The sequence below is a fragment of the Kaistella yonginensis genome, assembly GCF_030409525.1.
Classification (GTDB): domain Bacteria; phylum Bacteroidota; class Bacteroidia; order Flavobacteriales; family Weeksellaceae; genus Kaistella; species Kaistella yonginensis.
The window spans coordinates 1-57,671 of sequence record NZ_JAUFQB010000002.1 but is presented as its reverse complement, the minus strand read 5'-3'; the positions used below and the strand labels follow the sequence as shown (position 1 = coordinate 57,671).

The 57,671-nt window shown below is 35.5% G+C and carries 44 protein-coding genes and 1 tRNA gene (1 of these 45 running past the window's edge); 25 read left to right on the top strand and 20 right to left on the bottom strand.

Features of this window, described 5'->3' with window-relative positions:
* The 12 genes from paaA to QWY78_RS00190 all read left to right on the top strand — a co-directional run.
* Positions 1–414: the 3' end of a 1,2-phenylacetyl-CoA epoxidase subunit PaaA gene (gene paaA / locus QWY78_RS00245; RefSeq protein ID WP_353960516.1), read on the top strand. 528 nt of this gene lie to the left of the window's left edge; only the last 414 of its 942 coding nucleotides appear in the window; the start codon falls outside the window, past its left edge; it ends in the stop codon at positions 412–414.
* A 7-nt stretch (positions 415–421) separates the two neighbouring features.
* Positions 422–1,012, top strand: a complete 591-nt coding sequence (locus QWY78_RS00240; RefSeq protein WP_290215668.1) for a hypothetical protein — start codon at positions 422–424, stop codon at positions 1,010–1,012.
* Between the two features lie 3 nt (positions 1,013–1,015).
* Positions 1,016–1,936, top strand: coding sequence for a formimidoylglutamase (gene hutG / locus QWY78_RS00235; protein WP_290215667.1), 921 nt, complete (start codon positions 1,016–1,018; stop codon positions 1,934–1,936).
* Positions 1,937–2,260: 324 nt separating this feature from the next.
* Positions 2,261–2,500 (top strand): acyl carrier protein, encoded by a 240-nt coding sequence (locus QWY78_RS00230; RefSeq protein ID WP_002976354.1) that lies wholly within the window; start codon positions 2,261–2,263, stop codon positions 2,498–2,500.
* Positions 2,501–2,525: 25 nt separating this feature from the next.
* Positions 2,526–3,770 (top strand): beta-ketoacyl-ACP synthase II, encoded by a 1,245-nt coding sequence (fabF, locus tag QWY78_RS00225; protein ID WP_290215666.1) that lies wholly within the window; start codon positions 2,526–2,528, stop codon positions 3,768–3,770.
* A 13-nt stretch (positions 3,771–3,783) separates the two neighbouring features.
* Complete coding sequence (gene rnc, locus QWY78_RS00220; protein ID WP_290215665.1) at positions 3,784–4,554, top strand: ribonuclease III; 771 nt, start codon at positions 3,784–3,786, stop codon at positions 4,552–4,554.
* Positions 4,523–4,993: an IPExxxVDY family protein gene (locus tag QWY78_RS00215; protein ID WP_290215664.1), complete on the top strand. Its 471-nt coding sequence runs from the start codon at positions 4,523–4,525 to the stop codon at positions 4,991–4,993. Before rnc ends, QWY78_RS00215 begins: the two co-directional genes overlap by 32 nt.
* On the top strand, positions 4,986–6,431 hold the full coding sequence (gene pyk, locus QWY78_RS00210; RefSeq protein ID WP_290215663.1) for a pyruvate kinase: 1,446 nt from the start codon (positions 4,986–4,988) through the stop codon (positions 6,429–6,431). The genes QWY78_RS00215 and pyk overlap by 8 nt, the downstream gene beginning before the upstream one ends.
* Positions 6,432–6,628: 197 nt before the next feature.
* Entirely contained in the window at positions 6,629–7,120 is a 492-nt protein-coding gene (locus QWY78_RS00205; RefSeq protein ID WP_290215662.1) for a hypothetical protein, read from the top strand.
* A gap of 333 nt (positions 7,121–7,453) precedes the next feature.
* Positions 7,454–9,379, top strand: a complete 1,926-nt coding sequence (locus QWY78_RS00200) for an HsdM family class I SAM-dependent methyltransferase (RefSeq protein ID WP_290215661.1) — start codon at positions 7,454–7,456, stop codon at positions 9,377–9,379.
* Position 9,380: 1 nt separating this feature from the next.
* Entirely contained in the window at positions 9,381–9,890 is a 510-nt protein-coding gene (locus tag QWY78_RS00195) for a restriction endonuclease subunit S (RefSeq protein WP_290215660.1), read from the top strand.
* Positions 9,830–10,453: a restriction endonuclease subunit S gene (locus QWY78_RS00190; RefSeq protein ID WP_290215659.1), complete on the top strand. Its 624-nt coding sequence runs from the start codon at positions 9,830–9,832 to the stop codon at positions 10,451–10,453. Before QWY78_RS00195 ends, QWY78_RS00190 begins: the two co-directional genes overlap by 61 nt.
* Positions 10,454–10,598: 145 nt before the next feature.
* Here the strand turns inward: QWY78_RS00190 and groL are convergent, their stop codons facing one another.
* The 5 genes from groL to QWY78_RS00165 form a co-directional block, all read right to left on the bottom strand.
* The gene (gene groL, locus QWY78_RS00185) at positions 10,599–12,224 is read right to left on the bottom strand and encodes a chaperonin GroEL (protein WP_290215658.1); all 1,626 of its coding nucleotides are present in this window, start codon (positions 12,222–12,224) and stop codon (positions 10,599–10,601) included.
* Positions 12,225–12,309: 85 nt separating this feature from the next.
* Positions 12,310–12,651 carry a four helix bundle protein gene (locus QWY78_RS00180; protein WP_290215657.1) on the bottom strand — a complete coding sequence of 114 codons (342 nt, stop codon included), beginning with the start codon at positions 12,649–12,651 and terminating at the stop codon, positions 12,310–12,312.
* A 44-nt stretch (positions 12,652–12,695) separates the two neighbouring features.
* Positions 12,696–12,974, bottom strand: a complete 279-nt coding sequence (locus QWY78_RS00175) for a co-chaperone GroES (protein ID WP_290215656.1) — start codon at positions 12,972–12,974, stop codon at positions 12,696–12,698.
* A gap of 162 nt (positions 12,975–13,136) precedes the next feature.
* Entirely contained in the window at positions 13,137–15,506 is a 2,370-nt protein-coding gene (locus QWY78_RS00170; RefSeq protein WP_290215655.1) for a M1 family metallopeptidase, read from the bottom strand.
* Between the two features lie 212 nt (positions 15,507–15,718).
* Positions 15,719–16,339, bottom strand: a complete 621-nt coding sequence (locus QWY78_RS00165) for a HupE/UreJ family protein (protein WP_494337413.1) — start codon at positions 16,337–16,339, stop codon at positions 15,719–15,721.
* 392 nt (positions 16,340–16,731) lie between these two features.
* Between QWY78_RS00165 and QWY78_RS00160 the strand changes: the two genes are divergently transcribed.
* Positions 16,732–19,707: a S8 family peptidase gene (locus QWY78_RS00160; protein ID WP_290215653.1), complete on the top strand. Its 2,976-nt coding sequence runs from the start codon at positions 16,732–16,734 to the stop codon at positions 19,705–19,707.
* A 79-nt stretch (positions 19,708–19,786) separates the two neighbouring features.
* The gene (locus QWY78_RS00155) at positions 19,787–20,314 is read left to right on the top strand and encodes a DUF6702 family protein (RefSeq protein WP_290215652.1); all 528 of its coding nucleotides are present in this window, start codon (positions 19,787–19,789) and stop codon (positions 20,312–20,314) included.
* Here QWY78_RS00155 and QWY78_RS00150 read toward each other — a convergent pair.
* The 5 genes from QWY78_RS00150 to QWY78_RS00130 all read right to left on the bottom strand — a co-directional run bounded on the left by QWY78_RS00150 (position 20,311) and on the right by QWY78_RS00130 (position 26,142).
* Positions 20,311–20,883: an acyl carrier protein phosphodiesterase gene (locus QWY78_RS00150; RefSeq protein ID WP_290215651.1), complete on the bottom strand. Its 573-nt coding sequence runs from the start codon at positions 20,881–20,883 to the stop codon at positions 20,311–20,313. The two genes, QWY78_RS00155 and QWY78_RS00150, sit on opposite strands and share 4 nt — an antisense overlap.
* Positions 20,884–20,993: 110 nt before the next feature.
* Complete coding sequence (locus tag QWY78_RS00145; RefSeq protein WP_290215650.1) at positions 20,994–22,532, bottom strand: M12 family metallo-peptidase; 1,539 nt, start codon at positions 22,530–22,532, stop codon at positions 20,994–20,996.
* A 104-nt stretch (positions 22,533–22,636) separates the two neighbouring features.
* A complete protein-coding gene (radA, locus tag QWY78_RS00140; protein ID WP_290215649.1) occupies positions 22,637–23,983 on the bottom strand; it encodes a DNA repair protein RadA in 1,347 nt (448 codons plus the stop codon).
* Positions 23,984–24,136: 153 nt separating this feature from the next.
* A complete protein-coding gene (locus QWY78_RS00135) occupies positions 24,137–25,174 on the bottom strand; it encodes a hypothetical protein (RefSeq protein ID WP_290215648.1) in 1,038 nt (345 codons plus the stop codon).
* Entirely contained in the window at positions 25,174–26,142 is a 969-nt protein-coding gene (locus tag QWY78_RS00130; protein ID WP_290215647.1) for a hypothetical protein, read from the bottom strand. The genes QWY78_RS00135 and QWY78_RS00130 overlap by 1 nt, the downstream gene beginning before the upstream one ends.
* A gap of 121 nt (positions 26,143–26,263) precedes the next feature.
* Between QWY78_RS00130 and QWY78_RS00125 the strand changes: the two genes are divergently transcribed.
* The 3 genes from QWY78_RS00125 to yidC all read left to right on the top strand — a co-directional run bounded on the left by QWY78_RS00125 (position 26,264) and on the right by yidC (position 30,814).
* Positions 26,264–26,860 (top strand): hypothetical protein, encoded by a 597-nt coding sequence (locus tag QWY78_RS00125; RefSeq protein ID WP_290215646.1) that lies wholly within the window; start codon positions 26,264–26,266, stop codon positions 26,858–26,860.
* A gap of 286 nt (positions 26,861–27,146) precedes the next feature.
* Positions 27,147–28,754 carry a CTP synthase gene (pyrG, locus tag QWY78_RS00120; protein ID WP_290215645.1) on the top strand — a complete coding sequence of 536 codons (1,608 nt, stop codon included), beginning with the start codon at positions 27,147–27,149 and terminating at the stop codon, positions 28,752–28,754.
* 251 nt (positions 28,755–29,005) lie between these two features.
* Positions 29,006–30,814 (top strand): membrane protein insertase YidC, encoded by a 1,809-nt coding sequence (gene yidC, locus QWY78_RS00115; protein WP_290215644.1) that lies wholly within the window; start codon positions 29,006–29,008, stop codon positions 30,812–30,814.
* A gap of 203 nt (positions 30,815–31,017) precedes the next feature.
* Here yidC and rnhB read toward each other — a convergent pair whose 3' ends face one another.
* The gene (gene rnhB / locus QWY78_RS00110) at positions 31,018–31,602 is read right to left on the bottom strand and encodes a ribonuclease HII (RefSeq protein ID WP_290215643.1); all 585 of its coding nucleotides are present in this window, start codon (positions 31,600–31,602) and stop codon (positions 31,018–31,020) included.
* Positions 31,603–31,714: 112 nt separating this feature from the next.
* On the opposite strand from rnhB, the gene QWY78_RS00105 reads away from it, so the two are divergent.
* The 6 genes from QWY78_RS00105 to QWY78_RS00080 all read left to right on the top strand — a co-directional run bounded on the left by QWY78_RS00105 (position 31,715) and on the right by QWY78_RS00080 (position 40,907).
* Positions 31,715–34,636 carry a SusC/RagA family TonB-linked outer membrane protein gene (locus tag QWY78_RS00105; RefSeq protein WP_290215642.1) on the top strand — a complete coding sequence of 974 codons (2,922 nt, stop codon included), beginning with the start codon at positions 31,715–31,717 and terminating at the stop codon, positions 34,634–34,636.
* Positions 34,637–34,643: 7 nt separating this feature from the next.
* Entirely contained in the window at positions 34,644–36,230 is a 1,587-nt protein-coding gene (locus QWY78_RS00100; RefSeq protein WP_290215641.1) for a SusD/RagB family nutrient-binding outer membrane lipoprotein, read from the top strand.
* A gap of 79 nt (positions 36,231–36,309) precedes the next feature.
* Positions 36,310–38,088, top strand: coding sequence for an arginine--tRNA ligase (gene argS / locus QWY78_RS00095; protein ID WP_290215640.1), 1,779 nt, complete (start codon positions 36,310–36,312; stop codon positions 38,086–38,088).
* A gap of 117 nt (positions 38,089–38,205) precedes the next feature.
* The gene (locus QWY78_RS00090; protein WP_290215639.1) at positions 38,206–39,222 is read left to right on the top strand and encodes an AMP-binding protein; all 1,017 of its coding nucleotides are present in this window, start codon (positions 38,206–38,208) and stop codon (positions 39,220–39,222) included.
* A gap of 16 nt (positions 39,223–39,238) precedes the next feature.
* On the top strand, positions 39,239–39,634 hold the full coding sequence (arfB, locus tag QWY78_RS00085) for an alternative ribosome rescue aminoacyl-tRNA hydrolase ArfB (RefSeq protein WP_290215638.1): 396 nt from the start codon (positions 39,239–39,241) through the stop codon (positions 39,632–39,634).
* A gap of 298 nt (positions 39,635–39,932) precedes the next feature.
* Positions 39,933–40,907, top strand: coding sequence for a deoxyhypusine synthase family protein (locus QWY78_RS00080; protein WP_290215637.1), 975 nt, complete (start codon positions 39,933–39,935; stop codon positions 40,905–40,907).
* 144 nt (positions 40,908–41,051) lie between these two features.
* Here the strand turns inward: QWY78_RS00080 and QWY78_RS00075 are convergent, their stop codons facing one another.
* Complete coding sequence (locus QWY78_RS00075) at positions 41,052–41,198, bottom strand: hypothetical protein (RefSeq protein ID WP_290215636.1); 147 nt, start codon at positions 41,196–41,198, stop codon at positions 41,052–41,054.
* Between the two features lie 52 nt (positions 41,199–41,250).
* Here QWY78_RS00075 and QWY78_RS00070 point away from each other — a divergent pair, with 52 nt between their 5' ends.
* On the top strand, positions 41,251–41,556 hold the full coding sequence (locus QWY78_RS00070; RefSeq protein WP_290215635.1) for an MGMT family protein: 306 nt from the start codon (positions 41,251–41,253) through the stop codon (positions 41,554–41,556).
* 202 nt (positions 41,557–41,758) lie between these two features.
* Here QWY78_RS00070 and htpG read toward each other — a convergent pair whose 3' ends face one another.
* A complete protein-coding gene (gene htpG / locus QWY78_RS00065) occupies positions 41,759–43,651 on the bottom strand; it encodes a molecular chaperone HtpG (protein WP_290215634.1) in 1,893 nt (630 codons plus the stop codon).
* Between the two features lie 380 nt (positions 43,652–44,031).
* The gene (recA, locus tag QWY78_RS00060) at positions 44,032–45,039 is read right to left on the bottom strand and encodes a recombinase RecA (protein WP_290215633.1); all 1,008 of its coding nucleotides are present in this window, start codon (positions 45,037–45,039) and stop codon (positions 44,032–44,034) included.
* Positions 45,040–45,186: 147 nt separating this feature from the next.
* Here recA and QWY78_RS00055 point away from each other — a divergent pair.
* Positions 45,187–45,257: transfer RNA gene (locus tag QWY78_RS00055), tRNA-Gln, on the top strand.
* Positions 45,258–45,362: 105 nt separating this feature from the next.
* On the opposite strand, the gene QWY78_RS00050 is transcribed toward QWY78_RS00055, so the two are convergent.
* From QWY78_RS00050 to QWY78_RS00025, 6 genes are all read right to left on the bottom strand, one after another.
* Positions 45,363–51,038 (bottom strand): DUF8464 domain-containing protein, encoded by a 5,676-nt coding sequence (locus QWY78_RS00050; RefSeq protein WP_290215632.1) that lies wholly within the window; start codon positions 51,036–51,038, stop codon positions 45,363–45,365.
* The gene (locus QWY78_RS00045) at positions 51,038–51,757 is read right to left on the bottom strand and encodes a hypothetical protein (protein ID WP_290215631.1); all 720 of its coding nucleotides are present in this window, start codon (positions 51,755–51,757) and stop codon (positions 51,038–51,040) included. The genes QWY78_RS00050 and QWY78_RS00045 overlap by 1 nt, the downstream gene beginning before the upstream one ends.
* A 76-nt stretch (positions 51,758–51,833) precedes the next feature.
* Complete coding sequence (locus tag QWY78_RS00040; RefSeq protein ID WP_290215630.1) at positions 51,834–54,044, bottom strand: JAB domain-containing protein; 2,211 nt, start codon at positions 54,042–54,044, stop codon at positions 51,834–51,836.
* 11 nt (positions 54,045–54,055) lie between these two features.
* The gene (locus QWY78_RS00035) at positions 54,056–54,763 is read right to left on the bottom strand and encodes a hypothetical protein (protein ID WP_290215629.1); all 708 of its coding nucleotides are present in this window, start codon (positions 54,761–54,763) and stop codon (positions 54,056–54,058) included.
* Positions 54,753–55,610: a M23 family metallopeptidase gene (locus tag QWY78_RS00030; protein ID WP_290215628.1), complete on the bottom strand. Its 858-nt coding sequence runs from the start codon at positions 55,608–55,610 to the stop codon at positions 54,753–54,755. The genes QWY78_RS00035 and QWY78_RS00030 overlap by 11 nt, the downstream gene beginning before the upstream one ends.
* Before the next feature lies 1 nt (position 55,611).
* Complete coding sequence (locus tag QWY78_RS00025) at positions 55,612–57,552, bottom strand: type IV secretion system DNA-binding domain-containing protein (protein WP_290215627.1); 1,941 nt, start codon at positions 57,550–57,552, stop codon at positions 55,612–55,614.
* Positions 57,553–57,671: the final 119 nt, after the last annotated feature.

The following is a 57,671-nucleotide window of genomic DNA, read 5'->3' as shown; positions in this document are numbered from 1 at the left end:
ACAAAAGAACAAAAAGATCTAGCACAAGAAGCGTTGAACCGTTTTTGGTGGCCTGCTTTGATGATGTTTGGACCGAATGATGCTGATTCTCCGAACTCTCAAAAATCGATGAACTATCGCGTAAAAAGAGAAAGCAATGATGATTTGCGACAGCGTTTTGTAGATGTTACCGTTTCTCAAGCAGAGTTTTTAGGTTTAAAAATTCCCGATGAAAATTTGAAATGGAATGAAGAAACGCAACATTACGATTTCGGAGAATTACCATGGGATGAATTTATGGAAGTTTTGAAAGGAAATGGACCGTGTAATAAAAAACGATTGGAAACGAAAAGAAAAGCACAGAAAGATCATTCTTGGGTAAAAGATGCGGCGATGGCTTTTGCGGGGAAAGAGAAAGAATTTGAATTGAAATAATTCTTTAGTGAGAAGTTCATTACACATATTTTTTATTTTATTCGCTTTGATTTGTAATGCGCAAAAAGGAGCAGATTTTTGTGCGAAAATTCCAGAAAAAATTCAAAATGAAAAAGAAATAAGAATTTATAAAATTTATTCAATTCTAAATGGTGGTGAAATTTTTAGAATTTATTTCCAAAATAAAAAGTGGAATGCTGAATTAATAAGTTGGAACTTTCCTTCAGAGTATGGTGCTCATGAATTCAAAATAATTGAACCAAGAATTACTAAATTAAAAGCAGATGAAACTGATTTCATGAATTTTCAAATCAGAAATATCCAATATTTACCAGATGAAAAGTCCTTTCAATATAAAAAGGAAAAAAGCGAAATTATTTTTGATGAGGATATAAAGGAAAATGCCATTTTAACTGCGAAAATTATGGTAATGGATGGAACTGTTTATGATGTAAAATACAAAAATGGAAACTTCATAAATAACTTCATGTATTCTAATCCTAAATCCTATTTAGAAAAATTTCCAGAAATTGATGAACTGAAAAGTTTTGTTGAAATCTTAAATTACATAGAAACCCAATTTAAAATAAAATTCTAAAGAATGATTTGGACAGGACGTTTCGATGGTGATGAACCACTCTATCATAGAATTTTTCAAAGAGTTTCTTTGGAGGAAAATTATGACAACATTTCAACGAACGATTTCGTGTTACATGGTTTTGGGGTTGATGAAGGCGTGAAAAGAAACAAAGGAAGAATCGGTGCGAAAGATGCTCCAGATCTTATTCGGAAAAATATTTCTAATTTTCCGGTGATCAATCCTCAATTTAAATTAAAAGATTTTGGAAATGTTTCTTGTGAAGATGGAAATCTGGAAAAATCTCAAAACGAACTCGCTGAAAAAGTTCAAAAAACTTTAGAAAAAGGCGGAAAATCAATCGTTTTCGGAGGCGGTCACGAAGTAATGTTCGGTCATTATTCTGGAATTAAAAACACATTTCCGACTAAAAAAATCGGTATTATTAATATTGATGCGCATTTCGATAATCGAGAAATCGACCCGGAAATTGGCGCAAGTTCTGGAACAGGATTTTGGCAAATTACGCAGGAAGGCGATATTCATTCTTTGCATATCGGAATTCAAAGAAATTCAAATACGCTTAAACTTTTTGATACTGCACATCAATACGGAATGAAATATATTTTAGCTGAGGAAATATTCTTTGAAAACCTTCCGACTATTTATACGAAAATCGATGCATTTATAGAAGAAGCAGATCTAATTTACCTCACGATTTGCATGGATGTTTTCAATGTTTCGATTGCTCCAGGAGTTTCTGCCTTGGCTTATAATGGGATTTTTGCAGATGCTGCTTTTATGCATGTCTTAAAAAAACTGATGAACTCGGAGAAGCTTCTCGCAATGGATGTTGCTGAAGTAAATCCCGCATACGACCCGAATGAAATTACCGCCAGACTAGCTGCTTCTTTGATTAATGAATGGTTGATGCTCAAAAATTAATTAGCATCAGGATCATTTCATAAAGATTAATCCGCATTTAACATGAAAAACAAATCAAAATACTTTGTATTCTTCTACAATTTTCACAGTGAAAAAATTACATATCTAAAGTAGTAACTGCCTTTCTACCACAAAACAATCACTCAAAAAAGCCGGCATTGTGTGATAATAACATTACATTAGCCGCATTAAAAATAATGTGAGGGAAATTCAAGCATCATTAAACACCAATTCACCAATTATTTAAATTTTGGTAAAAAAAGTTCAAATGTTAAAGAATTTTATATCTTTGCAGCAACTAACAATTAACTAAAATAATTTACTATGTCAGACATTGCATCAAGAGTAAAAGCCATTATCGCTGATAAACTCGACGTTGAAGAAACAGAAGTAACTCCAGAAGCTAGCTTCACTAACGATTTAGGAGCTGATTCTTTGGATACTGTAGAATTAATCATGGAATTCGAAAAAGAATTTAATATTCAGATTCCTGATGATCAAGCAGAAAAAATTACTACGGTAGGACACGCTATTGCTTACATTGAAGAAGTAGTGAACAAATAATATTCTATCAACAAAGAAAAAATTTATGGAATTAAAAAGAGTAGTTGTAACTGGTTTCGGCGCGATTACACCTGTTGGGAAAAACGCCAAAGATTTCTGGGAAAGCCTTGTGAAAGGTGAGAGCGGAGCCGCTCCTATTACTCTTTTTGATGCCACAAATTTCAAAACCAAATTTGCCTGCGAAGTTAAAAATTTCGATCCTTTGGAACATTTCGATAAGAAAGAAGCCAAAAAAATGGATAGAAATACCCAGCTAGGTGTAGTTGCAGCAAGAGAAGCCGTAACACACTCTGGAATTATGGAGGCCAACGTAGACAAAAACCGTGTCGGCGTAATTTGGGGTTCCGGAATTGGCGGTTTAGAAACTTTTGAAAAAGAAGTTTTGGGTTGGGCAAATACAGAAATTCCCCGATTTAATCCCTTCTTTATTCCAAAGATGATTGCCGATATTACTGGGGGACAAATTTCAATAGAATATGGATTTCATGGTCCCAACTACACTACGGTCTCAGCCTGTGCTTCTTCTGCAAATGCAATTATCGACGCAAAAATGCTCATCCAATTAGGAAAAGCAGATGTGATCGTATGCGGCGGATCGGAGGCAGCAGTAACTGCAAGTGGCGTAGGTGGATTTAATGCAATGATGGCACTTTCAACCAGAAATGATGATCCCACAACAGCATCAAGACCTTTTGATAAAGACCGAGATGGTTTTGTCTTAGGCGAAGGAGCAGGAACCATTATTTTGGAAGAATATGAACATGCAGTAAAAAGAGGCGCTACAATTTATGCTGAACTAAAAGGCGGTGGAATGAGTGCTGATGCCTATCACATGACGGCACCCCACCCTGAAGGTTTGGGCGCTTATCTTGTCATGAAAAACTGTTTAGAAGATGCAGGACTTTCTGCCAATGATGTAGACCACATCAATATGCATGGCACCTCTACTCCATTGGGAGATATTGCAGAATCGAACGCAATTTCTAAGCTATTAGGAGAGCACGCTTTCGACATTCAGATCAACTCAACCAAATCGATGACAGGCCATTTATTGGGTGCAGCCGGAGTTATTGAAGCAATAGCTGCAATACACACGATTATTCATAATATCGTTCCTCCTACCATCAATCATTTTACAGATGATGAAAGAATTGACAGCAGATTAAATTTCACCTTTAATCATGCCGTAAAAAAAGAAGTGAAGGTTGCGATGAGTAATACTTTCGGGTTCGGCGGTCACAACGCTTGTGTACTCTTTACCAAATTTTAAGCCTCTACATTCTATGGAGTTAAAGAAATACATTTCTAAATTCCTAGCCAAAAGAAAAAAAAATCTATCGGAGAAAGACTATTATTTAAGCAATGAAATAACCAAAATTACCGGTTGTTCAGTTTTAGATATTAATCTTTACCGCGAAGCATTTTCTTTAAAAACATCAAATAAAAAGACGCAAACCAAAAACTATGAACGACTAGAGTTTTTAGGTGATTCGGTATTGGGAACCATTATTTCGTGCCATCTTTTTGAAATTTATCCGGGAGCTAATGAAGGATACCTCACCCAAATGAAGTCGAAAATCGTCAATAGAAAAAATCTTAATAAATTAGGTACAGAACTTACATTGACTCGTTTTCTACAGAATGAATCGAAGACTGCGCTCAGTGAAAATCTTACCGGAAATCTTTTTGAAGCACTTGTTGGCGCAATTTATTTGGATCAAGGATATGACATCTGTAGAAAAATTATCTTAGAAAGATTATTAACGCCCTCAGAAATTAATAAACTTGAACATAAAATCGTAAGTTATAAAGGTCTTTTGCTAGAATGGAGCCAAAAGAAAAAAGTAGTCATTAAATACGAGACTTTAGAAGAAACACAGCCAAATAAACATTTGGTTTTTAGAACCTATGTATGGCTTGATGACGAAAAAATTTCTAATGCTACCGAAACATCAAAGAAAAAAGCCGAGGAAAAAGCTGCGCAAAGGGCTTTTTATATGTTAAACAAAAAACAAAGTATTCTTGAAAACCCAAAAGTTCACCCTCGAGATTGATGAAGATGATACCATTACTTTAGGATTGGTTCGTCTGGTTAAAGAAGTTGCAGACTACGAACTCTTTTACCATATCAATGAATTGAACGATTTCAAGTTTAAGAGAATTTCAGATTTAATTTTCCAAGGGGTTTATTTTGACTACCATTTCGCCCGATTTGAAGCTTTTCATCACGACTCCAAAATTTGTATTCACATCATTGCCAACCGATCCCATCACAGCATTCAAAAAAAGAAAATAACGGAACTGTTTAATACAGAAGAAGATACGAAGTATTTACTCGGAAATTCACCCGATGTTGATTACCTTATTAAAACATCAGAACCATTTGGCGATTTTTCAGTAATTTTGCTCCCTGAAAATCTAATGTTTCAAATACAGGATTTTCCTTTAAGCCCGAACGAGGAGCTTTATCAATTAATTCAATATTATGAATAAATATTTAAAAAAGACAAAAATAATCGCAACCCTTGGACCTGCATCTTCTGACAAAGAAACCATGATGCAACTGGTACAAGCTGGAGTTGATGTTTTCAGAATAAATTTTTCGCATGCAGATTACGATATCGTACGAAAAAATGTAGAGACGATTAGGGAAATAAACCAAGAATTGGGGCAATCTGTAGGAATCTTAGGAGATTTACAAGGTCCGAAACTTCGGGTAGGCGTGGTGAAAGAAGGATCTTATTTGAATCCGGGAGACATCCTCACCTTTACTAATGAAAAAATAGAAGGAGATTCTACCAAGGTGTATATGACCTACCAGAAATTCCCGCAAGATGTAAAAGTTGGCGAAAGAATTTTGATCGATGATGGAAAATTAGTCTTAGAAGTTACCGAAACCAATAACATTGATACCGTAAAAGCGAAAACCATTCAAGGTGGACCGTTAAGTTCCAAGAAGGGAGTGAATCTTCCCAATACGAATGTGTCATTACCGGCTTTAACAGAGAAGGATATCGAGGATGCCAATTTTATTTTAGATCTGGAGTTGGATTGGATTGCACTATCATTCGTACGCCATGCACAGGATATTATTGATTTGAAAGAAATCATTAAAAACCATCCGACCAACAAGCAGAAAACACCAATCATTGCAAAAATTGAAAAACCAGAAGGAGTCAAAAATATTGACGAAATCCTGATGGAATGTGATGGGTTAATGGTTGCACGTGGCGATTTGGGGGTCGAAGTTCCTATGGAAGAAGTTCCTGCCATCCAAAAAAACCTGGTAGAAAAAGCCCGTAAATATTCAAAACCCGTAATTATTGCCACCCAAATGATGGAAACAATGATTACCAGCTTAACACCCACCAGAGCCGAAGTAAACGACGTTGCCAACTCTGTGCTCGATGGTGCCGATGCGGTGATGCTTTCTGGGGAAACTTCAGTGGGGCGCTACCCGGTAGACGTGGTAAAAAACATGTCTAAGATCATTAAAAATATAGAACAATCCCATTTTTACAGAACAAAAAACTCGCCCATCGAGCATGATTTCGACTGTATCGATGAGCGTTTTATTACCAAAAGAATTTGCCTGGCAGCGGTAAGAATTGCCAAAACGACCAATGTAGAAGGAATTATTACTTTAACCTATTCAGGGTATACGGCCTTTCAAATTGCTGCCCACCGACCAAATTCTAATATCATCGTGTTCAGCTCGAACAAGCGCGTAATCACGATGTTGAATTTATTATGGGGCGTTCGGGCGTTTTATTACGATATGCAAAAATCTACCGACGAAACGATTATACAAGTGAACATGTTGGCGCATACCCACGGGTACGTGCAGCAAGGCGATTTTGTACTGAACCTCAACGCTACCCCAGCGTACGAAGATGGCAAAACGAATACTTTACGATTGACGACGATTTAGTGAATCATCAAGCGATGCACTTGCCCTATACTACTGCCGGAGTTTTTCTTCGGCAGTTTTTTTTGGGAGAATAATGACCCTGCTTTATAGATGAATCATTTGCCATTAATCCAAAAAAAAATGGGTGAATTGACGGTAAAATATGAGCAAATAACTTACTACTTTTGTCTTAATAACCATAAAAAAAATAAAAAGTTATGCCAATTAACAACCTCAACAACAGCCATCTGACCGAAGCTCAGATTACGCAAATTCATGATTCACTTACAGATTTAGAAAATGCGCTTGCAATGCTTACCGTAACTTTAACGCCCGAAGAGCGCCAATCCTATGGGAGCGTCAACGAGCAAAATAAACTGTTCGTAAACAAAGTGCGGGATTACCGTAAAACCAGCCCCGGTCTCTCCGTTCCCGATCTTGATTGGGAAGAGTTTGAAAAAGATTACCAAAGCCGCGAGCTGATGGAAAGTATTCAGAATCGTTTGGGCGCACTGCAAGAACGCATCAAGAATACCAAAATCTTGCACGATTACGACAATTACCAAAGCGCACTGGATGATTATGCGTATACCAATTACAAAGCAGGTTCGCAATCACCCGGTTACGAAACGAAACGGGCAGAGCTGAAACAATTCTTTGCGCGCAGCGGGAAAACGAGCGGTGGAAACCCAACCGAACCCAACCCATGAAAGGGTTTTTCTAAAAAAAAAGCAGTCTGCGGTTTCGCAGGCTGCTTTTTTTAGGAACGGGGAGCATGGATTTCTGTTGATGAGCCGAAGCATTAGGTTGCGAACCCGAAATTTCCGGTCTCAAACCCCATCATTGAGGTTGCAGACCGGAAAATTTAGGTTGGTAAGGGTAATGGTTGAGGTGGCAGACCTCATCTATGAGGTCTAAGACCAGAAATTATAGGTTTGCAAATAGGTTTGGGCGGTTTGCTGCAAATAATTATCTTTGGGCTATGGCAAATTCACTGAATAACAACTTGCGAAAAGATAAAAAAATCTCGATATTTTAAACAAATGAGTAAAAAAGAAAAAGATCTAGATCTATTCATCAGTAAGCTACTAGACATTGCAAAAATAAAATATAGTGCGGATGGAAGCAGCATAAAAGAAATTAATGATGCTTTGAAAACAGCTTCTAAAAAAGGAACTGGTAATGTGGGATTTCCTGAATTTGTAGGAATTTCCAAAGATTTTATTATCGTCGTAGAAGATAAAGCAGATCTTGATAAACAAGCAAACTATGCAGATGATGAAGAAACTAAATTAGCAGGTGACCTGAAATCTTTGAAAGATTATGCTGAAAATGGAGCATTGCATTATGGTAAACATATCGTGAACAATACAAATTTCAAAAAGATATTTGCCTTTGGTTGTTCTGGAAATGTAAAACACCATACGATACGTCCTATTTTTATAGATGAAAACGGATACACGCTTCTAAAACCCGTAGAAAATTTTGAAAACTTCTCGGAAATGAATATAGAAAAATATTACCGTGAGCAAGTGCTTGGCGAAACCCCGCCAGAAATTTTGGAAAAAGATGAATTGATTACAAAAGCAAAAGAACTGCATGAATATTTAAGAAATTATGGGCAATTAGGTGACGATGAAAAACCACTGGTAGTTTCTGCAATACTTTTAGCTTTAAGCGACCCTAATTTTAAGACTGTAGATTTAACAGGTGATAATGTAAGAACAGACGGACAAAAAATATTTACTGCCATTGAAGATTACATGAAGCGTGTGGAAGTTACGCCAGATACAAAAAAAGAAAAAGTTCTCAACCAATTTATTATTATTAAAGACAGAACTCTTCTTAATCAAATTGATGATCGACTCAAAAACACCAACCAAACCAGTGAATTAGCAAAAACACCCCTTAAATTTTTTACTGAATTTATTGAGAAAAATATTCTTGCTTCTGTAAAAGCAAATACAAATGAAGATCTGCTAGGTTTATTTTATGGTGAGTTTATACGCTTCAGCGGAGGAGACGGCCAAACGCTTGGTGTGGTTTTAACCCCAAGTCATATAACAGATCTTTTTTGCGATCTAGTAGATATACAAGCAAAAGATAGGGTTTTTGATCCCTGTTGTGGCACCTCTGCTTTTCTAATTTCTGCCCTGCACAAAATGTTACAGTTGGTGAAATCAGAAGATGACCAACATGAAATAAAGAAAAACCAATTGCACGGTATTGAAATAAGAGAAGATATGTTTTCCATTGCTACAACCAATATGATTTTGCGTGGTGATGGTAAAAGCAATCTTGAAAATAAAGATTTTTTAAAAGTTTCTATTGAAGATTTACGAAGTAAAAATTATTCTATAGGTTTTATGAATCCTCCTTATTCACAAGCAAAAGGAAAAGACATGGCTCACTTGTCTGAAATTCATTTTATAGAGCATTTATTAGATGGTTTGGCAGATAACGGGCGTTGTGCTGTGATAATTCCACAGTCAACAATGGTAGGTAAAACCTCTGAAGATAAGAAAGTGAAAAAACGCATTCTTACCAAGCATACTTTGGAAGGTGTAATCACATTAAACAAAGAAACTTTTTACGGGGTGGGCACCAATCCATGTATTGCAATTTTCACCGCACACAAACCACATTCTAAAAAGAAATTCTGCAAATTCATCAATTATGATGATGATGGCTATGTGGTGCGTAAACACGTAGGTTTGGTAGAAACCGAAAGAGCCAAAGAAAGAAAAGCGCATTTGCTCAACTGCTGGCTACACGACGCACCTGCTGAAAGTAAATTTATGGTAAAAACCACCATAGAACCCGAAGACGAATGGTTGCACTCTTTCTACTATTTCAATGACGAAATACCGAAAGCAGAAGATTTTGAAAACACCATAGCAGATTATCTAACATTTGAGTTTAATATGATAATGCAAGGCAAAAGTTACTTATTTGAAAATGCTGAATAATATGAACTTAAAAATGTCGGATAGAGAGTGGAAACAGTTTAAACTCGCTACGATTTTCAAAATTGAAAATTGTAAATGTTCAAAGGTTTCAGGACTTAAAAAAGGCACAACTCCTTACGTTGGTGCAACCAATCGTAATAATGGAGTAATGAACTTTGTTAAAGCAGACAAAAAATTAGTTACCAAAGGTAATTGCATTGCATTTATTTGCGATGGGGAAGGTTCAGTTGGTTATTCAATTTATAAGTCCGAAGATTTTATTGGTTCAACAACAGTGAAAGTCGGTAGAAATGAAAACCTTAACAAGTACAATGCAACATTTATCACAACAATTGCAGACACTGTTAGGAGTAAATATAATTTTGGTTTTAAACGAAATGAAACGCATTTAAAAAACGAAATCTTAATGCTTCCAGCAAAAATGATAAAGGCGCACCCGATTTTGAGTTTATGGCAGCCTTTATGCAGCAGAAAGAGCAAGAAAAACTTGAGCAGTACAATAATTATATAAGCAAGAGAATTACAGAGTTAAAGGACTTTATAACTGTTGTGCCACTTGAAGAAAAGGAATGGGGAGAGTTTGAAATAAAAAAGCTCTTTAAAGTTAAGGCAGGCAAGCGTCTGACAAAAGCTAGTATGAAAAAAGGAAATAAACCATTTATTGGTGCTACTGATTCTAATAATGGAATTACTGGATTTGTTTCCAATACAAATAATTCTGAAGATTCAAATGTTCTGGGTGTAAATTACAACGGCAGTGTAGTTGAGAATTTTTATCACCCTTACAGAGCTATTTTTTCAGATGATGTAAAACGTTTAAGTTTCAAAGAAATTGAAGGCAATAAGCACTTATTTCTATTTGTGAAAACCCAAATTATAAAACAGAAGGCTAAATACCAATATGGTTACAAATTCAATGGAATACGAATGAATAGACAAAAAATAATGCTTCCAATAAACGACCAAAATGGACCTGATTATGAGTATATGGAACACTATATGAAGCAGTTGGAATATAAAAAACTAAATGAGTATTTAGCCATAAAAGACAATAGAATGAAGGGCGGGAAGTAAAAGAATCACTTGCAGAAACCCTTCTTGTGGGGTATGGCAAGCAAGGAAAAATCCGTTCAGAAGGCTCTGAACGGATTTTATAATTAGTTTGGGATTGCTTCGCTATGCTCGCAATGACGCGGCAAACCTCGCAGTGACGAATAAATTACATCATTCCCGGCATTCCGCCGCCCATTGGCATGGCTGGTTCTGCGCTCTTTATTTCTGTAATTACACATTCTGTGGTGAGTAACATTCCTGCAACTGAGGCGGCGTTTTCCAGGGCAACACGAACTACTTTTGTAGGATCGATAATGCCGGCTTCGTACATCTGAACGTATTCGTCGTTTTTTGCATTGAATCCGAAATCGCCTTTTCCTGCGGCAACTTTCGCTACCACAACAGAACCTTCTCCACCTGCGTTTGCAACGATTTGTCGCAATGGTTCTTCGATGGCTCTTTTTACGATTTTAATTCCGGTATTTTGATCGGCGTTTTCGCCTTTCAAACTGTCTAAAACTGGGATACTTCTTACCAAAGCAACGCCACCTCCTGGAACAATTCCTTCTTCTACCGCTGCTCTTGTCGCGTGAAGTGCATCATCAACCCGGTCTTTTTTCTCTTTCATTTCTACTTCAGAAACTGCTCCTACATAAAGTACTGCAACGCCACCGGCTAATTTCGCCAATCTTTCTTGCAATTTTTCTTTGTCGTAATCGGAAGTCGTGGTTTCCATTTGCGCTTTGATTTGGCTAACTCTACCTTTGATCAAAGATTCTTCGCCACCACCATTTACGATGGTTGTATTGTCTTTATCGATTACTACTTTTTCCGCAGTTCCCAACATTTCCATCGTTGCGTTCTCCATGGTGAAACCTCTCTCTTCGGAGATTACCGTTCCGCCCGTTAAGATTGCGATATCTTCTAACATTGCTTTTCTTCTGTCTCCAAATCCTGGAGCTTTCACTGCAGCGATTTTTAATGAACCTCTTAATTTATTCACTACTAAAGTTGCTAAAGCTTCTCCTTCAACTTCTTCGCAAATAATCAATAAAGATTTTCCTGCTTGTGCAACTGGTTCCAAAACGGGAAGCAAATCTTTCATCGAAGAGATTTTTTTCTCTACCAAAAGGATATATGGATTTTCTAATTCCGTGGTCATTTTTTCAGGATTGGTCACAAAATATGGAGATTGATATCCTCTGTCGAATTGCATTCCTTCTACAACATCTACGGTTGTATCAGTTCCTTTTGCTTCTTCCACCGTAATTACTCCTTCTTTCCCAACTTTCCCGAAAGCTTCGGCGATTAATGTTCCGATGGTTTCATCATTATTTGCAGAGATTGAGGCAACTTGTTTGATTTTTTCAGAAGAATCTCCTACTTGTTGCGATTGAGATTTTAAGTTGGAGACCACTTCTGCCACTGCTTTATCGATTCCTCTTTTTAAATCCATTGGATTTGCTCCGGCTGCAACATTTTTCAAACCTTCGCGAACGATTGCTTGGGCAAGAACTGTTGCCGTAGTTGTTCCGTCTCCTGCAATGTCACTGGTTCTAGAAGCAACTTCTTTTACCATTTGTGCACCCATATTTTCTACCCGGTCTTCGAGTTCGATTTCTTTTGCAACAGAAACTCCGTCTTTGGTTACGTGTGGAGCACCGAAAGATTTTTCGATGACCACATTTCTTCCTTTTGGACCTAATGTTACTTTTACTGCATTTGCTAATGCATCAACGCCTCTTTTTAAAGCGTCTCTTGATTCTATATCGAATTTAATTTCTTTTGCCATAATGTTTTGCTTTTGGCGAATTGCTTTTAGCTTTTGGCTTTAGTAATTCGCAATTTTTATTTTATATTTTTAATTTATTCGTAGCTTATTCCACAAAGAAACTAGCTTCTTTTTTTAGTAGTATTAATTCCTCTAAAAGATTATTAAAATCAATTTCGTTGATGTATCCTAAATCTTTTGCTAAAATTAATTGGTTTTCAGCTTCATTCGAAGAGCCTAAAGCAATATTGATAAAATTAGCAAACTCTTTATCTGAATTTCTACCGCTTCCCTCTGATATATTATATCCAATTGAGGCGAAAGATCTTCTGATTTGGGAAGTTAATCCGAATAATTCCTCTTTAGGAAAATTTTTCGTTGATCTATATATTTTTAAAGTTATTTGATGACTCAGTTGCCAAACTTCAAATTTTTTAAAATCTCTCATCGCTAATATTTACTATAAAGCCAAAAGCCAGAAGCTAAAAGCTATTAGCCAATAATTCCTAAAATATCACCTTCTTTTACGATAAGGTAATCTTTACCATCTAGCTTTAATTCGGATCCTGCATATTTTCCGTAAAGGACTTTATCTCCTACTTTTACGGTAGTTGGTTCATCTACTTTTCCGGGTCCAACTGCAATGACCATTCCTTCTTGTGGTTTTTCTTTTGCAGTGTCGGGAATGATAATTCCTGAGGCGGTTTTGGTTTCAGCAGCAGTTGGTTCAATTAGAACGCGGTCTGCTAATGGTTTAAAATTTACTGACATATTATTTATTTTAAATTATTAATGTGATGTTCTCAGTTTCACTAAAACGATGCCATGGAAATTTATGGGAAAAATTGTCATTTTGGCTTCCAAACAATCAGAAATTTTGGCAGTAAAAAAGCCATTCTTTTTTTCGAATGGCTTGTATGAATGTTTTTAAATCTATTTCTTTTTCCCCGCTGCTTGCATCGGATTTATTTTTCCATTGGCGGCACCTCTGGCAGCTCCTTCTTGCTTTTGTTTGAATACTTGGAACTTCGATATTGGTTCGGCGATTTCTCCCCAATAATTATTGGAGGTATCAATATCTGCCGTTTCACGCATTGGATCCAGTTGAACCGATTTTAATTTTTTATCAAAATAATAGGTTTTAGAAATTTTCTGCTCATTCTTTCTCCAAATTTGTGCAGACGATTTATCATTTAATTTTGAGCCGTCGGCAAAAGTAAATTCTAAAATTATCGGCATGACCAAGCCGCCTTTATTTTCAAAATCTATTTGGTAGGCGTAGACGTGTTCTAATTTTGATTGCTCTTTTTGCGACACTTTCGTAAAATCACCGCCTTTCATTTTGTATTCTTTCTTATCATCTACTTTCTCCAGGCCGCGGTTATAGCGCCAATAGAAATCTTGGGTTTCTTTATCGGTATCGGTATAAAAAGTAATGTCTTTATCATTCTTGTTTCTAATTTTAGAAATATCTTCGAACTCATTTTGCAAAGGTTTATCAACGGTGTAGGTAAATTCTCGACCTTGGGGAACCGCCTCAAAATCTGGCTTCACCGCAGTGACTTTGCTAATGGCAATATCCACAGGATCAATACCATAAAACCAACCTCGCCAAAACCAATCGAGGTTTTCTGCACTCGCATCATTCATGGTTCTGAAAAAATCTGCCGGTTCAGGGTGTTTGAAAGCCCATCTTTTGGAATATGTTTTAAAGGCTTTGTCGAATAATTCCCGCCCTACAATTGTTTCGCGCAGAATATTTAAACCTGTGGCTGGTTTGGAGTATGCATTTGGGCCAAACAGAATGATATTTTCTGAATTGGTCATGATCGGTTCTAACTGATCTTTCGGCAATTTCATATAATCAACAATAGTGTGCGCAGGGCCACGGCGGGAGGGGAATTTATTATCCCATTTTTCTTCGGTCAGGTATTCTACAAAGGTATTTAAACCTTCATCCATCCAGGACCATTGTCTTTCATCTGAATTAATGATCATTGGAAAGAAGTTATGTCCGACTTCATGAATAATTACGCCGATCATTCCGTTTTTTATTCCTTCAGAATACGTTCCATCTTTTTCAGTTCGACCGAAATTGAAACAAATCATCGGATACTCCATTCCATTTGCTGCTTCAACAGATTGCGCTACAGGATACGGGTACGGTATCGTATATTCGGAATAGGTTAAAATGGTATGGGCAATAACTTTGGTCGAAAATTTACGGTAGAGATTGTAGGCTTCTTTTGGATATAAACTCATGGCCATCACGTGATTGTTATTTTCGGGAATAATTACTTTCATACCGTCCCATATAAATTTACGTGATGAGGTCCAGGCGAAATCACGAACATTGTCCGCTTCAAATTTCCAGATTTTTCTTTCTTTTGATTTTGATTTTTCGGCTTTCTTGGCTTCCTCTAAAGTTACAATTTCTATGGGTTCTTTGGCGTTTTGCGCTTGCTTCCATCTCGACCATTGTGTGGGTGTTAAGACTTGTTCGAAATTTTTGCCAGCTCCTGTTGAAGCCACAATATGATCTGCGGGCACATTCATCGATACTTTGAAATCACCAAAAGCCAGGGCAAATTCTGCACGCCCGGTAAATTGATTATTTTGCCAGCCCTTGAAATCGCTGTAAACGCACATTCTAGGATACCACTGCGTAATGGTGTATAAATCGTTGCCATCTTCTGGGAAGAATTCGTAGCCGCCACGTCCGCCCATTTTAATTCGGTCGGGGATATTATAATTCCAATCTATTTTAAAGGTAAATTTCTCTCCTTTTTTCAAAACTTTAGGAAGATCGATTCGCATCATGGTTTTATTCACCATATAAGAGAGTGGTTTCCCCGCTGCATCGGTTACTTTTTCTAAGTTCACGCCATAGCCATTATTTTTTGCGGGTAAGTCGGTTACTTTTAATTCATCTGCATTGGCTCGTTTCGGAAGAAATGATTCGCTGTCATAGCCTGCATTATTTACAGATGACTGTTCGTTTTCATCAAGTTGTAACCATAAATAATCTAAATCATCTGGTGAATTATTGTAATAGGTGATGGTTTCTGAGCCTCTTAGATTTCTTTTGTCTTCATCTAAATATGCGGTAATATCATAGTCTGCACGATTTTGCCAATAGCCCTGTCCCGGTGCTCCGGAACCCGTTCTGTAATAATTCGGGGTGGGAAGAATCGTTCCTAATTGTTCGAATTTATTACCATGATTGCTGGTAGGATTGTTTTGAATATTTTGCCCGAAAAGGAAAACCGAGCAAAAAAACAGTGCAAGTATTTTGAATTTCATTGTCTTAGAAATTGTTAGCTGTTAATTTTCAAATTTAATTAATTTATTCGAATGGAAACTTATTTTATTTAAAATGATTTTTATTCTTATAATGCTACCGCGCCCCACCCTGAGTGGAACTCTTTTTATAGAATTTCTGGGAGCTGCCGCAGCGCTTGCAAATTCTATAAAAAAGTGGGAACGGAGGGTGGATCAGGCGCCCAAATAAAAATCTAAATCCGCTCCAAAATCATTTGTAATGACAGAAGAATTGCGACGATTGAAACGCCAATAATCCAGTATTTTTGATTGAATTTTAGGAATGTTGATAGCAAATAAAGAACTCCCATAATGATTAGCACGACGGCGATTTGCCCCAGTTCTAAGCCGATATTAAAACCCAAAAGTGGCAGCGCGATGTTTTGCTCAGAAGCCATGGTCATTCGGGCCAAATTGGCGAAACCCATCCCATGAATTAAGCCAAAAACCAAAGCGAGCGCGTAATTAATTCTCATTAATTTCTTTTGATTTTTGCGGAATAAAATATTGTCGACTGCGGTAAGCAAAATGGTGATTGGAATAAGCGTTTCTACCAAATCAGACGGCAAACGGAAAACATCCAAAACACTTAGCGCCAGCGTGACCGAGTGCCCAACGGTAAACGCAGTAATCAAAATTAAAATTTTCTGCCAGTCTTTGTAAAAATAAACGGCTACTAAAACCAAAATAAACAACTGATGATCCAGAGCGTCCCAAGAAATAATATGTTCCCACCCGAGTTTTACATAAAATAAAAAGTCTTGCATAAATTTTTTTTGTAAAAATAAAAAACTTATCTCAACAACAAAGCCCATTAACAGTTTTCATGCAATAATAGCTGATCGTTAATAATTTATTAGTTTATTTATTTTTTTATTATGAATTAAGAAGTTTATTTTATAGTTTTGGCAAAAATTAAATATATCGGCTATGACTAAAAACTTATTTTTTACGCTGGGAAAGATTTATGAACAAATTTTTCTGTTGAAAAAAATGGAAAAACAAGAAATTCCTTACCGCTGTTTTTATATTATTTTTTGGACTTTTCTTCGGACAATTTCAAAAGCTAGATTATAAATTTGAGACCCTGATCCGAGAAAGCAAAAGCACTTCTCAAAGGACAGACGCGGCAGAGAGATTATCTAAATTTGCGAAAGAACTGCAATTAGATGAGCATCTTGTAGTGACTGCAAAGGGTGCAAAAAATATGTATTCTGCAATTGTATACACCGAGAATTCGGCAAGCTTAAAAGCAAGAGGAATACTCGTTCAAAGTTCGTATCCAAAATTCGTAACGGTTTTGGCGACCATTGAAGATCTTGAGAAAATGGCAGAAATGAATGATGTTATTTCTATCATCTCGCCTGAGTTTGAAGAAGCAAATAACGATATCAGCCGAATTCAATCTGGAGCACATTTGCTACAAACAGGAGCATTAAACAACACCAGTTTCACCGGAGAAGGTGTTTTGGTTGGAATTTACGATTCTGGTATTGATTGGAAACATCCAGATTTTCGCGATCCAATGGACCCAACGAAAAGTAGAATTGTAAGAATTTGGGATCAAACTCTTAGCCCAATTGGTTCGGAAGTTAGTCCCACCGGATTTGCGAAAGGGGTTGAATACACACAAGAAGATATCAATGATGAATTGGATGGAACGCCGACGAATTTTGTAAGACAACAAGATATTGGCGGACATGGTACTCACGTTGCGGGAACAGTAACAGGAAACGGTTCCGGTTTGGCTGATTTCAGACATCAAGGATTTGCGCCCAAAGCAGGAATTGTCATTGTAAAAGGTGGCAATGGATCTTTCCCCCAGACCAACACGATTGATGCCGTGACGTATTTTCAAAATGTAGCCACTGCCATGGGTAAACCAATTGTGGTCAATATGAGTATCGGGGGACAAACTACCGCACACGACGGAAGTGGCCCACACGAAATCGCCATCGATGCGTTCACCACTTCAGGTCCAGGACGAGTAGTTGTAATTTCTGCAGGAAATGATTACGGTAAAAATTTGCATAGAAAAGTAGATATTAACCCCGGTCAAAGTGGTAATTTCAGTCTTACGGCTGGGAGTAACACAACTCTTTCTGTATTTTCTTTTTATATGTACAGCGATAACGATAATGATGTTGTCGCAAAATTAACAACACCAGATGGCATCGAATATTTATCGCCGCCTGGAGCTACAACAACACACTCAATTTTAAATAATAAATTCACTGCAGTGGTTTACAACTGGGTTTCTTCGGTTAATCTAAAAAGATACATTCAGGTTGTTATTAGTAGAAACTCTGGAACGACAGAAAATAGCCAAGGGCTTTATAAAATAGATTTACAAAATGACGGAGCCACGCCGACCTTATTTCATGGTTGGAAAGCAAGCGAAGGTGTAGCAACGGTTCTACAAAACGGAGACAACGAATATATTGTAGGTTCTCCGGGAAATGCTACTACAGCAGTAACCGTAGCGTCGTACGTTGGAAGACTAACCTCTTACCGAACTACTCCACCGGCAGGATATACGATTTCAAACACCACTGCGGAAGGGATTTCTTCTTTCAGTGCACAAGGTCCGAGAGCAGATGGTTTTCAAAAACCAGATATCGCTGCATCTGGTCAATCGGTAGTTTCATCGATGTCCGGGGATGCGCTTTTGGCACCAACTTCAACGGACAATGTTGATGGAACGTATTACAAAAAAAATCAAGGTACAAGTATGTCTTCTCCAGGTGTTGCGGGAGCAATTGCGCTTCTTTTGCAAGCCAATCCAAATTTAACTGCTGCAGAGGTGAAAATTAGACTCACTGGAAATGCAAGACAAGATTTTGTAACAAGCGTAGTTCCTAATCCACGTTGGGGTTTTGGTAAGTTAGACATTTACCAAGCCGTGGCTGACGAATTGGGTTGCCAAACTTCAGAAACAGAAACGATTGGTTATGATGAGCAATTTTATATTTCTTCGCAAGACCTTAATCAAACTTCGGCTAATCAAATTTTTGCGGTTAAATTTACCTCGAAAAAAACAGGTAAATTAGGTTCTGTTAATTTTTATACCGGATCGGGAACCCCAAGTGATATTCCTATTACGATTCAAGTAAGAGGAGTCGATACCAATGGAAATCCTGGAGTAGTATTGGCCTCGAAAACAATTAATTCATTATTAAATGATGTTCAAAGAAGTGCTTGGAATGCAATTGATTTTACATCTTTCGGGATTCCCGTAACAAATGGCGAAGATTTCTTTGTAACCATCGATGCCTCAACCGGAACAATGTCAATGAGAAGAGAAAGCATAAATGTGGACAATAGAAGTTCATTTTCTACTGATAATGGAACATCATGGACCGCTTCAACTACTGATTACAGAATTAGAGCAATGATTTATGAAGACATGCCTCAGATTAAAGCCTTAGCCACTCAAAATGAATCGGTAACATTCGCAATTGCAAACGGAAAAAATTATGCAACTACCCTCTGTAATTTTGTAGCGATGGTAGAAAAAACAACAACGAGCAATCTGACCGGAAACATAACCGCAAAAGTATGGGTAAATAATGCAGAACCAACTTATGTAGGAAGAAGATTTGAAATCACGCCAGCTACCGACCCAACTACTGCAACGGGAAGAGTTACTTTGTATTTCAACCAATCTGAATTTGACGCTTACAATGCAACAAATGCAATAAAATTACCGACTTCGCCATCTGATGCTGTCGGAAAAGGAAATATCTTAATTGATAAGTTCTCGGGCACAAGTTCTGATAACTCGGGAACAACCTCTTCTTATCCGAACGGCTTTGTAACGATTTCACCAACGGTAGAAAATGTAAAATGGAACGCTACCTATAATTATTGGGAAATTACGGTAGACACAACAGGATTTAGCGGCTTTTTTGTGAGAACAAGTTCTTCGAATATGGCAACAGCTGTTGTAAATAAAGACGAAATTTCCATGTATCCTAATCCAGTGAAAGAGGTTCTGAACATTACCGTAAAATCTAAAAATGGTGCGGTAAAAATATTTGATATGTCTGGCAAAGTAGTAAAAACCGCAGCGATCAATACCGCAGGAACAATCAATGTTTCAAAACTTTCAAAAGGTCTGTATATTGTTGAAATCACTACAAATGGAAATAATAAAGTAACCAAAAAAATGATTAAAGAATAAACCATCTTTATTTAATTTACCTTAAAGTGGCAGTCGAAAGATGGCCACTTTTTTTATCTTTGTTGAAAATAGCATCTTCATGTGTCGTAACCGCTTTCTTTTATTTCTTGTAAGCACTTTTTTAATTGTTGCTTTAAGTTCTTTCACAAGTGCTTCAGTAGTTAAAGTTCATCCTTATCATGTTGGTTCGGTAGAATTTAATTACAATTCTACATCGAAAACTTTTGAAATAACGGGGAAGTTTTTTCTGGATGATTTAGAAAACGCCCTCAAGAAAAAATATGGCAGAACCATTCACTTTAATGATGAAAAATATAAAACCCAGATTAATGAGCTGCTGAAAAAGTATTGTGACGAATACTTAAAATTAAAAGCAGACAATTCCTTTTTGAAAATTAACTATATCGGTTTCGAGGAAGACAGCGAAGCGGTGAATATTTATTTGGAATCAGAGACCACAAATCCCCCAAAAAAAGTAGAAACGGCGGTAAGTTTTCTTTATAATTATTTTGATGACCAAATGAACATCATCCACATCATTGTCAATGGAAAACGCCAAAGTGAAAAGTTAAATTATCCGAATCGGTACTTGTATAAAGTTTTTTAAAATCTGAAATTTACTAATTTTGCATGCGCTAAAAGCTCCGGAAAGAAAACATCAAAATGCTTTTGAAGCTGAGGTTTATTTCTCAGAAATATTTCGAAAACGGGTAGGTCTTTATCTAAATATTTTGCTTTATTCAACACATTTTGCATAGAATATTGAATCCCCCACTCTTCTTTGTAGTTATACAGCCATTGATCTTTTTCCATTCCGTTAACCATGCGAATTAATTTTTCGGGGAGAAATTCTTGATATTTTCTCAAAACCAAATATACTTTTTCTGCATGATTTTTTAAATCTTGATCATCGAGAGAATTCGCCAGAAAAAAATCCATCGACACATCAACAAATGCACCCGCATATAATCTCACCAAGGGGCTGAATATTTTCTTGGCCTCACTAATTTCAGCGTGTGAATCGGTAAAAGTATCGATTTCTCGATGTAATGTGATTCCTTGCTGCATTTTTTCGGGGTAGGAAAAGCGGTCTCGGTTTGGGATCACATCTTCCAAAAATTGCCCAACGATCTGTTCGTCGGAAAATGCAAGATAAGAATGGGCAAGGTAATTCATAAACGAATATAGAAATTCTTAATTGAAGTATATGACTTTCTTCTTGAATAACATGCAAAAAAATCCTTCAGATAAAAATATTTGAAGGATGGTTTACGAATTCATTTAAATTACTTGACCAAGAACTTTTTCGTTCCGATCAATGTATTATCGTGAGTATATATACTTAAGAAATATTGCCCAGGACTTAAACCTTTCAATTTAATGTTTCTCTGCTCGCTTATTAAAACCTGCTGTCCGGCGAGATTGGTAATTCTGAAACTGTAACTGCCTTCTTTTTTCAGACGAATATTCAATTCTTCTTTCGCTGGAATGGGATACAGGGTAAAGTCTTCGATTTGTATTCTATTATTTTCAGTCGTTGCCAGGGTTGAGGTTGGCATAAACTCAGAAACCACACAGGCAAACCGTGCATACGCAGACGCTTCATCCGCTGGTTTGGTGTCTCCAATCGCAATTCCCGTTGGTTCTGTATTGTAATTCACCATAGGATTGGCCCATCTGTTTATTCTTGTACAGCTAAAACCTTTCGACGAACATTCATCATTATACGCCATAATCGTACGCCATCTTTGACTGCTTACGCTGGTGTTTCCCAATGTAATCGCAGTTTTATTTGTATAACCGTGCGTGTGGTCGCATGGTGCCGTACTTTGGTTCACGTACCAATCATGATTCAAGCCCATATTATGTCCCATTTCATGAGCTAAGGTATAATTAGAAACCACACAGCTAAATATCCCGACTGAGTAAGCAGCGCTTGCCGAGTAATTAGTTGGATTGGTATTGAGATTACCTAAGCCGCAGGTATTGGTGGGCGTACTGGTTATCAAAGCACAAAGGTCAGCGCCATACGCCGATCTAAGAGAAGCCACGTCATCCATGTACGTGTCATTTGCAGTTCGGAACCTACTGAGATCAGTGCTGATATTGCCAGATTCAACGTAGGCTATTTCTTCAGCATATACCAAATTGATGGTTAAATTAGAAACCCCAGAATTGATTAACGAAGTGTTGAAATTAGTAATAGCAGTAGTTATAAAAGATTTACTTTGTGAAACTCCACCCCAGGCTGTTTTTGCTTGCGGGGTAAAAACAACCATCACATCAACCGTTACAGAAGCACATGCTGGCGTAGTGGCTAAACAAACATTTGGATTGGCTTTTTGCGAGAGCAGTGTTTCATCTAAATCTACAATAGGCCTAGTATCTTTATTAATCAATGCCGACTCGCTGACCACCGATAAGGCAAAAACGCTCTTGTCGGTTTGATGAAAAATAATCTTTTCACCTTCACTAGAAACATACATTCCTGTAACAATATCATCTACTGCAGATAAGACCAACTCGGCGTGCGACTCATTTTGAATGTCATAAACAAACGATTTGCTTCTATTGCTGTATAAAAATTCCCGTTTAAATTTTGCCTTAATCACTTTACCATCGGGAAGAGCAAATTCTAGGGCAGACGCTAAGTTAAAAGATGATTGTTGATAATACTTCGTAGAAATATAGGTATCGGACAGCAATTTGCTGACTTTTTGGTTCTCTGCCAATTGATTTTCACTGATTGTTTGCTGAAAGATTCTATTCTGGGCAAACGCCATCAACACGCAAAATAATGCTAAAAAAGATAATTTTGTTTTCATGACTACATAAGTTTTCTGGTTAGTTTAGAACAAATGTAAAAAAACGAGCCAAATAAATCACGGGTTAAATCACTCAATTTACACCAAAACCGCAAAGTAAACCCTTAAAACAAATACTCATGAAAATCTTCAATCTTAGCAACTTCCACAATTTGGATTCCGTATTTTTTCTTCGGAATTTTATTTAAGTTAGAAACAAAAATCTTTTCATATCCTAGTTTCTCTGCTTCAGAAATCCGTTGCTCAATTTGTGGAATCGGGCGAATTTCGCCACTCAACCCAATTTCACCGGCAAAACAAAAATGTTCTGAAATTGCAACATCTTCATTTGAAGACAAAATCGAGGCAACAACCGCCAAATCCAAAGCCGGATCGCCGGTTTTTATTCCACCTGTAATATTCAGAAAAACATCTTTCGCACCCAGTTGAAAACCTGCTCTCTTTTCTAAAACTGCCAGAAGCATATTTAATCTTTTTGAATCAAAGCCCGTACAACTTCTTTGCGGAGTCCCGTAAACCGCTGAACTCACCAAAGCTTGAATCTCAATCAACATCGGGCGATTTCCCTCTAAGGTAACGGCGACCGAATTTCCGGAAAGTTCTTCAAATTTCTTGGTAATTAATATTTCCGACGGATTTTTTATCTCTTTCAAACCTTGAGAAACCATCTCATAAATCCCAATTTCTGCGGTGGATCCAAATCGGTTTTTACTCGCCCGCAATAATCGGAATAAATGATTTCGATCGCCATCAAAATTCAAAACCACATCCACCATATGTTCTAAAACTTTTGGCCCTGCGATTTGTCCGTCTTTGGTAATATGACCTACCAAAAAAACCGGTGTATTGGTTTCCTTGGCGTATTTAATGATTTCATTAGAGGTTTCTCGAATTTGTGAAACCGTTCCAGGAGAACTTTCAATCAACTGACTTTGAAGCGTTTGTATAGAATCGATAATCATAAAATCGGGTTTCAATTTTTTGGCTTCATGCAAAATCTTTTCCACTGAAGTTTCTGTAAAAAGAAAGCAGTTTGGGTTTTGCAGCTCGGTTAAACGATCGGCGCGCATTTTTATTTGTGACGCACTTTCTTCACCCGAAACATAAAGAATTTTCTTCTTCATTTTCAAGGCAAGCTGCAACAACAAAGTCGACTTTCCGATTCCAGGTTCACCACCGATTAAAGTGACTGAGCCTAAAACAATCCCACCGCCGAGCACGCGATTTAACTCTTCAGAAGGCGTGGTAATACGGGGCTCTTCAAAAGTTTCAACTTCAATAATGTTGATGATATGTTGTTTCGATTTATCAGAATATGATTTAGTGCCCGATTTCTCCACAATTTCTTCCACCAAGGTATTCCACTCGCCACAATTTTTACACTGCCCAAGCCATTGTGGATGCTGTGTTCCACAATTTTGACACAGATATGCTGTTTTAACTTTTGCCATGTTGCGAATTTCCTGAAAAAAAATGAGACTTCCATAATTTAAATTTTTAAAAACAAATGGTTTTTGGCCGAAGCCAGTTCCTAATTACAATTAAAAAAATGCACTAAAGTCCGCTCCTACTATTAAATAAAATCATTGAAATTCTATGAAAACTTACTTCTTTTTTATTTTCTTATAGAAAAAATAACCCACAAAAATTACAATCAAGCCTAATAAAATCCATGGCAAGCCGAAAACAACAAACATGATTGCAGCTGGTAAATAACTCAATAGACTGCTTGAAATTTCATACGGATTCTGCGCTTCAAATTTTTCATACACCAATTTCGATAGGGCCATTTTAGAAAATTCTTCCATCACCGTTTCGTAGTTTTTTTGATTTTTTAAAATCGTGGTAAAATCGAAAAGCTCTAGTCGTTCGAGATAGGTAACAGCTAAATTATCAGTGGGTGTTGGACTGAAATTATTTTTAAAACCAGAAAACACTTTATTTGCCGCATTATATTGAAAATTAAAAGAATCGGAAAGCCCATGAATATCTTTTTCACTCAGTCCATCCCTCAGTTGAATGTAAAAACTCCCTTTTTCGATGGGATTTTTCCAAACACTCCCACTTTCCAAAAGATATAGAAAAGCATTATAATGTTCTTTATTGTACCCTCTGCTAACACTTCCATCATTGGTAGAAACGATGAAAAAAACCTCTACTTTCTTTATTTGGTTCGGCTCAAAAGTCATTTCCCAAACCTTCCAATTATCAGAAAAAGATTGAAAATTCCCCACATATTCTTCTTGCGGTTCTTTTAAAACAGCAAGTGGAATTTGATCTGCATAAATTTTAAAAGCACTTAATGAGTCAATATTTATTTGATTCAAACTTTGAGCACCCCCGCTATAAATCCCGTTAACGGGATAGCCCATTTTAAAGTTTAATTTTTCATTGGAATGATTTTTAAAAAAATACACGCCTTTTACAACCGCAAAACCTTTGTACAATTGAATGAAAATTTGCTCGCTTTGCATCTGCACTTTTTTAAAGGTCGCAGAATCTTCCGGGTAAAGCATCGTAAAGGTAGTTCCACCAGCGCTCCAAATGCCAGGTTGGGTGGCGTTTGCATGCAAGATATTTCCATAGAATATAAGAAAAGTGGCCGCCAAAAAGTTTTTCAGAATTTTAGAAATGTTATTCATTATTTCATTTTATTAAGTTCATTATAGATGAAAAAATCAAAATCCTCTGTGCCAGACTTGGTTCCATCCGCATATTCTATTTCGCGAAATGCAATATTTTGCAATGGTTTTTTAGGGTCATTGGTTGTTCCGGTCGCAACATAATCTTGATGTTCATTTCTTTTAAAGACGGTTATATTTTGGGTTTTCATTTCGGCATCATTTAGAAAATTCTGACCGATCAACATGGAGAAGTCTTTGGCCACGTCGGAATCATTTTTAGCCAATTGCTGCTCAATTTTTTGTAAATTTTGTATTATTTTATTGCCTTTTATTAAAAACTGTATTTTCATATTAGGCTCTTCATGATACAGAAAACTGCTGTGGCCTTGGTGATCTCTCTGAAAAAGCAATTTGTCTTTTAGATAGGCTTCGGTGGAAAAATAATTTTTCCCATCCGATAATGTTTCAGTAGATTTTATGAGGTATAAGTCTCCTTTAGCATTATAAAAAAACTCCTGAAGCAATTTTGAATCTGACTCAAAATCGGCCACAACTTGATCCAAACGGTCGTTTTTGTAAGCATAAACCGTTGTTTCTGTATACTCATTAGATTGCAATACTTTTTTAACCAACTGCTTTTTATCATTATAGGTATAATCAATACAGCGCGCGAGGCTCAAGGTTTTTTGTAACTGTGCACATTCCTTCGTCAACAAACCATTCTGGTAGGTGTAGCTGGTTTCTGTAGTATTATTATCCATATAATTAACCTCAACAATGGAGGAGATATTTCCCAATTCATTAAAGAGATAAGTTTCTTTGGATTGATCAATCACCACTTTATCCTTGAACTCGTACTGAATTAAGGATACTTTTTTGGGTTGCTTTTGAAAACCAAAGTCTTGGTAAGTCTTGTACATTTCCTTGGTGTCTTGCGAAAAACAAAAGACGCCTGGTAGAAAAAGAAATAATAAGAGTTTTTTCATGATATTAGCCGATTAGTTTAAACAAAACTATTGATTTTTCCATTTAAAACCAACAAAACAACAATATTATAAGCCAATTTAAGAATATTTCGTAATTTGGACACCTAGATCATTCTGCCCTATGAATAACAATCAACTCACTGGATTAAATATTTTAGGAACATTTGCCTTCAGTATCATTGCTTTGATGAACAAGGAAATAACCGTTTTTTATATGTTGTATTTATTTTGGTGGCAAGCAGTAATCGAAATCGCCGCCAATTTCATTCAACTGCTTCGCCTGAAACTTCCCCTGAGAATCGCTTTTGCTCATCTAAAACATGTTGCATTTTTATTAGGAATTTACTTCATCTTTATCATGGTCATATTCGGGATTATTTTTTCATATTCCAATTCAGACTTATTCACCATTAACGTTCAAGTTTTCGCCTTCAGAAATACGTCATTTGTAATCAACATTCTTTTATTTTTAGGACTTACCACCTTTAGTTTATTGAGAAGTAAAAACCCTGAAGTTTCGGTAAATGCTGGTATTTTTACACCAAAACTCATTATCCTGCATATGTCCATTGTCTTGGGTGCATTTTTACATTTCGGCATTCGTCATTTCTACCCAGAATCATTTAACGACAGTATTTATCCGTATTTCCTATCTGCGATCCCATTTCTTTTACTGCAAACCTATTTCGCCTGGAAAACAAGAGAAGTAACCAGCTAAAACATAAGAATTCTCTGGAGCAACCCCATTTTTGCTTCATACCAAACCAGTCCAGCTCTTCGCTATATCTTTTTTTTCTGAAAAAAAAGGATACCGCTTCGCTCTGGGCTAGAATAACTTTCAGTTTCTATTTTCATAGCTTTGATTTGTTTTATAGCTACCTTGATTGTAAATAATGATTCCTAATGATTTACAGACTGATCGGGTGTTTCGCTCAGAAAATAATTTATAACATCTTATTTGCCCTGTCTTATAAATTCACTTAACTTTGCCCAAACCTAATCTAATGAGTAAAAAGAACACGAAATACATCTTCGTAACAGGCGGTGTAACTTCCTCTTTAGGCAAAGGAATCGTCTCGGCTTCACTTGGCTTACTGCTAAAATCCAGAGGATTCAATGTCACCATCCAAAAACTTGATCCTTATATTAATATTGACCCAGGAACACTCAATCCATACGAACATGGCGAATGCTACGTAACCGAAGATGGTGCAGAAACCGATTTGGACTTGGGGCATTATGAGCGATTTCTAGATTCTAAAACTTCCCAAAACAACAATGTAACCACCGGTAAAATTTACCAAACCGTCATCGAAAAAGAAAGGAAAGGCGATTTCTTGGGGAAAACTGTTCAGGTGATTCCGCATATTACGAATGAGATCAAACGCCGGATTAAAATTCTGGCCAAGCAAAATTACGACATCATCATCACCGAAATTGGGGGAACAGTTGGCGATATAGAATCACTTCCTTATATTGAATCTGTTCGTCAGTTGAAATGGGAATTGGGGGAACATAACTCCATGGTGATTCACTTAACTCTATTGCCTTATTTGGCCTCCAGTGGAGAATTAAAGACAAAACCCTCCCAACACTCTGTGCGCCAGTTGATGGAGTCTGGGATCCAAGCTGACGTTTTGGTCTGTAGAACCGAGCATGTTATTCCAAAGGAACAACGTAATAAATTAGCACAATTCTGCAATGTCGCCTTAGAAAATGTAATCGAATGTAAAGATTTAGAAACCATTTACGAAGTTCCTCTTTACCTACAGAAACAGGATTTTGATGACGTGGTCTTAAAGGAGCTCAACTTAAAATCAGACAAACAAGCCGATTTAAAAGATTGGAAAACCTTCCTTAAAAAATATAAAAACCCAAAAAGAAAAGTAGAAATTGCTTTGATTGGAAAATATGTTTCCTTACAGGATTCTTATAAATCAATTGCTGAGGCCTTTATTCACGCAGGCGCCGATCTAGAAACCGAGGTGAAAATCCGCTGGGTGTATAGTGGCGAACTCGAAGAAAGCAATATGGCTGAAACTTTAGAAGGAATTGATGGTATGCTCATCGCTCCAGGATTTGGTGACCGCGGAATTGAGGGGAAAATTGCGGCGGCAAAATACAGCAGAGAAAACAATATCCCTTTGCTCGGGATCTGTTTGGGTATGCAAATCATGACGATTGAGTTTGCCAGAAACGTTCTTGGCTACAAAAAGGCCAACTCGATGGAATTCGACACTTCGACTCCAGAACCGGTAATTTCCTTGATGGAAGACCAGAAAAATGTGGTTGAAAAAGGCGGAACCATGCGCTTAGGAGCTTGGAAATGCTCCCTAAAAAGCGGTTCAAAATTGCATGAAATTTATGGTGCAAAAAACATCTCCGAAAGACACCGGCACCGCTACGAATTCAATTCCGAATACCGCGATGAATTTGAGAAAAATGGCTTAGTGCCAACCGGATTTAATCCCGAAACCGACTTGGTAGAAACCTTGGAGTTGAAAGATCATCCGTTTTATATTGGTGTTCAGTATCATCCAGAATACAAGAGCACGGTGGCTTCACCTCATCCTTTATTTAAGGCGCTGATAAAAGCCTCAACTGCAAAATAGAAAGAAGAAGATCAAAGACAAAATATATTTTTTAGTCTTTGTAAAAATTTCATCAAAATTAATTTCCCAATCTCTAAATGGTTTAATTTTGATGCTTTTTTAAGAAATTATTCACCCTTTAGGGAAGGGGAAAAGAAAATTTGTTAAAAACTCTTCATTGCAAAAAATTTCAGTATTTTTGTCACCCAAAATTAAAAGGTACAGCACTGCAAAATCTTGAACCTTCAATTTTAAAATTCAAATAAATTAAAATGCAGCAAAATAACGGTTTAGATAAAAATCAATTGATCATTTTCGCACTATTTTCAATGATTATTATGGGTGCAATGTTTTATTTTCAAAATAAGCAGACCACCGAACAGCAATTAAAGGAAGCTCAAAACCCCACCCAAGTCACCACCACTGCTCCGGTTACCAAACCAGCGATTGTAACCAACCTTAACGATAGCGTAAAAGCCACCTCAATTCAGCAGGTAGAATTGAAGAACAAAGACTTGACTTTGGCTATTTCTACATTGGGAGGTCAGCTTTCAACCGTTGAACTGAACGCGTATAAAGCATACAACAAAAAAACCGATGTTAACGATAAGAAGCTTCTACTTTTTGATAAAAACAATTCATCGTATGGCTTTCAGTTTAAAGATAAAACTGGAAAAACCTTCAATACCAAAGATTTAATTTTCACACCTACGCAAACCGGAAATACCGTCACCATGCAAGCCAATGTAAATGGTGCGGTTATTCAATTTATTTATACTTTATTAGATAAATACACAATCGACTTCAATGTTAAAACCCAAGGTTTAGCGCAACTCGTAACAGATTCTAAAGCAGATTTTGTTTGGGATTTTAGTGCCCGTCAAATGGAAAAGGGTCGCTCGCAGGAGCAAACGCACACCGAATTTAATTATGTGTTCGACAATTATAGCAGTTTTGACTATGATGGAAGAACCGAAATGGAGGAACCAAAAGAAACACTCAACTGGCTTGCGATTAAACAACAGTTTTTCTCCATGGTGATCGAGCCACAACATGGTTTCAAAAATTCTCACGGCTCACAGGAAATGATCGATGAAGGCGAGTTTGTAAAAAAATTCAATTTTAATGGTCAGGTTGATTTGGCAGCTGGTGAATTGAACCAAAATTTCAAATGGTATTTTATGCCCTTGGATTTGCCATTATTAAAATCATACGATAAAAACTTCGATGAATTGCTTCCTTTAGGTTGGTCGTTCATCGGTTCTTTGAACAGATGGTTCTTCATCCCGATGTATAATTTAATTTCCAGTTGGGGGCTGGCTGCTGGGTGGGTTATTTTTTTAATGACCATTATTGTAAAAATAATTTTGTCACCCGTAATGTTCAAGCAACATAAGCTGAGTGCGATGATGAAAGTTATTCGGCCAGAAATTGATGCCGTAAACGAAAAATACAAAGGCGCAGACGCCATGAAAAAACAGCAGGAAACAATGGCTGTTTATCGAAAAGCCGGCGTTAACCAGATGGCAGGCTGCTTACCGGGTTTAATACAGGTCCCGATTTTCTACGCCTTGTTCCGTTTCTTCCCGAATATGATTGATTTACGAGGCAAGAGTTTTTGGTTTGCAAAAGATTTAACGGCGTACGATGATGTGATTAAATTGCCTTTTAACATCCCATTATTAGGAGATCACTTAAGTATTTTCGCTATTGCGTGTACGGTGGTTATTTTAATTTACACCGTGATGACGGCTGGAAATATTCAGCAACCCACGCAAGAAGGAATGCCCAATATGAAAGTGATTATGTACATCTTCCCGATTACATTTTTATTCTTCTTAAATACTTCAGCTTCTGGACTTTCTTGGTATTATTTTGTTTCTAATGCAATTAATATATTAATTATTTTAGTTATTAAATACTGGATTTTAGATGAAAAGAAAATCCATGCTCAAATTCAGGAAAACAAAACCAAAGGTCCAAAACCGGAAGGAAAATTCCAGAAGAGAATGCGCGAAATGATGGAGAAAGCACAAGAGCAGCAAAAAGCACAACAGCAACAGGGAGGAAAGAAGAAATAATTAAGCAGTTGAGCGAAGTTCAATTTATTTATACATAATAAAGAGTGGAAGAGTTTTTTTCCACTTTTTTATTGCTTTTGTTCTGTTAATAGTCATCAAAAATAATTACCGATTCCTATAAGATATACTTTTGACGAATTTTTATATCCTTTAAAGACGGCTAATTGTATGTTGATTTTTTCAACTCCATTGCTTATTAAAGCTCAGTCATACTTGAGTCGAAATGATTGCCGGTGATGAATCGTTGGTCCAAATTTGATAAGAGCCTCACGATGTTGCTTGGTAGCATAGCCCATATTTTTATTCCAGCCATACTCCGGAAATTCTTCATGCAATTGGATCATCATTTGATCCCGATAATTCTTGGCTAAAATAGATGCACATGCAATGGATAGGATTTTAGAATCTCCTTTAATAATGCATTGATGAGGTATATAATGATACGGATGAAACCTGTTTCCATCAATTAGTAGCAGTTCTGGTCTAATTTTCAGTTGATCCAAAGCCAAATGCATGGCATGAAAACTCGAATTCAGGATGTTAAATTCATCAATATGAGCTGGCGACCGCTCAGCAATAGCAAAATCTTTAACATTTTCTTTAATATAAAAATCGAGTTCGAGGCGTGTTTTAAATGTTAATTTTTTAGAGTCGTTAACCAAATTTTGGTTAAAATTTTCATCGAGAATAACGGCCGCAGCGACCACTGGTCCGCACAAACAACCTCTTCCAACCTCATCGCAACCAGCTTCTATAAATTTCCCGGAGACCGTTTTCAATAATTCCATTAATGATATTTATAAGTTAAAATTACAAATTTTTTAAGAATTAATTAACAAATAGTTTGGTTGTTTTACAAATTATTTGCACTTTTGTTGTAATGAAAAAATTTAATTTGATATGAAGAAACTAACAACAAGCGTTTTAGCGGTAGTTTTGACTGCGTCATTTGCTTTGGTAAATGCACAGAAGAAAGACACGATTAAAACGCAAGATATCGAAGGCGTCGTAGTAACGGCTTTAGGTATCAAAAGAGAGAAAAAATCTATTGGGTATGCAGCTCAAGAGGTTTCAGGTGAAACCATTTCTGATGCAGGACAAAACAACGCTCTAAGCGCTTTGTCTGGTAACGTAGCAGGTGTTACCGTTACTTCCCCTTCATCAATGGGTGGATCTACGCGAATTACAATGCGTGGAATAAGTTCAATCATCGGTGAAAACAGACCATTAATCATCGTGGATGGTGTACCATTGGATAACAGTAACATCAATGACACAAACACCCAAAGAGGTGCTGGTGGTAGAGATTATGGTGATACTACCTTTGACATTAATCCAGATGATATTGAAACAGTAACCGTGCTAAAAGGGGGTCCTGCGGCCGCTCTTTATGGTTCTAGAGCCTCAAATGGTGTAATTATTTACACTACCAAGCAGGCTAAACGAGGAAAAACCTCTGTGGAATTAAATACTGGTGTTTCTTTTGAAACAATTTACATTCGACCTCAGTTACAAAACCAATATGGTGGTGGTCTTGCCGACACTTTACCTACAGCAGTAATCAATGGCCAGACCTACAATATTGCTGATTATGGAATGGATGAATCATGGGGTCCTAAATATGATCCAAATTTAATGTATTTGCCGTGGAACGCATTTGACCCAGAATATGCAGCGGATTATATGAAAACAATTGCTTGGGTTGCACCAGAGCATGATGTTGACTCATTCTTTGATGTAGGAGTTACCCTTACCAATAACATCTCGGTTTCAAAATCATTTGAAAAATCCAACCTAAGAGTATCGTATACCAATACAGATATTTCAGGAATTGTACCTACAAGTAGTATTAAAAAGCACAACTTCGCTATCAATATGAACAGTGAACTAAGCGAAAAACTTAAGGTAGAAACCGGAATTAATTTTGTGCAAACTCATGGATTTAATAGACCAGAACAGGGCTATGGAGACAATTCTGTTGCTCAGAAATTCTATCAGTGGGGACAAAGACAGCTTGATTTTTCAAAATTGAAAGATTATAAATTGGCAAACGGCATGCAGAGAAGCTGGAACAGAACAGGTTGGGATGACGGAACACCTCTATACTCTGATAACCCATATTGGACCATCAACGAAAACGTATCAAATGACAAAAGAAATCGGTTTTTCGGTAACGCAGGACTGACTTATGACATTTTAGATAATTTATTTGTAGTAGGTAAGGTCTATGCTGATATCTATTCTCAGGACAATGATTCAAGAGTCGCTATCGGTTCACAATCTACATCTGGGTACGCTACAAGTACAAGAAATTTCTCAGAATTTAACTATGAAGCGAGACTTCACTGGAACCCAAGAGTATCTGATGATTTTACAGTGCAAACTTTCGTAGGAGCAAACAGAAGAAATTCAAAAATCAGCAGTTTATTTGGACAAACCGTTGGTGGATTAATTATCCCGAACTTTTATAACTTAAGAAATAGTATTGAAACTCCTTTAGCTCAAAATACAGATTCTGAGAGAAGAGTGAATTCAGTTTTCGGATCATTATCATTAGGATTTAAGGAAACTTTATTTGTTGAAGCTACAGGAAGAAATGACTGGTTTAGTACAACAGTACATGATGGCTTCTACCCATCAGTAACTGGTAGTTTTGTATTTTCCAATGTATTTAAGGCAAATTGGTTATCTTTTGGTAAGTTAAGAGCTGGATGGGCAAAAGTTGCGAGTGACACTAATCCTTATCAAGTGGTTAACGTTATGAATCAAGCGATTAACTTCAATGGTCAACCAAGATATACATTAAGTACACAAAATAACAATCCTGATCTGAAGCCTGAAATGAAGGAAACCAAAGAAATTGGGATTGAAGCAAATTTCTTTAAAAACAGATTTGGTTTTGATGTAACTTATTATGATGTAAACGTGCAGGATGCGATCTTACCATTAACGATCGATCCAGCAACTGGGTTTAGAAGTAATGTTGTAAATGCAGGAGAAATCAGAAACAAAGGAATCGAGGCAATGGTATTTGTAACTCCAATAAAATCTAAAGATTTCTCTTGGACTATGAACTGGAATTTTGCTAAAAATGAAAACGAAATCGTAAAACTTTACGAAGGAGTTTCAACCTACCAATTGACCAATGCTCCATTTAGAGCTCGTTTACTTGCTGTAGAAGGTGAAGCATATGGATCAATTTACGGTACCGACTTTGTTTACGATGCAAATGGCAACAAAATAGTTGGTTCTAATGGCCGATATGTAGCATCTGCAATCAAAAATCTAGGATCCACTTTGCCAGACTATAACATGGGTTTAAGAAACTCTTTGAAATACAAAAACCTAAGTCTATCATTCTTGTTTGATATGCAACAGGGAGGTAAGTACTTCTCAACTTCACACATGTGGGGAATGTACTCCGGTATGATTGAAGAATCTACACTTGATGGAAATAGAGCAGGAGGAATAGTATTGGATGGAGTTTTAGCCAATGGAAATCCAAATACAAGAAATATTTCAGCGCAAGCTTATGGGGCAATGCACTATAACACGGTAGATGCACTTAATGTGTTCGATGCCAGCTATATTAAATTAAGAGACGTTACTTTAGGTTTTGATTTACCTAAATCATTAATCGGTGGATTCTTGGAAGGAGTTAGAATTTCTGCATTTGGTAGAAATCTAGTTGCTTGGAATTTAGATTGGAAAGGTATGGACCCAGAGAATACATCATATGGCTCAGGTAATATCCAAGGTTTAGAGGGTGGTTCATTGCCATCAACAAGACAATATGGATTTAATGTTAACTTTAAATTTTAATTAAAAGATGAAAAATATAAAAAAAATTGCTTACGCTTTTGCCGCAGTTTTAATCACCTCGACGGCAACTTTAGTAAGTTGTCGACAAGACTTCGAGGAAATAAATACAAATCCAAACTCACCAGAGGTAGCTTTAAGTTATGGAATTTGGAACGCAGCGAATAAAATTGTAACTGATGCAACTAGAAATTCCTTCGAATCAGCAAGAGTTACTTTACCATGGATGCAGTATTCTGCACAGACTGCTTACACAGAAGAAGATAGATACCAATATCGATTAACAAGTGGAGACGCCTTATATACACAGCTTTATACTGCGGCATCTAACTACAAAGAGATTATTAGAATGAACACTGATCCTAAAACTGCAGGACCAACAAGTGCTTATGGATCTAATAAAAATCAAATTGCGGCATCTAGAGTGATGTTATCTTACATTTTTCTTAATTTAGCAGATACTTTTGGAGATGTCCCTTATTATTCTTATGGTAGCAACGATCCTGATTTTCAGGCACTAAATGTAAACTCTACCTTTAAGCCTAAGTTTGCTTCTCAAGCAAAAATCTATGCAGACATAATGAAGGAATTGAAAGAAACAGCAGAAATGTTGGAACTGGATAAACCTGTATTTATTCAAGGAGACGTCCTATTTGATGGCGATGCAGATAAATTAAGAAAATTTGCAAATTCATTGAGATTAAGAGTTGCAACGAGAGTAAAAGGTGTTGTTCCAGGAGCAGAAGCACATATAGCTGATGCGATCGCGAAAGGAGTAATGACTTCTAATAGTGATAACGTAGGAGTTAAATATGAAAACAGTTTGGTGAATCCTTCACCGATGTACAATGATTTCTTAACCCGTTCAGACTTCTCTGTTGCGAAACCATTTATTGACTTATTAAAAGGAACTAACGGTAATTTTGGATTAGATGCAAGATTATTTAGATATGCTGCTCCTATGGGAACATTAAAAGCAACGATTTTAGATGGTTCTTATGCCGTATCTACAAATCCGGCTGATTACGTGGGCCAACCGTACGGATTAGACCAATCAATGTCTACTTCTCAATCTGGTCAGTCAAATTTCTTTAGTAAATTTGTATATAAGAAAGACTATACAGAGATTCTAATGGAATATTCTGAAGTACAATTTCTTTTAAGCGAAGCTAACGGTTGGAATCAAACCAACTATGTGAATGGAGTAAGAGCTTCAATGGAAAAATGGGGTGTTAGTGAAGCAAATATTGTTTCGTTTATCGGCGCCTTACCAGCAGCAAGTAAAGCAAATGTTCTAACCCAGAAATACGTAGCATTATTTATGCAACCGTACGAAGCATGGGCGGAATATAGAAGAACAGGATTCCCAGACACAAGTATTTTATTACTACCAGGTGAATCTTATGCTTTAAATGTACCAGTTGGAGGAGCGACTACATACGTTTTCGAACCACTAATCGCTGATTTAACTGACCTTCCGACAAGATTGTATTATCCAACGGTAATCCAAACATTGAATAAGGAAAATTACCAGGCTGCTTCTACTGCAATTGGAGGAGATAAAATGAATACCAAATTAATTTGGGATAAAAACTAAAATATAATATATATTTTAATTTAACCACTCTTCGGAGTGGTTTTTTTATTTCCGTATATTTGTAGAACAAAATAATACCATGAATATTAAAGAAATCATCCAAAATAAACTTGCAGAAATCATTCAAACCGTTTTTCAAATTGACGATGTAAATCAAAGAAACAATCTGACCCTAGACGTTCAGCAAAATAAAACCGAATTTGAAGGAGACTTTACCATTGTGACTTTTCCGCTGGTTAAAATTTTAAAAAAAAGTCCAGATGCCATAGCCATTGAATTAGGCGAGGCATTTACCACGCAATCCGATTTCGTGGAAAGCTATACTGTGGTAAAAGGGTTTCTTAATCTAAAAATAAAAAACAATTTTTTTCTAGATAATTTAAAATCGATCTACCAAAAATTTGATCAAAAAGAACCAAAACATCAAACGGTTATGGTTGAATATTCATCGCCAAACACCAATAAACCATTGCACCTTGGCCATATCCGAAACAACCTTTTGGGATATTCTGTTGCGCAGATTTTAAAAGAAGATGGTTACAATGTAATCAAAACCCAAATCATCAACGACCGTGGAATTCATATCTGCAAATCGATGCTTGCCTGGGAAAAATCTGGAAAAAATGAAACTCCAGATTCAACAGGGCTGAAAGGTGATAAACTCGTCGGAAACTATTATGTTGCCTTTGACAAAGCTTATAAAAAAGAAATCGCAGAATTAGTTGAACAGGGTTACGAAGAAGAAGTAGCAAAAAAACAGGCTCCAATCATTTTAGAAGCCCAAAAAATGTTGCTCGATTGGGAAAAAGGCGACGAAATTGTAAAAACCCTTTGGACAGAAATGAACGCTTGGGTTTACGCAGGTTTTGCAGAAACCTACAAAAGATTGGGCGTAGATTTCGATCAAGTTCTATATGAAAGCAATACTTATTTGTTAGGAAAAGATTTGATTCAGGAAGGATTAGTTAAGGGAATTTTGTACAGAAAAGAAGATGGCTCCGTTTGGTGCGATCTTTCTGAGGAAGGTTTAGATCATAAATTACTGCTTCGCGCCGATGGAACCTCAGTTTACATGACTCAAGATTTAGGAACAGCCGTTCAGCGATTTAAAGAAAACGCTCTTCAAAAATTAATTTATACGGTAGGAAATGAGCAAGACTATCATTTTGATGTTTTGTTTAAAATCCTAAAGAAATTAGGATATGTATGGGCAGAAAACCTTTTTCACCTTTCCTATGGCATGGTTGAACTTCCGGCTGGTAAAATGAAATCCCGCGAAGGAACCGTTGTAGATGCTGATGATTTGATGCAGGAAATGTACGAAACAGCTAAAGAAAAAGCACAGGAACTCGGCAAATTAGAAACTTTGTCTGACGATGAAAAAGAAAAATCTTACGAAACCGTAGGCATAGGAGCACTGAAATATTTTATGCTGAAAGTGGATCCCAAGAAAAAAATGCTATTTAATCCCGCGGAAAGTATCGACTTTGCGGGAAATACCGGACCTTTTATTCAGTACACGTACGCCAGAATTCAATCATTATTGGCAAAAGCAGCCTACCAAAAATCCACCGTGACCGATTATGAGCTCAACTCTTCTGAAAAAGAACTGGTTATGAATCTTTCCAATTTCAAAGAAGTGGTTTCCAGAGCGGCAGAAACGCTATCTCCGGCACTCGTAGCCAATTATGTGTATGACGTCGTAAAGTCGTATAACTCTTTCTATCAGAACAATCCAATCCTCAATCAAGAAAACGAAAACGCCAAAAATTTCCGTTTAGAATTGTCTGAATTGACGGGAAGAACGATCAAGAAAGGATTAGAACTTTTAGGAATCGGCACGGTGAATCGAATGTAATCTTTGGGTGTGCTCTTTTAATCCTCACCTTAAATCCCTCTCCAGCGGAGGGGGACTTTTCCCTTCCGTCTTCGCATAGTTCTTCGCATCTCCACTTTTTTTAAAAGATCCATCAAAATGATAATCGATTTTTCTACACAACACCTACCCACCCCTAAAACCGAATTTGAAAAGCAAGTTCTTTCTTACTTAACGACTTGGTTTGATGATTCTGCAACCGTTAAGGTTCAAACTTCAGGCTCAACTGGAACGCCCAAGGTATTCGACGTTGAAAAAAAAAGAATGCGTCATTCAGCAAAAAAAACGAATGATATTTTAGGTTTAAAAAATGGGGATTCTGCAATACTCTGTCTGCCAGTTGATTATATTTCGGGGAAAATGATGGTCGTGCGGGCAATCGAAAGAAACTTAAAATTGGTGGTAAAAACGCCTTCTATAAATCCACTCATCGATTTAAACGAAAAAATTACATTCTGCGCAATGTCGCCACTTCAGGTAGAAAATGCACTGGACAAAATTCATTTGATTAAAATTATCATCATCGGTGGAGCAGCGGTTTCTGAAACTTTGAAAAATAAAATTAGAAAACAGCTCAATTCTCAAATTGAACCAACCCGTCTCTATGAAACCTACGGCATGTCGGAAACGCTTTCCCATATTGCTTTAAAGGAAATCTATCCCACCCAAGTGAAGTATTTTAGTGTTTTAGATGATATTGAAATTTCAATAGATGAAAGGGGTTGTTTACAAATATTTGCGCCGAAACTCAACCCAGAACTCATTATAACGAATGACTTAGTTGAGGTAAAAAACCGAAAATCATTTAAATTTTTGGGAAGAATTGATCACGTTATTAATTCTGCTGGGTTAAAGATTTATCCCGAACAACTAGAATCGTTGGTAAAACAAGAAATTGACAATGAACTTGTTTTTCTCGGAATTGCAGATGAAGTACTGGGACAAAAATTAGTTTTACTCATTGAAGGCGAGGAAAACGAATCTATTACAAAACGATTAGACCACATCTCCTATCCTACAAAAAACCATCAGCCCAAAGAAATTATCTTTATTAAAAATTTTCCCAGAATTCCGAATGGAAAAGTAAATCGTAAAGAATTACTACATTTGCTTTAGACCTTATCGTTGTTGCATGAAAGATTTTACCAAAGAATTGATGTACAAGACCTCCCGCAGCAGTGGTGCAGGTGGTCAAAACGTGAATAAAGTCGAGACATCTGTAACCGTGATGTGGAATGTTTGGGAGAGTGGCAGTTTTTCAATTGAAGCAAAAGAGATGATCTGCGATAAACTCAAAAACCGCATTAACAGTGAAGGAATTCTGCAACTGACGGTTTCTGAAAGTCGCACGCAACTTCAAAATAAAAAAATGGCCACAGATCGGATTTTATTGCTCGTAGAAAAATCGCTCTTTATTCCAAAATCTCGCAAAGCAAGCAAACCTTCCCGCTCAAAAATCGAGAAAAGGATTAAAGCAAAAAAGCAACTTTCTGAGAAAAAAGAAAATCGCAGGTTTAAAGGAGACTAATCTAAAGCCTATTTACCAGTCACACTCATTATATTTTAATGGTGTCAAGATTTTAAACTTTGACACGGTTCTGCTCGTTGCAAAAACAGGAGTTTGTTTTTAATCTTATAAATAGAGATTTGCTCGAAAGACAAACTACGCTTTATTCTAGCCCAGATTGCAGCGGCATCCTCTGGCTCGTCTTTCGGACGAGCCAGAGATAGAGCGGAAAGCTGGACAGGTCTCTATAAAAAGCATAAAAGGCAATGCTCCTAAAGAAATTCTTAAAATTGATTATCTTTGCTAAAATCAAAAAATTATGAGTAAACCGATTACGGAATTTATCGAAAAATATTACCTGCATTTTAATTCTGCAGCTTTGGTAGATGCTTCAAAAGGATATGTTGCCCATTTAAAAGATGGCGGAAAAATGATGATCACTCTGGCGGGTGCAATGTCCACCGCGGAGATTGGAAAAATTTTAGCTGAAATGATTCGCGAAGATAAAGTGCATATTATTTCTTGTACTGGAGCGAATTTAGAAGAGGACTTAATGAATTTGGTCGCACACTCTCATTACAAACGTGTACCAAATTATCGTGATTTAACACCGCAGGAAGAGTGGGATTTAATGGAAAAAGGATTGAATCGGGTGACGGACACGTGCATTCCAGAAGAGGAAGCGTTCCGAAGATTGCAAGAGCATATCGTGAAGATTTGGAAAGATGCGGAAGCCGCTGGCGAGCGTTTTTTCCCGCATGAATATATGTACAAAATGATTTTGTCCGGAGTTTTGGAGCAGTATTATGAAATTCCGAGAGAGAACTCCTGGATGATTGCTGCGGCAGAGAAAAACCTACCGATTGTTGTTCCAGGCTGGGAAGATTCCACGATGGGAAATATTTTCTCAAGCTACTGTATCAAAGGTGAATTAAAGCCTTCTACCGTGAAATCTGGAATTGAATACATGATGTATTTGGCAGATTGGTACCCTAAAAATTCAGGTGGAAAAGGCGTTGGATTCTTCCAAGTTGGTGGTGGAATCGCTGGAGATTTCCCAATTTGTGTGGTCCCGATGTTGTATCAAGATATGGAAATGACGGATACACCATTTTGGTCGTATTTCTGTCAGATTTCTGATTCTACGACTTCTTACGGGTCGTATTCAGGAGCTGTTCCGAATGAAAAAATCACGTGGGGAAAACTGGACATCACTACACCGAAGTTTATCGTTGAAAGCGATGCAACGATTTGTGCACCGCTGATGTTCTCTTATATATTGGAGAATTCTTAAAATTTAGATGTTAGATGTTAGATGTTAGAAAACTAAATTTTAAATTATAATTATAATTACGCCTTTAAATAGGCGTATTTTTTTTGTCGTATTTTCTTGTGCTGCTTTTAGTTTCCTGCTTAAAGTATGATGAAGATAAATCAACTAATCCAAAGAATTAATCACCACATAATACCGATAAGCCAATATTCCTTTTTGAAATTTGTTCATTTTCAAGGGATCTTGTCCCCCTAGTTTTGGTAAAACTTTCTTATTGATTTTATTAAGAATTATAAAGAATTTTTTTTTCATAACTTTTATATTTGTAGATTCTAATGTACAAAATTAACATTAAATTAACAAAGTGAACGAGCTATTCAAAAAACAGGTTTTTGAAATCATCATGCTGATTCCGGAAGGAAGAGTGACGAGTTATGGCGCGATTGCAAGAGCGGTTGGGTATCCGAATCATGCAAGACATGTCGGAAACGCTTTGCGGAATTATGAGGAAGATTTTCCGGCGCATCGCGTTTGCAATGCGTCTGGGAGAATTACAGCAAGTTGCCTTCGCGATTTTGTAGGAAAATTAAAAATTGAAGGCGTGGAAGTGAACGAGGGAAAAATTCAGAATTTTAAAGAAGTATTTTGGAATCCGTTGGAAGAATTGTAAAAATACACGAGCCACGAAGTGGCGCCTTAACAAAGCATAGGATAAAATCCTATGAAATTCAACCAAACTCACAATGAAAATCATATGAAACAGGACCATGGAAATTAGCCTTAAAAAACCTTGTCAGGGTTTTAAACCCTGACAAGGTTATAAGTTATAAGTACCAAACAAAAAAATATTTTAGTTTTTGTCTGCTATCCAATTACTTACTCAACTGCTGATAACTTCTCTGAATAAATTCTGTCAGATCTTTTCCTTTCAGCAAATTCTGAGAAAGTTTCGCCAAATCTAAAGCATATTTAATTTTAGAATTTTTCTCTTCTGCATTATCATTTTTCAGAATTTCTGCGGCCAATTCGCTGTTAGAATTCACCACCAAATTATACATTTCCGGGAAGCCGCTCATTCCAAACATTCCGCCACCACCCGTCGCCTGCATATCTTTCATTCTGCGCATAAATTCTGGTTGTGTAATCATGAACGGAGCTTCCGAACTTCCCAAGTCTTCTACTTGAACAGAGAATTTAGTGTCGTTGACTGCTTCTTCGATGTTTTTCTTCAATGATTCTTTTTCAGTTTCATTCAATTTAGAAATCGCAGCATCATCTTTTTTAATTAAATTATTGAGGTGATCGGCATCAACTCTGGCAAAAGAAATTTTTTCCTTGCTTTGTTCTAGTTTTTGAATCAAATGAGGAACGATTGGCGAATCCAACAGCAATACTTCATAACCTTTATCTTTCGCAGACTGAATATAACTGTGCTGCTCATCTGCGTTGGTTGAGTAAAGAATCACAAAATTTCCATCTTTATCAGTTTGCATTGGTTTTACTTGCTCTTCCAATTCTGACCATAAATAATATTTTCCTTCGGTTGTTGGGTATAATGCAAACTTGTCCGATTTATCAAAGAATTTATCTTCAGAGATCATTCCGTATTCAATCACGATTTTAATGTCGTTCCATTTTTTCTCGTAATCTTCACGGTTTTCATTAAATAAAGAAGCCATTTTATCTCCAACTTTTTTGGTGATGTACGAAGATATTTTCTTCACCGCACCATCAGCTTGTAAGTAAGAACGCGAAACGTTCAACGGAATATCCGGAGAATCGATCACACCGCGCAATAGCATTAAGAAATCAGGTACAATTCCTTTCACCTCATCGGTTACATACACCTGATTTTGGTACAATTGAATTTTATCTTTCTCAATATTTAAACCGTTGGTCAATTTCGGGAAATAAAGAATTCCAGTTAAATTGAACGGATAATCAACATTCAAATGAATATTAAATAAAGGCTCCTCAAATTGCATTGGATACAACTCATGGTAGAATTCTTTGTAATCAGCATCAGAAAGTTCGCTAGGAGTTTTTGTCCAGGCCGGAGTTGGATTATTAATGATATTATCAACTTGTACCGTTTCTGCTTTTGCATCTTCAGCAGCGTCTTCCGCTAAAGGTAAAGTCTCCGTTTTCGTTCCAAATTTAATTGGAACGGGCATGAATTTATTATACTTCAAAAGCAATTCACGAATTCTTGATTCCTCCAAAAATTCTGTAGAATCTTCGGCGATATGAAGAACAATCTCAGTTCCTCTGTCCGTTTTGTCGTTTGTATCTTCCAAAGTATATTGTGGACTTCCATCACAGATCCAACGAACTGCTGGCTCCTCTTTGTAAGATTTAGTAAGAATCTCCACTTTCTCAGCCACCATAAAAGCCGAGTAAAATCCAAGACCAAAATGACCAATAATTCCAGAATCTTTTACCGAATCTTTGTATTTTTCTAAAAATTCTTCCGCTCCGGAAAAAGCAACCTGATTGATGTATTTTTCAACTTCGGCTCCGGTCATCCCAATTCCCTGGTCAATGATGGTTAAAGTTTTTGCGTCTTTATCAATTTTCACTTCAATTTTCGGTTGGCCGTAATCCGTTTTAATTTCTCCAATGCTGGTTAAATGTTTCAACTTCAAAGTCGCATCCGTTGCATTAGAAATCAGTTCACGCAAAAATATTTCGTGATCGCTGTACAAAAACTTCTTAATTAAGGGAAAAATATTTTCCACCGATACATTAATATTTCCTTTTGTCATGTTAATTGATTTTTAAATTATGCAGTTGAGTTCTCAAATAAAACACCAATCTCCTCAAAGTGACACATTGTCAATTTTTTTTGGGCAAACCCCGATTTGATTGAAGAGTAAGTTTTTTGAACGAATGAAAGCGCTTTAATTTCTTCGTTGAAAAGAATAAATGCCTGATCTTTTAGCCCCGATTGAACGGTTTGTTTGAGCTCTTTTTTGCGAATAACCACTTTTCTTTTATGCTAAAGTTTTGGTCGCAAAAAAAGCGAGTAGTGAAAGCGGGACCGGTTTGGAAAGAAACCAAAATCTAACTGCTCCTCATTCAACATAAAAAAAGACAGCGTAATCGCTGCCTTAAATCTAAGTCTTTCAAATATCAAATCGACATTTTATGCTTTTTTATTTTTAATCTCTTCTCTGATTTTTGCTTCCAGTTCATCTGCAAGTTCAGGATTATCTTTCAGCATATCTCTTACTGCATCACGACCTTGACCCAATTTCGTCTCTGCATAACTGAACCAAGAACCACTTTTTTTAACGATTCCCATGTCCACGGCTGCATCTAATATTTCACCAGTTTTAGAAATACCTTCCCCGTACATAATATCAAACTCTGCAATTTTAAATGGAGGTGCGACTTTGTTTTTTACAATCTTCACTTTTACACGACTACCTACTGCCTCATCGCCTGTTTTAATCGGCGCACTTGCTTTTCTAATGTCAATCCTTACCGAAGCGTAAAACTTCAAAGCATTTCCACCCGTAGTCGTTTCTGGATTTCCAAACATTACTCCAATTTTCTCTCTCAACTGATTGATGAAAATCACCGTACATTTCGTTTTAGAAATTGTTCCTGTTAATTTTCTCAATGCCTGAGACATCAGTCGTGCATGAAGACCCATTTTAGAATCGCCCATTTCGCCTTCAATCTCCGCTTTCGGAGTCAAAGCTGCCACCGAGTCAATCACCACAATATCGACCGCTCCAGAACGGATTAAGTTATCGGCAATTTCCAACGCTTGTTCCCCATTGTCTGGCTGAGAAATTATTAAATCGTCTAAATTAATTCCTAATTTTTTAGCATATCCTCTATCAAATGCATGTTCAGCATCGATAAAAGCAGCAATTCCGCCCGCTTTTTGCGCTTCTGCAATGGCGTGCAAAGTTAAAGTCGTTTTACCAGAAGATTCGGGCCCATAGATTTCAATCACTCTTCCTCTTGGGTAACCACCCACTCCTAAGGCTAAATCCAATCCTAATGACCCAGACGGAATCACCTCAATAGAAGTATCCGCAGAGGCGTCTCCCAAGGTCATTACGGTTCCCTTGCCATAGGTTTTATCCAATTTCTCAAGCACCAAAGCCAGTGCTTTTTTCTTATCTTCGATACTGCTCATTTGTAAAATTATTTTTTCAAAAATACGGAATTAAAATTTGAAAATAAATCATTTAAAATTATAATTCTTACTTTTTTCAAATAATTGTTTAGAATTAATTGTTTGATAAGAAAATATTTTTTAGATTTGCACCACCAAAATAATGACAGACCCATGGTGTAACGGTAGCACTCCGGTTTTTGGTACCGTCAGTTGGGGTTCGAATCCCTGTGGGTCTACAAACAACGCTGTAAATCAGCAACTTAACATTATTAGGGACTAAATCAGGGACTAACGTTCCTGATTTTTTATTTTAACAATTTTGTGCATCAAAATATTGAATGCTACCTCCGAGCAGAATTTCTAAAATAATTGTCTGTATTTATGTAATTGTTTTTTGCTTGATCATTCTCCGTTTGCTTTTTTGAATCTATTTTTACATCAGAAATATTATTCTGAAAAAGCATTTCATTTTCAAGTTTCCTTTCTTTTACAAAATCCATATTATCACTCAATTCCAATCTCAATTTTCTCTCCTCTTCATATTGTTCAATTAAATCTGCTTCCGTAAAAGGTAATGCTTCCAGTTTTTCATCTATTTTGGCGATATTTTCGGCGGTAGTTTGAGTTTGCTTTTCTATTTCAGTTACATTTACACCTTTTTCAGATAGTTTAAAAATAGTACTTTGTACTTCTGCTTTTGCTAAATCTATATTTCGTCGGTAAGATACCAATTGCGTTTCCCAATAAGACGCATTTACGTCTTCGCTATTTTTGGAATATTCTAAAATTCTCTGATACGCATTTTCCGCTTTATAGACCTCTGATTGTACTTTTGTAAAATCTTCGTATTTCCGTAATACAAAAGCATTATCTGCAAGAAATTTATTCTTCTCGCTTTCTAACTTTTTCTTCAGCAATTCAATTTCAATTTTGGCTCTAGTTTCCGGATTGGTAATGATAGAAGTTTTGAGTTCTTGGGTACTTATATCCGAAATATCTAAAACATTAGCACCTTTTTTCATTGCTTCCAAATATCTTGCCTGTTTTGCTTGCAATTTTTGCAACATAAAAACATCAATACTATCATTGGTCAGCATAAAATTGATTCTCACATTTTCATTTTTGTTACCTTGTCTCCACGCTCTTCCTTCTACTTGTCTTAAAGAAGTGAAATTGTAAGGTAAAGTTAGGAGATACACATCGGTTGTCTTTTCTTGCAAATTCATTCCTTCTTGAATGGCTTCACTTCCAATTACTATTTTAATTTTTCCTGAATTGAAATTATCTTGTATTGCTACTCGCTGTTTTTTAGGTGTGCTTCCTGTAATTATTCCTACTTCTTCAGGAGAGTAATTCAATTCTTTTATTAAATATTCTTTCAATTTCGGAAATTGTGCTACGGCTAATTCAGAATAAATAATCTGTCCAGAATCTGGAAGGTCATTTTTATTTTGCCGAATGAGATTCATTGTTTCTTTTAATTTTGGAGAGTTTTCTATAAATTCTTTCAAGGTTGGTTCTACCCCTTCATAATAGATTGATAGATAGGGAGAAAATGCAATTAATCGTGCGTTGAGAATATGAGTTAGAATTGCACCTTTTGCATCATCATCGAAATTTTGATTCAATAAATCATATTGTTCTTTTGTCAAATCATTTTGCTCAATTTTGTATTCTTTATTTATTTTGTTTGGACGAATTAACTCCAAATTATCTTCCTCCCCTTTAATATCGATAAATTCAGAAAGCAATTGTTGGAATAATTGATTGTTTTTAAATCTTCGCACATTTGGTTTGAACTTAACATCACCTTTCGCATCAATTTCCATATCGTTATCCGCTTCCATAAAGGTTTCAAAGAATGTATTCACGTTAAAATAACCTGATTCTTCTAATCTTTTATTGGCGATTAATGACAAAATAGAATAATATTCCAAAGGTTTGTTGGTAAAAGGTGTTGCTGAAAGTAGCGTTACATTTCTGCCATTTTGCTTTTTTTGAATGTATTGACAAGCCATCCAAGTATTGATTCCCAATTTCGAGGTTTGTTGGTTTTGATTTCGAAAATCTGAAGAAAATCTACGATCTTCAATTCTGACTTTTCCAATGATGTGATTGGCATTATGAACTTCATCGTAAGTCAAATGGTCAAATCCAAAATCTTCCCAATCGTAAATTTTCCCACGTTTCATTTTGCCTTCAATTTCTTTTTCTTTCTGTAATTCAATTTGAAAATCTCTTTCTGTGTTGGTTACACTTTTGAGTTCATTGGCAGAAATGTAATTGAATTTTGACGATAATTCTTCGGTGATTTCATTTGAAAATCCAATATTATTAAATCCTTCATAAGTAACAATGGTAATCTCTCCTTTTTTATTATCAAATTTTGACAAGTCATAATCTTTACCAAGATTGCCTAAAACATTCACTTTTGCATTTGGAATGGTTTCAAAAATAGTTTCTACCCATTGTTTTAAAATACTATCATTTGGGACTACAATTAATGGTTTTTTCGCATTTCCCCTTTCCATTGCTTCGTGCATTGAAAGAATTCCAGAAAGAGTTTTTCCAAAACCTACTTCGTGTGCTAAAAGTCCCACTCCTTTTGTAGTTTGCCGTCCAATTCCTGATTTTTGAACTTCCGTCAATCTTAATGCTACACCTTTAAAATTTTGATGAATTTTAGAAAATAATGGAAATTTTGAATAATCTGGAACGTGAATATTATTGTAATTCCGGTTAAAGTCTTTCACAAATCGCTCTCTTAAATCATCAGAAAGTTCTTCTCTAATAAATTTTGAAAACAAATCATTTGCTGCGGCTTTTCTTCGTTCCCGAACTAATGCATTTCTTTCTTTATCGCTTCCTGTAACGCTTTCGTTATCCACGAAACTTCTAACTTCCCAGGATGAAGAACCTGCAAAAGCATCGCTCGGAAGATTGCTGACAAAATCTTTGAATTTTTCTGCAAGATTATATTCAACAATTACCGTTTCAGTTTCTCTTTTTTCATGATTGTATTGCTCTTTTTCAATATTGCCCAATTTAAATTGATGAACAAATTCGTGATTTGGATTCACAGATATTTCATCTAAATTTTTATGTTTTGGTAAAACATTTTCTAATAGTTTTTTTTGTTTCTGGTATTGTAGCGGATTTAAGTCAGTGTAATTCTTTTTTTGAAAATCTGCTTCTAATTGCTCCAGTTTAGAATAAATATTTCCTTCTGCATAATAGAAATCGTGAATCCATTTTCCATCGCTAAAATTAGCAAATTGCAAATGCTTTTGATGATTTTTCAATGTTCCATCATAGGAAGTATCTCTAAATGCGGAAATTTGTTCCGGAGAAATATTCGGATTATTTTGCAGCGAACTTTCTACAATTGGATCTTCTTTGCTAAATTGATATTTTAAAATACCTTTCTTGATTAAAGGTTGCGATTGAACTTCATATTCAGCACTTTGTATATTTTGAGATTGTAGAATTTTGTCTGCTTTTTCAACAATTTCTTTAAGTTTGACATCGGAAAATGTTTTAGCGTTTTCTGCAATCTGATTTTTAAATCTTTCAAATTTTTTGATCTCACTATTGATAGACGGAGATTTGAATTTAATCTCATTGAGTTTTAAAAGCACTTCCTCTATTTTGCCAATCACAAAATTCGTAGAAGTTTCAGAAGTAGTTTCTAACTTTTCTAATTCTTTTTTAATCTGTTCTGGTTGAATATTTTTAGAATTATTCTCCTCTATATTGAATTCTTCATTCTCTAAATCATCGAAAAGATTTCCAATTCTATAGGTTTCTTTTTTGTTTTGAAGGTTTTCCAACAAAATAAGTGCTTCATCCAAACTACCATAAACGTAGTTTTCTAAGCTCCCAAATCGATTGGTTTTTTCTCTGATTTCCCCTAAAATGTTTTGAGGATTTTTCTCGAAATAATTAGATAAATCTTGATTGCGATTTTGTTGATTTTTTTTGAGAATAATGATATCAACGCCGATTTGTGTTCCCGCAAATACACCACTTGGTAAACGGTACGCATTTATTAAATCGAAATTATTTGATTTCGATTGTCGATTGAGCCATCCAGAAGGTAAAACCATTGCTAAAATTCCGCCCTCCTTTAAAGAATCCATTCCACGTTTTACAAAATAATCTTCATATTTAGAAATTTTTGGTTCTTCTCCTAAACCTTTGTATAAACCGCGATGTTCGCCATAAGGAGGATTGCCGAGAATTAAATCGTATTTCTCAAGATAATCTGCTTCTTCTTTTTTTGTTCCGTTTTCTTCAATAAATTCAGTTTCGAAAGAACGAAGATTGATGTCTATTTTTGGATTAAATATTTTAGCAATTTTAGCAGTAACATCATTAATTTCAAAAGCAGTAATCTCAATTTTTTTTGCTAATCCTACCGAAGCATTGATGAAATTTCCTGTTCCTACACTCGGTTCTAAAACTGAAATTTCATCTTTATTTTTAAAATGAACTTTAATTAAATTTTGAACGGCATCTACAATTCTGCTATCCGTATAATATTCATCTAAAATTCCACGTCCATCTTTTGCTATTCCACCAGATTTGTATTGATTGCAAATGTCTTTTAAATCATCTGTGATTATTAAATTTTCTAAAAGCAAAATTTTCTTATCATCCGAAACAAAACAAGCCACAGAAACTACTTCTGCGACTTGCACATTGGATAATTTTTGACCTTTATATTTTTGAATAAGGTCTTCTAATAATTGTAAATTTTTTGAAGATTTTAATAATCCTCCGTCCAATTCGTTTTCTCTGCCTTCATTTTTTTCAACATCATTTTGTTGTGAATTTCCAATGGATTCATTTCCGTTTCTTGTTGATAAATCGAACCCGTTTCCGCTTGTAAGTCCATTTCCAACATTGTTGCTGCCCAAAATTTGTCGGCTTCCAGAATTTTCGCTTTGCTCGGATTGGCTGCTTTTGCCAGATTCTCCAAAATTTCTTCTAGAAAATTGGGATCCCAAGTGCTGAGCGTTGGAAATTCTTTCTGATTGAGTTCTATCGTTTTCATTTAATGGAATCTTTTGTTCTACTAAATTAAGATTTTTATTTTGAATTTTTATTTTATTTTGCAAATAATCATTCAGGTCATTATTTCCTTTTTCTGAAATACTGTACAACAATCGAATATCTTTTATTTCTTTACCAATAAGGGATTCGGTAATTTTTTGTGTTGCCAAATCTCCAGCTCGATCACCATCAAGGCAAAGAAAAATTTTTCCATCATAATTTTGATACCTATCCAGAAATTTATCAAGATTTGTTACCGAATTGAGCGTGACCAAAGTTCTATTATTTTTCTGATTATTGGCTTTCAACAATTGTATAAAGGATAAAGTATCAGTAATTCCTTCAAACACAATTACCTCGTTTTTCTCACCTTTTAATTCAATAATATCATTGTCGCCAATTTTGCTTTTCATCAATGGATTTCGGACTTCAAAACCTCCTGAAAGATTTTCTATACCAATTCCAAAATATTTTTTATCTCCAATTTGATAATGAACTTGCTTGGTATTGTCCACCAAAACTTGTTTAGAAATACCTCTTTCTTCAAAATAGGAAAGCAGTTTTTCATTATTTGGTCGAAGTATATTAGTGATTTCTGCTTTTGAGGATTTTACATCAAAATTATCTAAATTCATTTGCACTTCTTTTATATTATTTATTGATACTTGAGACTGGCCATTAAAGTTTTTTAAAAATTTTATGGCATCTTTCCAATCTAATTTTTCAAATTCCATCACTGCTTTTATGATTTGTCCTCCTTCGTCAGATTTAAAATCAAAATAGCCATTATCCGAAACCGAAAACTTATTGTAATCTGTTTTAAAATAAAATTCATTACCAATTTTCTTATCGAAAACGACCTTCTTTTTAGATTCTAAATGTTGGAAATAATCCAGTACTGAAACCTCTTTTGAAATTTCTACTATTTCAATGGGTGTGAAAAAATTAGAATTGGTTTGCATTATTTTTTCTTTTTAACAAACTCATTAAAATCAAAGATTTCTTTGGCTTCAATGTCCCAATTTTTTCTTGATAATAATTGTAGTGTTACGAAAACATCTTTCTCTTTGTTGTAAGAATCTATGCGTTCCAATCTTCCACCATAGTCTTTTTCAACGTGACGATAAATTGAATAAGGCAAAATGGTATCGGTCGGGTAAATGTAAAATCTGGAAAAACTTTCTTTGGAATTGATCTCAAACCTTTTATAATTTTTCTTGAATAAAACCGTATCGCTGATGTTTTTTCGATGTAAGTAGTTTGGAATCCATTCATTAGAAAAAATTGCTCCTGTTTGTTTTTTTACTGTTAAAATTGACTTCTGCGTTTTAAAAATTTCTGAAAGAATGGTGCTTTTACTTTGCTCGGGATTAATTTTGAAGCAGAGCGAATCTTTTATATAAAAAATTTGGGCAGTTATTTCTGGAAAAGTCAGATCGGGTATCACTTCAATTAAATCATCATGCAAATAATTCAATCGAGAAATATGAAAATTTTGCACTTTATTTAAACCTTTTGAAGCATCTACATAAACATTCGAGATGAGATCTATCCCACCTTTTTCTGGTTTAATTTCTTTATTACAAGCGATTACTAGAAATAAAAAAGAGGAAAATACGATAATCTTATACTTCAAAATGAATTCTTCTCTTTTCAATTTGCTTTTAAAATTTTTAAACATAATTTTTTGAATTAAATAAAAAGCGATAAATCTTTCAAAAATTTACCGCTATTCTGTTTTGTTTAAGGATAAATTTCTAACGTTTAATACTTTGTTCCTTTACATTGCTTTTGTCGTGTTTATTATCATTTTCTAAACCTTCAAGTGGTTTGTTGGTATTGATTCTGTTCATATCCTGATCATAAATATTCAAGTTTTTGTATTGCGGATTGAGCACGGCTTTTCCCTCTAAAACCTGATCATCGATTTCATATTTCACTTTAACAATATTTCCTTTTTCTAAAGATTTTATGGTACTTTCTCGATATTCTGGCTTGTCAAAAATCAGATTAGATTTTTCTACAATTTGGTCTGTATCTACTCCGTAATTTTTATAAAAATTCTGAAAAATATAATTTCCCTTCTCGGTTTTTGGTTCGTCAAAGTTTAGTTTTACAAAGGCAGGTTCTAACTGATCTGACTTTGGATTGTGGAATTCAATTTTTACCGTGCGACCTTCCAATAGATTAACTGCTTCTTTTGCTGTAAAAGTGTTTTCTCGGTTTACAGGAAAATTATGAGATATTTCTTCTCCTCTATCGTCTTTTAAAACTGCTTGATATGAATTAAAAAACACACCGCCACTTTCAGTTTTATTGAATTTTAAAGTGAAATCTACCTCATTTCCTGGCATTGCTTTATCTGATTTCGTTTTGATTTCAAATTGTTGTTCCACAGAATTTATTCCTGCCTCTAAATCTTTGTGAAGTTTTTCACCTTCACCAAAACCAAGATATTTCAGTTGATTTTGTAAATACTCTTCTTGATTGAATTCTTTCTTTTCCATAATTTTTGGGTTTAAATTGTTAAGTTCTTTATTTTGTTGATTGGGTTTTACTTGAGAATAGGATTTTGTATTATTTATTTTGTTGCCATATTGTGAGATTGCTTCATTACTGATATTGCTTCCTTTTGACATATCTTTTAGCAAACCTTGGTCAGCAAATGAATCATATATTTTTCTACCATTTGCGCTTTTAAAAAGCAGTGCATCTATAATTTCGATTCCTGAATAATTCAACTTTTGATTGTAGGAATTGATTTCTTCGGGCGTGATATTGTTTCCGTAAAGAATACATTTTGCACCACCAAACTTCACCACTTTTCCTACGATAAAATCTGCTTGATTTTCTGGTGGCATTATGAATTTTCCAACAATATTCAGTTGATTATTGATTAAAAGCAGTTCCGTTTTATCGGAAACTCCGAATTTTTGAGACGTGATGAATTTTGCAATATCCGCAGAACTTGAAATGCTTTGTGGTTGAAAATTCTCTACCAATACTTGTTTACTGAAGGAATATGGTTGAATTGGTTTGAATGAATCATGGTTTGCTTTCATGTGTCTGTGAAATAAATCCAATTCATTGAAAACCACATATTTTCCACTTCTTAAGTTGATGATAATCCCATCATTTACCGTAATATTCGTGTCTTGCAGCGCATTTTTTAATTTTTCTAAACAGTTGATATCCGCTTTTGAAACCTTCAAATTTCCACTTGGATGATTGTGAACAAGTGTAATAGAATCTGGCTGAACTTCTAAAACATTTCCGATCATGAGTCGGTTATCTACAAATGCTGCATCAAAAGTTCCTGTAGAAATATGCTGAACAAAATAACCTTTATCCTTAAAATCATACACTAAAAAAGCATGTTCTACGGCTTCATCTTCCAGAGATTTAAAAAGCCAAGCAACATCATCGATACTCGTAATTTTTTCATTTCCAAACAGTTGCAACGTATTATTTTCTGCAAATCTCCTTTCAATTAATGCAAAATCTGTGGATTGAAGTGAATCTTGCGGTTCCCGTAAAATATTGGATCCGGCAGCAAAATCGCCAGACTTAAACAATTTAAAGGGTAATTTTTCACCTGCAGATGTTGTAGCATACCTTGTGCTTTCATCTTCCTCAAACGCAAAATTCGAGTTTGCAGATAGTTTCGTTTTCTTTTCTTGAGATGTATTATTTGATTTTTCATCATCTTTTAAAATTTGAGGAAATGCTATTTCAAGTTCTTTTCTAATTTCGTTGATTGGTACAACGGAATGGTAATCTATGAGATGAACTTTCTCGCCTTTCTTTAATCTTACCATTAAAGAATCTCCCGTTTTGAAATGATCATATCCCATTTTCATAAATTCCAGATTGGCGATTGCTTCATCTATGGTAGAAAAATCCATTTTTTGAAAACCTGCTGATTCCCGATTTTCATTGTATTTGCTAATTTCTAATGTGATGCTCATTTTAAAATATTTTATCTTCTAAAACCTCTAGATTTTTGAACTTCTTCCTCTTGTTCTTGAGATTCTTCTTCCCGATTTCGGCTTGCATCTTCGTATAAATCAGGATCATTTACGTCTAGTTGAATGTTAGATTTTTCCTGTTTTTGAGAACGGTTTTCATTTCGAGAAATACTATTTACAGAATTGATTTCTCTTGAAACGATATTCAAATCATTGGTGATTTCTTTCCCAATTTCTGGAAATTGGTCAATTTTGTCTTGTAAAAAACTTTTCAGTTTTAAAAGTTCGGTTTTGTATTTATCAATTTCTATTGCATCTTTTTTGTCCAAGATTATTGCAGTTAATTCAGTTGAGTTTTTGATTAAATCAAATTCCACCACCTTATCCGTTTCTTTATCAAAAACAAATGCCTTTTTTTCAAAATTCATTTCGTTTCCTTCTTTTGAAAGGTCTTGAATGTTCGAATATTCAATACCATTTTTGCTATTGGCAAGTATTTCTGAAATATTTTTATTTCTTTCCAAAAAGATGACTTTCAGTTTGGAATTACTTTCAATCAGTTGAAAAGTTGCTCTGTTTTTATCATTATCGGCTACGATTGTGTACCCTTGAAGGAATTTCTGAATATCTTCCGCAGAAAGTTTTTTGGAAAAGGAATTATCTGGCTCTACAATTCCGTATTTTTTTAAATCGTCGGTTGGTAAATTGTTAGTTTGCATAATGTGTTGCTATTAAATTGTTTGCTTTAATTAAATCGTTTAGAAATCGTATTGGATTGATATAGTTACCGTTTTCACTCACTGAAAAATGTAAATGTGGACCAGTGGAATTTCCAGAATTGCCACTTTTTGCAATGATAAACCCTGCATGTACCCATTCTCCAACTTTGTAGTAGATTTCGGATAAATGGAGATAAGAAGTGACAAATGAATTGGAATGTTTTATTTTAATGTAATTTCCGCCACCTTTGGAATCATAACCTGCATCAATTATTTTTCCATCTAGAACTGCATATACTTTTTCATAGTTTGCTTTTAAATCGGCTCCTTTATGAAATTTTTGTCCACCAAAAATGGGATGTGTGCGATTTCCAAAGGGAGAAGTAACCCAAATTCTGTTCTTTAATGGCATAGAAATTTTGGATATTGTGTTTGAAGGATTATCGTCCAAAAATTCAAATGTTTTTATATTTTTAGAGGTTGTTGATTTGCTCTCAAATTCAATTTTACTTTTGAGTAATTGTATCAAAGAATCTTCTATTTTTTTTAAATTGAATTTATCTTCCTTGTTTTGGCTGTTTTTACTTTCAAATACAACTGTTTTTAGAGAATCAATTTCCTTCTTTAAATCTCCTTTCGTTGTAATATTGAAAAGTTTTTTGAAGGAAGTATTCTTATTTTTTTCATTCTTAAAATCCCTTCTTGTGATTTTATTTTCGCTTGGAAGTACTGAAATGGTTTCCTTTTGACCTATATTTCTTGTCAGTGTATTAAATTGTCCTTTTGCAATTGAATAGGAGAAAACAACTGTAAGAATCAGCACGAATTTTTTTTTAATATTCATCATTCTAATTTTTAACGGTATCATTTACAATCAGTTCTACTTCTTTATTTATCTTTCTAAAATTGGTCATGAGAACTTCTTCTTTTCTATCAATGCCGCGTTTGTCGATAAATGAGTAATAATTGGGCATCGGAACATAGTTTTCTTCCTCTATTTTCAGCGCTTTCATATCTAGATTTATTTTTCCGCTGATTGCAGATGTTTTATATTCTTCAGTATTATTTTCTTCACCTTGTGCAATCATTCCAACCATTTCACCAGTTTTCAATGCTGCAATTTTTCCTGCAGGTATCATAAAATCCATTTTTTCATTGATACTGGTCGAAGTTCCTTGTTGGGAAATAGATTGGGAATAACTTTTCTGTTTGATTTTTCCGAACATTTTTTCCATCCAATCCAAAGTGTTTTTATCTCTTGCAGAGCCAGAAATTATATTTCCCACAATTGCTGAAATCGTATCTGCAACTTCTTTTTTATAGAACTGTCTTAATTGAGGAATCTCTTGAAGTCCTAGCAAAACAGCAATTTTATTGCTTCTTGCAGTTGCCACTACATTGTCAATTTTATGAATGTAAATGGTGGGAAATTCATCGGCTATAATTCCTCCTGGTAAATTATTTTTAGAATTGATTAATCTCAAAGTTCTGTTTAAAACTGAAGAGTACAAAGCGGAATTTATATCTTGTGTACTTGGATCAGATGCTAAAATGATGATGGAAGGATTTTCTGTATCTGTAATTTTTAATTGAACTTCATCACCAGAAAAAACCCAAAAACTTTCTTTGGTTGCCAATCTTGAAAGGAATATTTTTAAAGTTCCAACCTGACCTTCCAATTGATCAAACGCTCTGTTATCATAAGCAGTTTTAAAAGGAGAAAGCAAAGAATAAATTTCTTCGTTGGAAAATAGTGTATCAAAAATATCCTGATAACTTCTATTCATAAATGAGAGAATATGTGGCAAATCTGAATATTTTCCATTCTCAAATTTTGCAAAAAAGTAGATGCAACTGGAAAGAAAATTGATGGCAGATTGCGTGAAAAATGCTTCCGAACCACCACCAGAACTGGAACCTCCCTTTTGCAAAGATGAAACCATAGATTCTGCCATTTCTTGTGCTTCCGCTAATGTTTGAATGTATTCTTGCTTGAAAGGATTGACCCTTTTGGATTTTTCAACTTCATTCAAATTAATAACGTGGAATTGATGTTGGTAATTTTCATCTTTATTTTTCTTCAATAAATAGTGGTAGTAAGCGATTTTTGCCAAATCAGGAAATTTGAAATCATAAATACAAAGACAGAATCCTTTGTCAATCATCTGACGAATTGCAGGATTGATTACACCGAAAGATTTTCCAGATCCTGGTGTTCCGATGACCATTGTTCCTCTGAAGGGATTAATGTTAATCCAACCTTTATTTGTTCGTTTATTAAATCTGAACAAATAGGGAATATTTACCGAAGTATCCGTTTTTACCAATTCTTGATTTTGTGCAAAACTCTCTTCTTCTATATTCCATCGGTCTTTACCCATTTTTTGTTGCATCAATTTTGAAATATTATCGGCTCCCACTTGTGCGATTAATGCACCTAAAAAAGATAATATTGTGTAGATTATTTGGAAGAAATTTAAAGGCGGAATAATCTTGGGCAAATTATTATTTCCTGCTTGCGAAGTGAAAATGAGTGAACCGAACATCAATCCCAAACCAATCAAAATTGGTGTAATGATTTGTTTACCGATATTGAGATCGATTTTCTTTTTCGCCCTAGTTCCTATTGCAACTAATGTGATGAGAATTATCGTGCAAATTTTCGCATTTAATGGTGGATAAAACAATCCCATCTTTGAAAATTTGGTTAATAATTCTGTTACGAATGGAATTTTTGCAGTGATGAAAAACAAAGAAGCACAGTCCAATAAGACGATAAAATAAACCATCTTTTGGAAAAAACGACACTATCCCGTAAAGTGTGTAAGTTGAAAAGTTTGAGGCTTGAATTTTTATAATTTGAGCCTTTCTTCAAATATAAGCATAAATTGATTTAATACAATTCCCC

Coding starts and splice junctions, on each gene's coding strand:
- QWY78_RS00030 (WP_290215628.1), bottom strand. CDS start 55,610: ATGATGAATATTAAAAAAAAATTCGTGCTGATTCTTACAGTTGTTTTC.
- QWY78_RS00100 (WP_290215641.1), top strand. CDS start 34,644: ATGAAAAATATAAAAAAAATTGCTTACGCTTTTGCCGCAGTTTTAATC.
- arfB (WP_290215638.1), top strand. CDS start 39,239: ATGAAAGATTTTACCAAAGAATTGATGTACAAGACCTCCCGCAGCAGT.
- QWY78_RS00050 (WP_290215632.1), bottom strand. CDS start 51,038: ATGCAAACCAATTCTAATTTTTTCACACCCATTGAAATAGTAGAAATT.
- QWY78_RS00025 (WP_290215627.1), bottom strand. CDS start 57,552: ATGGTTTATTTTATCGTCTTATTGGACTGTGCTTCTTTGTTTTTCATC.
- QWY78_RS00045 (WP_290215631.1), bottom strand. CDS start 51,757: ATGTTTAAAAATTTTAAAAGCAAATTGAAAAGAGAAGAATTCATTTTG.
- QWY78_RS00205 (WP_290215662.1), top strand. CDS start 6,629: ATGCCAATTAACAACCTCAACAACAGCCATCTGACCGAAGCTCAGATT.
- QWY78_RS00080 (WP_290215637.1), top strand. CDS start 39,933: ATGAGTAAACCGATTACGGAATTTATCGAAAAATATTACCTGCATTTT.
- QWY78_RS00165 (WP_494337413.1), bottom strand. CDS start 16,339: ATGGGCTTTGTTGTTGAGATAAGTTTTTTATTTTTACAAAAAAAATTT.
- QWY78_RS00155 (WP_290215652.1), top strand. CDS start 19,787: ATGTGTCGTAACCGCTTTCTTTTATTTCTTGTAAGCACTTTTTTAATT.
- radA (WP_290215649.1), bottom strand. CDS start 23,983: ATGGCAAAAGTTAAAACAGCATATCTGTGTCAAAATTGTGGAACACAG.
- recA (WP_290215633.1), bottom strand. CDS start 45,039: ATGAGCAGTATCGAAGATAAGAAAAAAGCACTGGCTTTGGTGCTTGAG.
- QWY78_RS00125 (WP_290215646.1), top strand. CDS start 26,264: ATGAATAACAATCAACTCACTGGATTAAATATTTTAGGAACATTTGCC.
- QWY78_RS00170 (WP_290215655.1), bottom strand. CDS start 15,506: ATGAAATTCAAAATACTTGCACTGTTTTTTTGCTCGGTTTTCCTTTTC.
- pyk (WP_290215663.1), top strand. CDS start 4,986: ATGAATAAATATTTAAAAAAGACAAAAATAATCGCAACCCTTGGACCT.
- rnhB (WP_290215643.1), bottom strand. CDS start 31,602: ATGGAATTATTGAAAACGGTCTCCGGGAAATTTATAGAAGCTGGTTGC.
- QWY78_RS00145 (WP_290215650.1), bottom strand. CDS start 22,532: ATGAAAACAAAATTATCTTTTTTAGCATTATTTTGCGTGTTGATGGCG.
- QWY78_RS00175 (WP_290215656.1), bottom strand. CDS start 12,974: ATGTCAGTAAATTTTAAACCATTAGCAGACCGCGTTCTAATTGAACCA.
- QWY78_RS00075 (WP_290215636.1), bottom strand. CDS start 41,198: ATGAAAAAAAAATTCTTTATAATTCTTAATAAAATCAATAAGAAAGTT.
- htpG (WP_290215634.1), bottom strand. CDS start 43,651: ATGACAAAAGGAAATATTAATGTATCGGTGGAAAATATTTTTCCCTTA.
- QWY78_RS00195 (WP_290215660.1), top strand. CDS start 9,381: ATGAACTTAAAAATGTCGGATAGAGAGTGGAAACAGTTTAAACTCGCT.
- QWY78_RS00040 (WP_290215630.1), bottom strand. CDS start 54,044: ATGAGCATCACATTAGAAATTAGCAAATACAATGAAAATCGGGAATCA.
- QWY78_RS00135 (WP_290215648.1), bottom strand. CDS start 25,174: ATGAATAACATTTCTAAAATTCTGAAAAACTTTTTGGCGGCCACTTTT.
- argS (WP_290215640.1), top strand. CDS start 36,310: ATGAATATTAAAGAAATCATCCAAAATAAACTTGCAGAAATCATTCAA.
- hutG (WP_290215667.1), top strand. CDS start 1,016: ATGATTTGGACAGGACGTTTCGATGGTGATGAACCACTCTATCATAGA.
- yidC (WP_290215644.1), top strand. CDS start 29,006: ATGCAGCAAAATAACGGTTTAGATAAAAATCAATTGATCATTTTCGCA.
- pyrG (WP_290215645.1), top strand. CDS start 27,147: ATGAGTAAAAAGAACACGAAATACATCTTCGTAACAGGCGGTGTAACT.
- rnc (WP_290215665.1), top strand. CDS start 3,784: ATGGAGTTAAAGAAATACATTTCTAAATTCCTAGCCAAAAGAAAAAAA.
- QWY78_RS00230 (WP_002976354.1), top strand. CDS start 2,261: ATGTCAGACATTGCATCAAGAGTAAAAGCCATTATCGCTGATAAACTC.
- QWY78_RS00180 (WP_290215657.1), bottom strand. CDS start 12,651: ATGAGAGATTTTAAAAAATTTGAAGTTTGGCAACTGAGTCATCAAATA.
- QWY78_RS00200 (WP_290215661.1), top strand. CDS start 7,454: ATGAGTAAAAAAGAAAAAGATCTAGATCTATTCATCAGTAAGCTACTA.
- QWY78_RS00090 (WP_290215639.1), top strand. CDS start 38,206: ATGATAATCGATTTTTCTACACAACACCTACCCACCCCTAAAACCGAA.
- QWY78_RS00190 (WP_290215659.1), top strand. CDS start 9,830: ATGGCAGCCTTTATGCAGCAGAAAGAGCAAGAAAAACTTGAGCAGTAC.
- groL (WP_290215658.1), bottom strand. CDS start 12,224: ATGGCAAAAGAAATTAAATTCGATATAGAATCAAGAGACGCTTTAAAA.
- QWY78_RS00150 (WP_290215651.1), bottom strand. CDS start 20,883: ATGAATTACCTTGCCCATTCTTATCTTGCATTTTCCGACGAACAGATC.
- QWY78_RS00035 (WP_290215629.1), bottom strand. CDS start 54,763: ATGCAAACTAACAATTTACCAACCGACGATTTAAAAAAATACGGAATT.
- fabF (WP_290215666.1), top strand. CDS start 2,526: ATGGAATTAAAAAGAGTAGTTGTAACTGGTTTCGGCGCGATTACACCT.
- QWY78_RS00160 (WP_290215653.1), top strand. CDS start 16,732: ATGTATTCTGCAATTGTATACACCGAGAATTCGGCAAGCTTAAAAGCA.
- QWY78_RS00105 (WP_290215642.1), top strand. CDS start 31,715: ATGAAGAAACTAACAACAAGCGTTTTAGCGGTAGTTTTGACTGCGTCA.
- QWY78_RS00130 (WP_290215647.1), bottom strand. CDS start 26,142: ATGAAAAAACTCTTATTATTTCTTTTTCTACCAGGCGTCTTTTGTTTT.